The organism is Pseudomonas sp. GW821-FHT07G10 (assembly GCF_059418545.1).
The window spans coordinates 114,246-162,559 of record NZ_JBWKQB010000012.1 but is presented as its reverse complement, the minus strand read 5'-3'; the positions used below and the strand labels follow the sequence as shown (position 1 = coordinate 162,559).

Genomic DNA, 48,314 nt, shown 5'->3' with positions numbered 1-48,314 from the left:
CGTTCCCACGCTCCTGCGTGGTAACGCATCCCGGTGACGCTCTGCGTCACATGGACGCGGAGCGTCCAGGGCGGCATCCCACGCAGAGCGCGGGAACGATCAAACGCAGACAAAAAAGTGCCCGACGCGAAAGATCGCGCCGGGCATTCGTGGCATGAAATCATGCGATCAATGAGTGGTCATTCCGGCCATATGCATCATCAGCCGGAACAAGCTGGCCACTACCCCAAGTGCAATAACACTGCCGAACCAAATGGCGATCAACCAAAGAACCCGTCGATACCAAGGGGCGGATTCGCTTTGCGTAGCCGATACTTCAGCGGTCCGGACGTTTTCGCTGTCAATGGTAGCCATCGCCGATCCTCACTTTTCCGCGGAACACGTAATAACTCCAGCAGGTGTACATCAGAATGATCGGCAGAATGAACAACGTGCCGATCAAGATGAACAACTGGCTTGAAGGCGGCGATGCGGCCTCCCACAAACTGATGGAGGGCGGTACGATATTCGGCCAGATGCTGAATGCCAGGCCGATATAACCCAGAAATACCAGCGCCAACGTGAACACAAAGGGCCAGTGAGAATGATATTGGCGTAACGTCCCAAGCAGCCCGAATAGCGCCAGCACACCCAGAATTAACAACCCGCCAAAGACCACGATATGCGCGTGTGCGAACCAGCGCGTCGCAATCTCGGGATGCAGCAACGGTGTCCACACACAGAGCACAGCTACCACCGCCGTGAGGGTGAACGCCAGCGGCCGAGTGTAGTGACGCATGCGTGATTCAAGCATTCCTTCGGTCTTGACCAGCAGCCAGGTACTGCCCAGCAACGCGTAGGCGACGATCAGCCCCAGACCGCAGAACAATGGAAAGGGTGACAGCCAGTCCAGGGTGCCGCCTGCAAACTCACGATTGACCACCGGAATTCCGGCGATATAAGCGCCAATCACGATGCCTTGGCAAAACGTTGCCAGCAGTGAGCCACCGATAAAGGCCATATCCCAGATGTGGCGCTTTTCAGGGCTGGCCTTGAACCGGAACTCAAACGCCACGCCGCGAAATATCAACCCGGCCAGCATGAAAATCAGTGGCAGATACAACGCCTCCAGAATCACCGAGTAAGCCAAGGGAAACGCGCCGTAAAGTGCCGCCCCACCAAGTATCAGCCAGGTTTCGTTACCGTCCCAGACAGGCGCTACGGTGTTCATCATCACATCGCGTTCCTGCCTATCCGGGATGAGCGGGAACAGGATGCCCAACCCCAGATCGAACCCGTCCATGATCACGTACATCATCACCCCAAAGGCAATGATGACGCCCCATATCAACGACAGATCTATACCTTGAATGCCCATGGTCAATCCCCTTGTTCAGTTGACGTGATCGCCGGACGCGAACGTCTCGGCGACGGCGGACAGGGGGCGGCGTGGCGTACGCTCCTGACCGGGACCGCCCTGAGGCGGATGCTCGTGATGTGGCTGAGGGCCTTTGCGTACCAGCTTCATCATGTAACCGATGCCCACCGCGAAAACCGAGAAATAAATCAATACAAACACCGCCAGCGAAACGCTGAGCTGCGTGACCGTGTGATTGGAAGCCGCATCGGCAGTTCGCAGAAGTCCGTAGACGACCCACGGCTGACGGCCTACCTCGGTGGTGATCCAGCCCGCCAACATTGCGATCAGACCGGTAGGCCCCATGAACAACACCAGGCGCAGGAACAGGCGATTGCGGTACAGCGCGCCATTACGGCGTAAGGCAAGACCCAGCAAACCCGTGAGGATCATCAACATTCCAAGCCCGGCCATAATCCGAAAGCTGAAAAAAATGATGGTCGCGTTGGGACGGTCCTCTTTAGGGAAACTCTTGAGAGCAGGGATCTGTTTATCCAGGCTGTGCGTCAGGATGAGACTGCCCAGGTAAGGGACTTCTATCGCATAACGCGTCTTCTCGACCGCCATGTCCGGGATGCCGAACAGCACAAGTGGAGTCGGCTCGTTACCGACGTTTTCCCAGTGCCCTTCAATGGCGGCAATTTTCGCCGGTTGATGTTCCAGGGTATTCAGACCATGGGCATCACCGACCACGGCCTGGATCGGCGCCACGATCAACGCCATCCACAACGCCATCGAGAGCATCTTGCGCACTTGCGGCGTGTCATTTCTACGCAGCAAATGCCAGGCTGCGGAAGAGCCGACAAAGAACGCCGTGGCCACGAACGCAGCGATGGCCATGTGCGCCAGTCGGAAAGGGAACGACGGATTGAAGACGATGGCCAGCCAGTCCATCGGCATGATCCGCCCATCCACGATCGAGAAACCCTGTGGCGTCTGCATCCAGCTGTTGGAGGCCAGAATCCAGAAGGTCGAGATCAACGTACCGATGGCGACCATCACCGTGGCAAAGAAGTGCAGCCCGCGCCCTACCCGGTTCCAACCGAACAGCATCACCCCAAGGAAGCCTGCCTCAAGGAAAAACGCCGTCAACACCTCATACGTCAGCAATGGCCCGGTAATACTCCCGGCGAAGTCAGAGAAGCGGCTCCAGTTGGTGCCAAACTCGTAAGCCATGACCAGCCCGGAGACCACCCCCATACCGAAGTTGACGGCAAAGATTTTCGACCAGAAGTGATAGAGGTCCTTGTAAACCGAATTGTTGCTTTTCAGCCAGAGACCTTCGAGGACCGCCAGGAAACTGGCAAGCCCGATGGTGATGGCAGGAAATATGATGTGAAACGAGACCGTAAACGCGAATTGAATTCGCGCAAGGTCCAGCGCCTCCAGATTTAACATGACGATACCCTCATAGTGGCTCGATGCTCGTGCATACAAAGCCCGGCCGCAGTGAGCCTCACGGCTCGCAGCGAACAGATTTCCAATGATCTGGTGAGGCTGGGGCGGCAATCACGCCACCCCGGCCAGACTCAAGCGCCGAAGGACTGGATCAGGTTGCTGGCCTTCGCCTGCTCAAGGCGAATGGCGATGAACTTCGAGGTCGGCGTGAACGTGCGGTCGCCATAGCTTTCCAGCGGCACCAACGGGTTGGTTTCCGGGTAATAGGCGGCGGCCTGACCGGGTGGAATGTCGTAGGCGATCAAGGTAAAGCCGGTCACTCGACGCTCGCGACCATCCCCCCACAGCGAGATCATGTCGACCATTTGCCCCGGCTCGTAACCCAGTTTTCGAATGTCCTGCTCGTTGACGAATACGACATCGCGCATGCCGTAGACGCCGCGATAACGATCATCCAGTCCATACAAGGTGGTGTTGTACTGATCGTGGGAGCGCATGGTTTGCAGGATCAGATCCGGTTTCACGTCCAGGTTGCGCACGCCTTCGCTGACCAGGTGTTCCGGCAATACGCTGGGGGCAAACTGCGCTTTGCCAGTGGCGGTTTTCCAGATGCGTTTGGCTGCATCGTTGCCCAGGTGAAAGCCACCGGGGTGCAGCAATTTTTTATTGAAATCCTCGAAGCCGGGAATGGTGTCGGCAATCAGGTCACGGATGCGACCGTAATCTGCGATCGCCCAGAGCCAGTCAATGGGATGTTTACCCAATGTTGCGTTGGCAATCCCGGCAATGATCGCCGGTTCCGAACGCATCAACGCGGACTTGGGTTTCAGTTGGCCGTGGGAAATGTGCACCATGCTGAAGGTGTCTTCCACCGTCACGCCTTGCGGCCCCTCCTCCTGCATGTCGATATCGGTGCGCCCCAGGCACGGCAAAATCAAGGCCTCGCGGCCAGTGACCAGATGGCTGCGATTGAGCTTTGTGGCGATATGTACCGTGAGGTCGCAGTTGCGCAGTGCGTCGTGAGTGCGCGGGCTGTCAGGAGTCGCCTGGGCGAAATTACCGCCTAAGCCGATGAACACTTTCGAGCGCCCCTCTTCCATTGCAGCAATCGCCATCACCGTGTTGTGGCCGTGTTTGCGCGGAACCTTGAATGCAAAGCGCGCTTCCAGCGCGTCAATAAACTCAGGGGGTGCCAGCTCGTTGATGCCCATGGTGCGGTCGCCCTGCACGTTACTGTGCCCGCGCACCGGCGACAACCCCGCGCCCGGACGACCGACATTGCCACGTAACAACTGTACGTTGATGATCTCCTGAACGGTCGGCACCGAATGAGTGTGCTGAGTCACGCCCATCGCCCAACACATGATCACCCGCTTCGCTTTGCGGTACATGCGGGCAGCCAGTTCGATGTCCGCCAGGGTCAGGCCGGACTGTTCGACGATATGCTCCCAGGTCGTGGCATCAACCTCAGCGAGATAGGCATCCATTCCCGAGGTGTGTTCGGCGATGAACACGCGGTCGAACACCGCCTCGCTGTTGTTCGCGAGCGCTTCACGCTCCCACTGCAACAGGAACTTGGCGATGCCGCGCATCGCCGCCATGTCGCCGCCCAATGCCGGACGAAAGTACGCGGACGAGGTGGGTTCGGAGCCGTTGGTGAGCATTTCCAGCGGATGCTGCGGGTGCTGGAATCGTTCAAGACCCCGCTCTTTCAGTGGGTTGAAACAGATCACCTGCGCGCCCCGCTTTACCGCTTCGCGCAGTGGCTCAAGCATCCGTGGGTGGTTGGTGCCTGGGTTCTGGCCGATGACGAAAATGGCGTCGGCTTCCTCCAGATCATCGAACGTCACTGTGCCCTTCCCCACGCCGACGCTGTCACCCATGCCCAGGCCGCTCGCTTCGTGGCACATGTTCGAACAGTCAGGGAAGTTATTGGTGCCGTAGGCACGAACGAATAGCTGATAGAGGTAAGCCGCTTCGTTGCTGGCCCGGCCGGACGTGTAAAACTCGGCCTGATCAGGCGACGTCAGCCCTTTCAGGTGTTTGGCGATCAAGGCAAACGCATCGTCCCAACTGGTTTCGACGTAGCGGTCAGCAGTGGCGTCATAACGCATGGGGTGAGTCAGGCGCCCTTGGTATTCGAGCCAATAGTCACTTTGCGCCGCCAGCGACGACACCGTGTATTTGTTGAAAAACGCCGGGTTGACCAGACGGCCGGTGGCTTCCCAGTTGACCGCTTTGGCGCCGTTCTCGCAGAACTTGACCATGCCATTTTCCGGCGATTCGCCCCACGCACAGCCCGGGCAGTCGAATCCGCCGTTCTGGTTGGTCTTGAGCATGGCTCGAATATTCTTGAACGCGTTTTCGCTGCCCAACCAGTTCCTGGTAACAGCAATCAGCGCGCCCCAGCCAGCGGCCGCCCCCTTATACGGTTTATAACGTTCAACTTCGCTCATGATACTTCTCCAAGACGTGCACGTAGGCGGTAGCCTGATGTCAAGTCATTGTTAATTTCTGTTTTTGTGCGCCTATAAAAATGCGACTTTATTTAGCGACAGGTTATTCGCATTCAATTACTTCACGGGCCCAATTCAGGGGTACGAAGCAAGACTATTCCGCGCATTACATGCCTGTCTAATTGCAAATAATGACCAGATCATCGAAATGATCTATCAAGAAAATAATCACTAAAAATCAATAAATTACAAATTCAAGACAGCGAGAATCCGAGCCACTTCCTGCTCAATAGATTCCATTGATCAATCAGTTGTTAATAGTGATTAGACGGCCACTTTAAATGACCTTAGTCTTGGGTCATCAAGGCCCTATATAACAGTGGTCTTCCAAAACCGGCGCCATGGCTGATACACCTGGATCGCTGATGGAGGTTGTGATGTCAGATCGAATTTTGATGGATAGTTTTTCTCGGCGAGTCGACTATCTCAGAATGTCTGTGACCGACCGGTGCGATTTCCGCTGTGTTTATTGCATGGCCGAGAACATGGAATTCTTGCCGCGACAACGAATATTGACGCTGGAAGAGATCTATCAGCTAGCTGAAAGCTTTGTGGCGCTGGGCACCCGAAAAATCCGCCTGACCGGTGGCGAACCGTTGATTCGCCCCGGCGTGGTAGCGCTGTGTGAACGCATTGCAGCGCTACCGGGGCTGCGTGAACTGTGCATGACCACAAACGGTTCACAGCTGGGCAAGCTCGCGGCACCCTTGTTCGATGCGGGGCTCAAGCGCCTTAACATCAGTCTCGACAGCCTCGATACCCATCGCTTCCGCGAACTGACCCGCACGGGTGATCTGGCTAACGTCATCGCCGGCATTGACGCGGCGAATGCAGCAGGTTTTCAACATACCAAACTCAACTGCGTCGTCATGAAAGGGCGCAACGATCACGAGATAAACGATCTCGTTGGCTTTGCGATTGATCGCGGACTGGACATTTCCTTCATCGAGGAGATGCCACTGGGTGTAATCAGCGAGCACAGCCGTGCAGGGGCATTCTTTTCAAGCGCGCAGGTGCGCGAGCGTATTGCCGAACGCTACACGCTCATCGACTCCGCGGAATCGACCCAAGGCCCTTCGCGCTATTGGCGCCTGGCTGAGGCGCCGCATATTCGCCTGGGATTTATCTCGCCCCACAGCCACAATTTTTGCGCTACATGCAATCGTGTTCGGCTGACCGTCGAAGGCCGACTCCTGCTGTGCCTGGGCAATGAACATTCCGTCGACCTGAAGGAAGTGCTTCGCCGCCACCCAGGAGAGCCGGAGCGCCTGGAGAAGGCAATCATCGAGGCGATGAAAATCAAGCCGTACCGACACCACTTTGAACTCAATGATGACGTGCAAGTTGTCCGTTTTATGAACATGACGGGCGGATAGCCTGCCCGGTTTTCACATCATTATTCTCTAGAAGGCTGCTTCCCATGATCGTTAGAGCCAAACCTAATCTGATCAATGTTCTGATTTCACTCAAAGGCTCGATTGCCAAGCGTATCGCGCTGCGAAGCCTTCTGGTGACACTCCTGGCCTCCGCTATTGTCCTGGTCGAAACACTCCATCCTGCGTACTTCTCAAAGGTTAATGCCACCCCCTTCACGCTGTTGGGGCTATCACTTTCAATCTTCATGAATTTCCGTAACAACGCCTGCTACGACCGTTGGTATGAAGCGCGCAAAGCGCTGGGTGCGATGGTGATGGACCTGCGTTCGATGATCCGGGAAACTCAGGTCATTAAAGACAAACAGCAACGCAGCATGATGTTGCGAAATCTCTGCGGGTTTGCCCATGCGCTGAACGCCAGACTTCGCAAAGAAGACGAGCTCAGTGCGGCGGGTACGTGGCTTAGCCAGTTACCCTCTTCAAACACACCTAACATCCCTGAAAGGATTCTGCGTCAAGTCGGCCAACAGTGCTCAACACTCGCCGAATCAGGCCACATCAGCGAATGGCGTTACACGCTGATGGCCAATCATTTGACCAATCTGACCACTACGCAAACGACCTGCGAGCGTATCAAAAGTACTCCACTCCCCTTCCCTTACACACTCTTGCTACACAGGACAATTTACATATTTTGCATTTTGTTGCCCTTTGCGATGGCCGAGCCACTGGGCTGGCTAACGCCAGTCTTCACCGCCATTGTGAGTTATACGTTTTTTGGGCTGGATGCTATTGGCGACGAATTGGAAGACCCCTTTGGTCAAGATGAAAACGACCTTCCAACGAATGCCATCGTGCGCAACATCGAACGTGAGGTGCTTGACGCCCTGGGTGCGACAGAACTCCCTCCCATACTTCAGCCCGTGGACTTCGTGCTGAACTGATTAGCACAACCTACTCATTAAGCACCCGCAGGGGTGGAGGATAAACATGAATGAATTCAAACAACCCGATTCCGGGACGCTGACTCATTTAGATGCCGAGGGCAGAGCCAATATGGTCGATGTCAGCGAAAAAGAGCCGACCAACCGTGAAGCTCAAGCACAGGCCTGGATACGTATGCGACCTTCTACGTTGAAACTTATCCAACACAATGGGCATCCCAAGGGTGATGTGTTTGCGGTCGCTCGAATCGCAGGGATCATGGCGGCGAAAAAAACCCATGAACTCATCCCTTTATGCCACCCATTGATGCTCAGCTCAATTCACATCGAGCTGAAGACTGTCGAGCCCGATAGCGTAAGAATTGTGAGCACCTGCCGACTTAACGGCAGAACAGGCGTTGAGCTGGAAGCCCTCACTGCTGCAAGTGTTGCGGCACTGACTATCTACGATATGTGCAAAGCCGTCGACCGAGGGATGATCATTGATAGAATTCAGCTGCTCAAAAAACACGGCGGAAGATCAGGAAACTTTGAAGCAGGTGCCGCTCAATGATTCTCATCAACTACTTTGCGCGTTATCGAGAGCAACTCGGTATTGGCGGAGAAAAAATTGCTCTGAATGCGTCATTGCGAAGCATTGACGATGTCAGAAAATTCCTGATCACCCGAGGAGAGGTTTGGGAGCAAGTCCTCGGTGAAACCAGCCTCATGTGCGCGCTGAACCAGGAGTTATGTACACTCGGTGCCTCCATTGAAGAGTTCGATGAGATCGCCTTCTTCCCCCAAGTGACGGGTGGTTGAGTGATGACTATTCAGATCCAGACCGAGGCGTTCAACCTGAATGAACTGAACAGCGGTTTGCATGCCGAAGACCATAGCGTTGGGGCAGTGGCCACCTTCGTCGGATATGTCCGGGATATCAATCAGGGGGAAAAGGTCAGCAGCCTGTTTCTCGAGCACTATCCAGGAATGACCGAGCGATCATTGCAACTCATCGTCGACCAGGCCAATGAACGGTGGCCTCTTCAACAAGTGAAAATAGCTCACCGCGTGGGTCTTTTGAACGTCGGCGATCCCATCGTGTTTGTCGGAGTTGCCAGCGAACATCGACAGGCTGCCTTTGATGCCTGCGCCTTTTTAATGGACTCTCTGAAAACACGAGCACCCTTCTGGAAACGTGAAGAAACCCGATCCGGTGACCGTTGGGTGTGCAGTAGAGAGAGTGATCGGCTGGCAGCAAGTCGCTGGGAAGGCAGTGATGAGTGAGCAAAAGGAATCCACCCCGTCCAAATGGCTGAGGGGTGGATGGGGCGCTCTAAAACAACTCGCAGAACGGAATAAACCGTGCCGTGTCACCTGCCTGCAGCGCACAGCCCTCCAGAATCTCGACCAAGCCATCAGCCCAGGATGCGCCCAGCAATACGCCTGAACTCTGGTTTGGATAGAGTACGGCTCGCCCCTCCTCCAATTTGGCTCTCAGGTACTCCCTGCGGCCTCCTGCTTTAGGCCAGTCAAAACCGACGTTAATCGGGAAGCTCAATGGTGTGACGTCTTCGACACCCTGGATGCGCAACACGTAAGCCCGGGCCAATAGCCCAAAAGTCACCAGAGCCGACGTCGGGTTTCCTGGCAGACCGATGACCGGCACTGTGCCAAAGTGTCCCACCGTCAGTGGCTTACCCGGCTTTATGGACAGCTTCCAGAACAACGGTTTACCGCATTCACGCAGCACCTGCCCGAGACAATCGGCGTCACCTGCGGACACGCCACCGGTGGTGAGAATCAAGTCCGCATTGTGTTGCAACTGTTCGAGTTTGAGGCGCGTCTGCTGCGGCCGGTCGGGGAGAATACCTGCATCGATTACCTCGCAACCCAATGCACTTAACCAGTGGCTCAGTAAGGTGCGATTGCTGTTGTAGATACAGCCGGGCTTCAAGGGCATACCCGGTTCGGCCAGTTCATCGCCTGTGGAGAGCAGCGCGACCCGTGGGCGCCGTACGACATGCACATGCGTACATCCCTGCGCCGCTGCGATGGCCAACTCGAAAGGTCCCAGTCGTTTGCCGGCAGGGAGCAAAACCTGCCCGACACGGTTCTCCTGGCCTTGCGGTCGAATATTCTGGCCAACTGTCAGTGACTGGTTGAAGCTGACGCGGCCATCATCCAAGAGCTCGACGTTCTCCTGCATCTCTACGCTGTTGGCACCCTCGGGGACAGGCGCTCCGGTAAAGATTCGTACACAGGTCCCCGGTAGCAACGCTTCGGGGGCCTGACCGGCAAAAATTCGTTGGGATACGGCTAGTGGCTGTCCGCTCCAGTCGTCCACATTCAAGGCATAACCGTCCATGGCACTATTCGGCCAAGGCGGAAGATCCAGGGTCGCCACCAGGTCACTGGCCAGCACCCGTTGCCGTGCATCACTCAGCTGTACTGACTCGCTATCATCGAGACGTTGGGCCTCAGCCATGGCCAGTAGCCTGGCGATGGCCTCCTCCACAGGCATCAGCGGTGACTGACTCATCCCCGTGACCCGCAGACTTGCACAGGCTTGAGGTGCGGCACGAAATTGCACGGCCTGTGGCGTGCATCCAACTGCTCGGCAAGAATGCCTTCCCACGCGGTTCGACAGGCGCCAGTAGAACCTGGCAGGCAGCACACCAGTGTGCCGTTGGCCAGTCCGGCCAAGGCCCGGCTCTGTACAGTGGACGTGCCAATATCGAGGATAGAAATCGCCCGAAACAACTCACCAAAGCCGTCAATTTGTTTATCCAACAAACAGGTCACCGCCTCAGGTGTACTGTCGCGGCCAGTGAATCCGGTGCCCCCGGTAATCAGCACGACCTGAATCCCCTCGTCGGCAATCCAGCTTGCGACCTGTGCCCGGATTTTGTACAGGTCATCCTTGAGCAAGTTGCGCTCACTCAGGGTGTGGCCCGCTTCCAGTAATCGACTGACGAGCAATTGCCCAGAGGTATCATTGGCATATTCACGGGTATCACTGACGGTCAGCACGGCAATATTCAACGGTACAAATAACGCATCCGACTTAACGCTCATGTCATTCTCCGGCAGGCAATAATGAAAACAATTGTTAGAGGCTAAAGCGCTGAAACGGTCACTGTCTAATCACTCTGGCCGACCAGATTATCGAGCGCGTCTATCGAAGGTTTTTTCATCCACAGTGATTCCTTATTCTAATTAAACTCGGTTTTGATAGAGTCAATCGATCGATCATTAAATACTTCTGATTGGACTGACAAGATAAACAGTGAGATCGTCTGCTCACCCAACTATCCGTGTTTTTAATCATGACACTTACCTGCTCTACTGCAGTTTCATCTGTACCCTGCTCAGTGCTACTACTTGCTGGCGGGCGCGGGGCGCGTATGGGGGGACGGGATAAAGGGCTGCTGCCCTGGAAAGGGAAGCCGCTCATCGCACATGTACACGCTGTGGTACGACCCTTCACCGACGACTTGATCATCTCCTGCAACCGTAATGAAATAAGTTATCGAGCCTATGCCGATCAATTGGTCGAGGACTCACAAAGGGATTTCCCGGGACCTCTGGCGGGAGTCCTGGCCGGACTGGCTGTTGCGCACCATCCGTGGCTACTGATTCTCGCCTGCGACGCACCGAACATTGACGCGCCGCTGATCAGGGCTCTGTTAGAGGCGCGCCCTGCGACGGGTTCAGCGTTGATGGTGCAGCAGGCCGGGCAATGGCAACCCATGTTCAGTTTGATTCCCAAGGCGCTGCTACAGGGCCTGCAGCAAGACTGGGATGAGGGAGAGCGAAGCCTGTTACGCGCGCTGTTGAAACGTGACCCGAGGGCGTTGTCGTGCGCCTCGGACGACTCGCGCCTATGTAATTTCAACACCCCGGAACTGCTTTGCGAAACGCTATCTGCGTCATTTGAATAAGTTCACACTGTTTCCTCCAAAGGGTCGGTTCGGGACTTTTCAAACAATCCATGCGTCCTGGACTCCTGTGTTAATACTTACTTCACATACTTCCCTCAGCAGGTGCCATCGTGGACATCAAACAACTCAAGTTCCTGATTGCGCTGGAACAGACTCGACACTTCGGGCAGGCCGCTGCTCGTTGCCACATTACTCAGCCGACGCTGTCCATGCGCTTGCGCAATCTTGAGGATGAACTGGGTCTGGAGCTGGTCACCCGAGGCCAGCGCTTTGAAGGTTTCACCCAGGCGGGTGAACGCGTGCTGGCATGGGCGAGAACATTGCTCGCCGCACATGACGGGCTGTTCGCCGAAGCCGCCGCGTGTCGCGGTCAGTTAGTCGGCAATTTGCGTCTGGGTCTGGTGCCTCTCAGCGGCTTTAATCCCATCAGCTACGTTCAGGGGCTTTCCCATACGTTCCCAGAGCTCAAATTCAGCCTGTCATCCATGAGCTCAGACCGAATCATCGAAGGCATAGGTAACAACCAACTGGATCTGGGCATCTGTTATCTCGATCATGTGAGTCCGGACTATCTGGATTTTTTCGAAATAGGAGAGACCCGCGTCGGCTTGCTGTACGACACTCGCCACTTCCATTTCGAAGGAACCGAAATGAGCTGGGAAGATGCCGCCGAGCTGCCATTGGGGACGATCAGCAATGGCATGCACTATCGAAAATCCGTTGATCTGAGTTTCCGCAGCCGCGGGCTAGACCCACAGCCAATACTCGAAACCGACTCGACTTATCAGTTGTTCCAGGCGATTCACGAAGGTTTTTGCTGCTCGATCATGCCGCTGAACAATGGTCTGGAAAACCCGATTGAGAATCTGGCCTTTATCAACCTTCCAGATGCAAGTGTTCTCGCGCCACTGGGTCTCGTGATGCGCAAAACCGAACCTCGCTCGGCAATCGCCGAGAAGTGTTTTGCTGAAGCCAGAAAACTATTTGCCGCAAAGAGCTGATTCGAGGGTTTTGTCATGTCTTGCCGAGTCGAACAATCATCTGAGCAAAGCGATGCGAATGCACCTGCGCCAAAGCCTCTGAATGTCACCTATCGAGAATACGATACGCGCGCACCCGTCTCCCAGGCTGCGCTAGCGTCCGAGATCGCCCTGGCCATTACGTACAACGGACTGAGCCAGGCCGTGATGATGGTTTCACCCGGCAATATCGAGGATTTCATCCGGGGTTTCAGCGTGAGTAACGATATTGTTGAAAATCTGAACGAAATCCACGACATCCGTCTCTCGCACTTCGACCAGGCCTGTCAGGCGGATGTACAGATCTCCAGTCGCGCCTTCTGGGCACTGAAGAATCATCGCCGGCAAATGGCGGGTACCAGTGGTTGCGGGTTGTGTGGTGTGGAAGCGCTGGAGCAGGCACTTCCGCAACTGGACATTCTGGAGCCTGTTCCCCTCCCTCTCGCGGAACACTTCAGCGGACTGCGTGAGCGCATCGAACAGGCTCAAATAATGGCACGCAGCAGTGGCGCGCTGCATGCGGCGCTGTACTTCGACACTCACGGCTCGGCGCTCTTGTGCCGCGAAGATATCGGCCGACACAACGCGCTGGATAAATTGATAGGCGCTATGCAGCATGCACAGATCGATGCACGTTGTGGCTTCACGGTAGTGACTAGCCGCTGCAGCCTGGAGCTTATTCACAAAGCGGTAAGGGCGAAGTTTGGCACGCTGGTCAGCTTGTCGGCACCCACCGCATTGACCGTGCAGTGGGCAATCAAGCACCGCCTCAACTTGATCCACGTCCCCCACCGAAGCGCGCCACGGATTTACAGCCCTGTTTAACGCCTCCACCTACAGTTCACCCCGACACCGGCACTCACCAACAGGCTTCACCAGCATGCGCGCTCCAGCGTTGCACTCTTTGAGAGCGCTCCACTCGACTGCAACGCTTCTGCGAAGCCCCTGGCGAATCAACAAAACGATCTGATTTTTTGAAACCCGCTATCCGCTCGTCGCGTTTTTCTCGCCTGCCTCCCCGTTGGAATGATCCAGACCTCTGGCGCGCCTATGCTTATAAGTGCAAAAGGAGTTTATATACCCGTACCACAAGCAGCATTCGCTGCCTGGATACGGTGGCGGGGAATCTGACGCCACAGGGCGTTGATATCCCCTGATTGCCTCTCTCGACGTGGACATGCGACCCGGACATTCGCAGTCCAGCTCGAGTCATCCAAGAGGAGAAATGATATGTCTACCGTTAAAAAAATGCCGATCAGCACCGAACAGAAGACCAGCCAGCCATCAGTGAGCAAGGATCTCTGGCGTCCCTTCGACGCGCTGCGCCAACAGGTCGACAATTTGTTCGAAGACTTCGGTCGAGGCTCGGCGCTTTCGCCGCTCGGCCGTAGCCTCTTCGATGTCGAGCCGTTCAGCCGCGGCCTCTTTGATGTCGAGCCATTCTGGAATCGGGAGATGAGCGGTCGTGGCATGCCCGCCGTGGACATTGCCGAGCAGGATAAAAGCTACGAAATCACCGCCGAACTTCCCGGTATGGATGAGAAGGACATTGAGATCAAACTGTCCAATGGCAGCCTGATCATCAGAGGCGAAAAGAAAGCAGACAGGGAAGAACAGAGGAAGGGCTATCACCTCACTGAACGCAGCTACGGCTCATTCGAGCGGGTCTTCAACCTGCCCAAAGGGGTGGATGTCGACAAGATCGACGCGCATTTCAGCAAAGGCTTGCTGACGGTGGCTCTGCCGAAAAAAGCCGAGGCCATAAAACCGGAAAAAATTGTGCGAATTAAAGCCGACTAAAACCGCGTGCCCATTGGCCCCTTGCCAGGAAAACCTGGCAAGGGGCTTTTTGTGGGTTTCCCCTTTGCAGGCGCTGGCGCAGCCTGCGATCTTTTCAGCACTCACCCAGGATCGCGTTCTGACCGAGGATCAAAAGATCGTCCGTACACGGCGCGAACCTTCGGCAGCTCCTGCGGGCAAACCACAAGAGGTCCGCTCGATATACATAAAACTGATCGACTGACAGCAGGTCTAAAATTTTAACCAATACTCAAGTGTAGGGCGCAGAACGACTCTGCATAACACTGCAAAGGGTCGTTGCTCACATGCATCGTTCACTCCCGAGCCGAGACCATGAAGAAGACCGATCAGTGGAATTTTTCATACTTCCTCATCACCTTCGTCGCGCTGACACTGGCGCAGTTCCTGTTTGTCGGGCGCGCTGCCGTCGAGTCGATCCCTTACAGTCAGTTCCTGCAGTTGCTGAACGAGCATAAGGTCAGCGAGTTGAGCATCACCAAGGACCAAATCAACGGCAAGCTGCAAGAGCCTATCAACGGTCATAACCTGTTCAGCACAGTGCGGGTCGACCCAACCCTGGCGACAGAACTCGCTCAATCAGACGTCAGTTTTTCCGGTGTCAACGAAAACACCTTGCTGGGTAATCTGCTCGGTTGGTTCCTGCCCTTTCTGATAATCATGGTGGTCTGGAGTATTGTGTTCCGCGGCCTTGCCGGGAAACAGGGCATTGGCGGCCTGATGAACGTCGGCAAGTCACGGGCAAAAGTATTCGTCGAAAGCGAAACGGGGGTAACCTTCGCCGATGTGGCCGGCATTGACGAAGCCAAGGCCGAGCTAGTGGAAATCGTTTCGTTTTTGAAAGACAAGGCCAGGTACACCCGCTTGGGTGCCCATATTCCCAAGGGGACTTTGCTGGTTGGCCCTCCGGGAACCGGTAAAACCCTGGTCGCCAAGGCCATCGCCGGTGAAGCCGGGGTTCCGTTTTTCTCCATTTCCGGATCCGAGTTCGTCGAGATGTTCGTCGGCGTCGGCGCTGCCAGGGTTCGCGACCTGTTCGAGCAGGCTCGCCAGGCGGCCCCCTGCATCATTTTCATTGACGAACTGGATGCTCTGGGAAAGATGCGCGGTATCGGCGCGCTCGGCGGCAACGACGAAAAAGAGCAGACACTCAACCAACTGTTGTCGGAGCTGGACGGCTTCGATCCTCGCGAAGGCGTGGTGCTGCTGGCCTCCACCAATCGCCCGGAAGTCCTCGACCCGGCGCTGCTGCGGGCCGGCCGCTTCGATCGTCAGATCGTCATTGATCGCCCGGACCGCAAGGGTCGGTGCGAGATTCTCAAGGTGCATATCAAGCACATCACCGCTGACCTCAGCGCCGACTGCGAGCGTATTGCCCAGATCACCACCGGTTTCACTGGCGCAGACCTGGCGAATCTGGTCAACGAAGCCGCGATCGTTGCGACCCGTCGCGGTGCCCCGACGGTCAGCCTCGATGACTTCACGGCTGCGGTAGAGCGCATCATCGCCGGCGTTGAACGCAAAAGCAGTCTGCTACAGCCCGAGGAGCGCCTGGTGGTCGCCTATCACGAAATGGGCCATGCCCTGGCGGCCGGCACCTTGCCGGGAATGGACCCGGTGCACAAGGTTTCGATCATTCCCCGCTCTATCGGGTCATTGGGCTATACCCTGCAACGCCCGACCGAAGATCACTTTCTGATCAGTTACCAGACGCTCAAGGATCGCATCGTAGTGTTGATGGCCGGTCGGGCCGCCGAGTACATCGTCTATGGGCAGATTTCCACGGGAGCGGCGGACGACTTGACCCGGGCCACCGATATCGCCCGGCAACTGATTACCCGTTTCGGCATGAGCACGGAGCTCGGGCAGTCGGTGCTGGAGCGACAGACCCCCACTTACCTGGGCGATCACATGTTGAATCGGGGGGATAAGGACTACTCGGAACAAACCGCGCGGGAAATCGACCTCGGCATCAGAGCCCTGCTTGATGAAGCCTACAGTCGCGCCAAGGCATTGCTTGCGAGTCGCCGGGCCGATCTGGATGCCGGCGCCAAACTGCTGCTGGAAAAGGAAACCCTGACGCCTGAAGAGTTCCCCGCGTTAATGCCCCTCAAGCCTGCGAGCTCCACATCGGGCAACCCACTCTCATCGGAGTGACGCGTATGAACTTCTTGAAGAAACTTTCCGGCTCTCATACCAAGGGTGCGCAGGCCTCCATTGTCCCCTTGTTACGCCAGTATGCTGAGGCGCTGCCGGCGTTGAATTGCGAAGCCTTCGGCGAGATGTTCGACCGTTACGCCGATGCTCGTGTGGTGATGATCGGTGAGGCCAGCCATGGCACCAGCGACTTCTACCGAACCCGGGCGGCCATCACCCAACAGTTGATTGAGCAGCATGGGTTCAATATTGTTGCCGTCGAAGCGGACTGGCCGGATGCGGGCCACGTTGACCGTTATGTCCGCGGGCTGGCGCCTTCGGCCTGGAAACGTCATATCTTCAGCCGATTCCCGACCTGGATGTGGCGCAATACCGATGTGAGGGCTTTCGCCCACTGGCTTCATCAGCACAACAGCCAGAAAGCGCCCGAGCTGCGTATCGAGTTTCGCGGGTTGGACGTTTACAGTTTGCGCAACTCCATTCGCGAGGTATTGAACTACCTGGACCTGGGTGACCCTCAGCTTGCGCATGAAGCACGACAGCGTTATGGCTGTCTGACACCCTGGCAGGATGATCCTGCGCTATACGGCCATTTTGTCGAGCGCGGCGGTGTCATGCCTTGTGAGCAAGCGGTGATCGAGCAGCTCAATGCCATATTGGCCGAACAAATGGCCGGGCTTATCCAGGACGACGAAGCTTTCTTCAATGCCACGCAAAACGCCCAGGTCGTCCGGGCGGCGGAACAATACTACCGAGCGATTTATCGAGGCTCGACCACCTCCTGGAACCTGCGTGACAGGCACATGTTCGACACCTTGTGTGCGCTGCTCGAGCATCGTGGCCCTCAAGCCAGGGCGGTGGTGTGGGCGCACAACTCCCATATCGGCAATGCCGCCGCCACGCAGATGGGCTGGAAGGGCCAGTTCAACATCGGTCAGCTGTGCCGCAGCGCCTATGGGCGCGACGTCGTGCTGATCGGCATGAGCACCGACCGTGGCCAGGTGGCGGCGGCCGATGACTGGGATGGCGACATGCACATCAAGGACATCCGGCCATCTCGAACGGACAGTTGGGAGTATCAGTTCCTTGAGGCGGGCATCGCTGCGTCATTGACCGACTGGCGCGATCCTCAGCGAGAAGCGTTGCGCCAGGCCCTCAGCGAGCCACTGCTGGAGCGGGCCATTGGGGTGATTTACCGACCTGAAAGCGAGCTCTCCAGCCACTACTTCCAGGCGGTGCTGGCCGAGCAATTCGACGCCATGGTCTGGATTGAACAGACGCAACCGGTGACCGCACTGCATCTGCCGAAAAGCCAGGAACTGGAACCGGAGGACGAAACCTTTCCGTTTGGTGTGTGATATCCGCACACCTGTAGGAGCACGGCTTGCCGGCGATGGCGTCCTTGAGATCGCCATCGTCGGAACGCCGCCCGGACCAAGCTCGGCTCCTACAAGGTTTGGCTCATTCGGGCGTTTTTTTTGCCGGCGTGTGCAGATACACCTCAAACCAGTCGCCAGCCAGGCTGGCGACTTTCTCCAGGGCTCCTGGTTCTTCAAAAAGGTGGGTGGCTCCGGCGATGACGTCCAGCCGGTGCTCACACTGCAGGGCCAGGGCGCTTTGGCGGTTAAGGCCAAGCACCGTCGGGTCCTGATCTCCGACGATTTGTAAGGTGGGTGCCTTCACCAGGGCCAGCGCTGCCCCGGCCAGGTCGGTCCGCCCTCCCCGGCTGACCACGGCATGCACCACGTCCGGGCGCAGCGCCGCTGCCAACAACGCCGCTGCGGCCCCGGTGCTTGCGCCGAACAGCCCGATGCGCAACGATTTCAACTCAGCGCTGTGCCCTATCCAGTCGATCACACCCACCAGTCGTCTGGAGAGCAGCGCGATATCAAAGCGCAACTCTCCGGTCAGGTAGTCCACGTGTTGTTCCTGCTCGGTGAGTAGATCGAACAGCAGCGTGCCCAGACCGCGCTGGGCCAGAGATTGTGCAACCTGCTGGTTACGTGGGCTCGAGCGACTGCTGCCACTGCCATGGACGAACACCACCAATCCGCCTGCGGCTGCAGGCAAACGCAAATCAGCGGCTAACTCGACGTCCGCCAGTTCCAGCTTGCGATGCTGTGGCTTTAGCATTGGACTGCCTTAAGGCACTCCCTGCCCCGAATTCGATTCGCGTTGCCAGGCGCGTTGCAACAAATCAATAACCTCTTCGTCCGGGGTCTGGGAAAAATCCGCGTACCAACTGCCGATCGACATCAGCCATTCGGGGGTGAGCGGGCAAACCAGCTCATCCACTTCGCTGCGCAGCGCCTCCGCGGTCTCCAGTGGCGCCACCGGTACGGCGACGACGATGCGTGCCGGTTTTTGCAGGCGCACGGCGTGTACTGCGGCCATCATTGAAGCCCCTGTGGCCAGCCCGTCATCGATCAGAATCACCACCTGGTCTTGCAACGCCACGGGCGGACGCGTTGCCCGGTAGACGTGCTCGCGGCGCAGCAGCTCCTGCGTTTCCCGTGCGGCCACGGCCTCGAGTGTGCGTTGATCAATGTGGTTAGCCCGTAGCGCATCCTCATTCACTATTTGTATGCCACCGCTGGCAATGGCACCCATGGCGAACTCCTGGTGAGAAGGAACGCCGAGCTTGCGGACCAGCATCAGGTCCAGGCGAACCTCCAGGGCTGTGGCCACTTCATAGGCCACCGGGACCCCCCCTCGGGGCAAGGCGAGGACAATGACATCGGGTTTTGCGCTGTATTTAAGCAGCGGCTCCACCAGGCTTCGACCGGCAGCAGCCCGGTCATGCAAGGTCGTTTGCCGAGAGGAATAATGAATCATTTAATAACCTCCTCCAGGTGGTATGCCCCCGATACCGGCTTCATAACATACCCACATAGTGTTTGACTGATGCGTCGAAGCCTATGTTCCCCGGTTACGCGAGCATTCGTGCAATGACGACGGCCGCAGCGATGTGCGGCGATTATCGCCGTAGCCTCCGGGCGCCAGGGTTCTCGTCCGGTCTGCTCCTGCGAACTACAGTGATTAGTATCACTTACTCTGGAGAATGGTCATGCGCGCCATGGTTTTACATTCCCCTGGTCAGCCGTTGCAATTGGAAGAGCGTCCAGTCCCGACACCTGCCCCCCATCAATTGCTGATCAAGGTGCTGGCCTGCGGTGTCTGCCGTACTGATCTGCACCTGTTCGACGGCGAGCTCCCTCAAGCGGTGCTGCCACGGGTTCCGGGGCATGAAATTGTTGGTCAGGTCGTGGCGGTCGGCTCGCAAGTGGCACCTTACTGGATCGGCAGACGGGTCGGCGTTCCCTGGTTGGGCTGGGCCTGCGGACACTGCGCTTTTTGCCTCGCAGGACGGGAGAACCTGTGTAATCGGGCACTTTTCACGGGATGTCAGCTCGATGGAGGTTATGCCGACTACGTCCTCGCCGATGCGCGCTTTTGCCTCACCATTCCAGCCGCGCTGCCGCCTGTCGAGGCTGCTCCGTTGCTGTGTGCCGGGCTGATTGGTTATCGCGCCTTGCGGCTGGCGGGGACAGCGCGGCGACTGGGTCTCTATGGTTTTGGCGCCGCCGCCCATCTGGTCATACAAATCGCGCTAACACGTGGCCAGCAGGTGTATGCCTTCACCCGCCCTGGCGACACACAAGGCCAGGATTACGCCAGAAAACTGGGCGCTGTCTGGGCCGGGTCTTCAGAACAACCGCCACCGCAACCGCTGGACGCCGCGCTGATATTCGCCCCCGTCGGGGCCTTGATACCTCTGGCCCTTGCCGCGACGATCAAGGGCGGCTGTGTGATCTGCGCCGGCATTCATATGAGCGATATTCCGGCTTTTCCCTATCAACTGCTGTGGGGTGAACGAGTACTGCGTTCGGTGGCCAATCTGACCCGCGAGGACGGCAAGGCGTTCTTCGCCGAATTTCGTCATACCCCGATTCGCTCCCATGTCACCTGTTTTGCTCTGAAAGATGCCAATACCGCCCTCGCCTGCCTGCGACAAGGACAGATCAAAGGGGCGCTCGTACTGACGCCCTGAACGCCAGTCAGTTACCTGGCGCTTCATCCCCGACCACACGTCGGACACCCCGGCTGCCGTTGATGCCAATCAACCCGTTTGCTCGTACTGGCGGCATGATCAGATAATCGTCTTGCCACTTGATGTCCAGTCAAGGCCCTGAGGGACCACTGTCTTTACTGTTTGGGAGGTTTGTCATGTCCAGACAAAAACGCTTCATGCTGGTGACTTCGCCATTGATGCAGCACAGCGCAGCCTTCGACAGGGCAGCCGCCCTGGCCAGGGCCGAAGGTGCAGCGCTGCACATCGTGGCTTTTGATTATCTCGAGGGCCTGGCGACAGCGGGCCTGGTCAATGAGCAAGCGCTGGAGCAAATGCGTTTGGGCTACGTCGGGCGGCACCGCCAGTGGCTTGAGGAACAGGCCCGGCCCCTGCGCAAAATCGGTGTTGATGTGACCACCGAAGTGACATGGGTCGAACGTCCACTGGAAGAAATCCTTGTCCACCTCAACGAACAACCCATGGACATGCTGATCAAGGCCCTGGAGCACGAGTCGCTGTTGACGCGGATCATGTTCACGCCTCTCGATGTGCACCTGATGCGCCAGTGTCCAGTACCGTTGCATTTTGTGAGCAATACCCGTCATGCCTTGCCGCGCAAGATCGTCGCAGCGGTGGACCCCCTCCATCACAGTGACCAGAACCCGGGCTTCAATGACCGGATCATCCGCGAAGCGGTGAAACTGGCGATGCGATGCAACGCCGAAATCGATGTGCTGTACGCCTATGACCTGTCATCGATCACCTCGTCAGAGTTCGGCTTTGCCAGCGGCTCATCCTTCTTCTCCTCAAGCATGGCCAAGACCATGTATGACATTCAGGATGAGGCCTTCAACGCGTTGGCCGAACGCAACGGCATACCGACCGGGCAGCGCCACCTGATCATGGGCAATCCGGCCAAGGTCCTGGCCAGTTATGCCGACACCCATGACATCGATGTCATCGTCATGGGCAAAGTGAGCCCGCATGGCCTGGACAAACTTATCGGCAGTACGGCAGAGCACCTGCTCTACAAGATGCCTTGCAGTGTGTTGGTGGTCGGTGCTGAACAACCCGAGTATTGAATCATGCAGATCCCGCGCATTTTTCTTTCCCGGTTAGCGTAGTACCTGAAAGTCGGCATCCAGTCCCCGTTCAACTTTCGTCTGAGCAAGCGCTTGTTCAACCAGGCGCTGCGCTCCTGACGCGCTTCAAACAACCGTTGTATTAAACGCACCTGACGACTGGCAGGAAAATTCACTTGCGAGCCAATATTACATGCATCATATTACACGCGTAATATTTATCTGATCCGACAGGTACCCTGCCATGACCAGCATGACTGCAGTTGAAGAGCCCGGAATCGCTACCGCACTGAACCCATCCAGGCCTGCACTGCTCAAGCGCCTGATGCTGATAATTCTGGCCGCCGCTGCGCTGGTGTTGATCGGACTCTATGGCCTGCACTGGTGGACCAGCGGGCGCTTTATCGAAGATACCGACGATGCCTACATCGGCGGTGATGTCACGGTGATCGGGCCGAAAGTGGCCGGCTACATCGAAGAAGTGCTGGTGACCGACAACCAACAGGTGCATGCCGGTGACTTACTGATCCGGCTCGACTCACGGGATTACCGCGCCAGCCTGGCCAAGGCCGAGGGTGCGGTAGCTGCCGAAGAAGCCTTGCTGGCCAACCTCGACGCCACCGAACAACTGCAACACGCGGTGATTGATCAGGCCCGGGCGGGGATCGATGCCACGGGCGCGGAGATGTCGCGCTCACGCGACGACAATGCGCGCTACAAACGCCTGGTCGGCAGTTCCGCAGTGTCTGTGGAGAGTGCGCAACGGGCAGACGCCGCCTTCAAAACCGCGCAAGCCCTCAGCGCCCGGGCGCAGGCTGAACTGCTCGCCACCCAGCGCCAGTTGAACGTGATCGCCACTCAGAAACAGCAGGCCAGAGCGGCGTTGATGCAAGCCCAGGCCGAGCGGGATATCGCTCGATTGAACCTCGGTTACACCGAGTTGCGCGCGCCTGCAGATGGCGTGATCGGCAACCGTCGGGCGCGGGTGGGCGCCTATGCCCAGGCCGGATCGCAACTGCTCTCGGTGGTACCGGCCAGTGGCCTGTGGGTCGATGCCAATTTCAAGGAAGATCAGCTCAGACTCATGGTTCCCGGCCAGCGGGTCAGTATCCACGCTGATGTGATGCCCGGTCGGGAGTTCCACGGCCACCTGGACAGCCTGGCCCCGGCGACTGGCGCGCAGTTCAGCGTGTTGCCGCCGGAAAACGCTACGGGCAACTTCACTAAAATCGTCCAGCGCGTGCCGGTGCGAATCATCCTCGATCCGGCTGACGCGGTGCTGGGCCAACTGCGTCCGGGCCTTTCGGTTACCGCGTCAGTCGATACGAAAGCCGAACATAAAGAACCTTCGGCGGCCGTCGCCCAGGCCAGCGCACCATGAGTCGCGCCCTCGCTGCACGGGCTCAGCCCTTCGATGCCAGTACCATGGCGACCGCGACCAAGGTGTTCGCCTTCGCCACTATGTGCATCGGTATGTTCATTGCGCTGCTGGATATCCAGATTGTCTCGGCGTCGTTGCGCGACATCGGTGGCGGGCTCTCGGCCGGCACCGACGAAACCGCCTGGGTGCAGACCAGTTACCTGATCGCCGAAATCATTGTCATCCCGCTCTCGGGCTGGCTTTCTCGGGTGTTTTCCACACGCTGGCTGTTTTGCGTCTCGGCGGTCGGTTTCACCCTGGCCAGCTTGCTCTGCGGCGCGGCCTGGAACATCCAGAGCATGATCGCCTTCCGCGCGTTGCAAGGGTTTCTCGGCGGTTCGATGATCCCGCTGGTGTTCACCACCGCGTTCTTTTTCTTCACCGGCAAACAACGGGTAATCGCCGCAGCGACCATCGGCGCCGTGGCTTCGTTGGCTCCGACCCTGGGCCCGGTGATCGGTGGCTGGATCACCGATATCTCATCCTGGCACTGGCTGTTCTACATCAACCTGGTACCGGGGATTTTCGTCGCGGTGGCGGTGCCAATGCTGGTGAAAATCGACGAGCCGGAACTGTCGCTGCTCAAGGGCGCCGATTACCTGAGCATGGTCTTCATGGCACTGTTTCTCGGTTGCCTGGAATACACCCTCGAAGAAGGCCCGCGCTGGAACTGGTTCAGCGACAGCACCATCCTCACGACCGCATGGATCTCCGGGTTGGCGGGACTGGCCTTTATCGGTCGCAGCTTGCACGTGGCCAACCCGATCGTTGATCTGCGGGCATTGAAAGACCGCAATTTTGCCTTGGGTTGTTTCTTTTCCTTCGTCACTGGCATCGGCCTTTTCGCGACCATTTACCTGACACCGCTGTTTCTCGGACGGGTACGCGGCTACGGCGCGCTGGACATTGGTCTTGCGGTGTTCTCCACCGGGGTGTTCCAGATTATGGCGATTCCGCTGTATGCCTTCCTGGCCAACCGCATCGACCTGCGCTGGATCATGATGACCGGCCTGGGGCTGTTTGCCTTGTCGATGTGGGATTTCAGCCCGATTACCCACGATTGGGGGGCCAGAGAATTGATACTGCCGCAAGCCTTGCGTGGTATCGCCCAGCAATTGGCGGTGCCGCCGGCCGTGACCTTGACCCTCGGTGGGCTGGCCCCGTCTCGGTTGAAGCACGCCTCGGGGTTGTTCAACCTGATGCGTAATCTGGGTGGTGCGATTGGCATTGCTGCCTGCGCGACCATCCTCAATGACCGCACCAACCTGCACTTCACCCGGCTGGCCGAGCATCTCAATAGCAGCAACGAAGCCTTGAACCAGTGGCTGACGCAGGTGGGCGGTAACTTCGCCGCCCTCGGTCAGACCGGCGACCAGGGCGTTACCGCCAGCCTTCATCAACTGTGGCTATTGACCTGGCGCGAAGCCCAGACACAAACCTATGGCGACGCGTTTCTGATGATCATGGCCTGCTTCATCATCGCCACGGCGATGGTGCCCTTGATGCGCAAGGTCAAACCACCGGCCGCGCCGTCTGCCGATGCTCATTGAGGCCAAATGAGCGGATCCGGTTTATTCCTGCGGGAACTTGCGGAAACCTACCGCCAGACGGTTCCAGCTGTTGATTGTGGAAATAGCCATGGTCAGGTCGACCATTTCGCTGGCACTGAATTCAGCGCTCAGCAGCGCGTAATCTTCATCCGGCGCGTGGGTTTCCGAGAGTCGGGTCAGGGCTTCGGTCCAGGCCAGTGCGGCACGTTCACGCGGGGTGAAAAACGGCGTTTCACGCCAGACCGAAACCGCATACAGACGACGTTCGGTTTCACCACCCTTACGGGCATCAGCGGTGTGCATGTCGACGCAGAATGCACAGCCATTGATCTGCGAAGCGCGCAGCTTGACCAGCTCGACCAGGCTTTTTTCCAGTGGCAGTTTCGATACCGCAGTTTCCAGCGCCAACATGGCTTTGAAGGCATCCGGCGAAGCGGTGTAGAAATCGATACGAGGTTGCATGGTGTGCTCCATAACAAGTGGGGGTGTAGATACGTTAGCCCCGCCTGTGAGTTGCACAAATAACCAATTTTTTGGAAGTTGAGGATACCAATCGGTGGAACGACGACTCCGATAGACCGAGTCGCCTACTCCTTGCCCGCGATAGGCGTCAGACCAGACACCCTCAATAAACAAGCCACCTCTCTAGGCCCTGCTGCGCAACCACTGCAAAAAGCCCTTTTTTTTCTCCACCACTTTTGGCACTTCCTGAGTCAGGGTGTGCGCGGTGTGCAGGCGGAAATCCAGCAGGTTTTTCATTGCATCACTGATATCGCGGCGCGCATCCAGGCAAGGTTTCAAGTACTCCTTCTCGATGCGATACAAGGTGCAAAAGGTCTTGGCCGAGAAATCGGCGATCACGGCCTGATCGGAGAGGATCCCGGCCTCGCCGATCACCTCTCCCGGCCCCATGCGCCCGGCTTCGAACTTGCTGCCGGCACGGCTCAGGGCTACCGAAACCACACCGGACTCGATAATGAACAAATGATCGCTGACCTCGCCAGTGGCCAGGATCATCTCGCCGGCGTGGAAGGTTTGCAGGGTCATGTTCTGGCTGAAGGTGTCTTTCTCCTCCTGACGCAAGGTCGAGAAAATATTCGAACTTTCCAGCAGCGCCCGGGGCCGTGAGTAGTTGGCCGGCGTCGCGCTTTCCACCGTCGACAACAGGCTCACACCCGACGCCCTCAAGTGCCGATACGCCAGATCGAACAGCTGATTGCGTACTTCACGCTTCTGAGCCATGGACGATACAAACCCGCTGATTTCGTATTCCACCCCATCGCTGCTGGAGCTTTTCAGCGCAACATTGGGTGCTGGCCTGCCGAGCAGTGGCCGACACCCCTGCATGGCACGCTCCAGGGCTTCGATCACCGTTTGCGGCCGGGCATGGGGACTGATCTGCAGGCTCACGGACAGACCGAATATGTCGCGGGGCCGGCTGAAATTGATGATCTTGGCTTTTGCCGCCAGGGAGTTGGGGATCACGGCCATGCTGCCTTGAGTCGTTTGCAAGCGCGTCGCCCGCCAGTCGATATCGGTCACCCGACCTTCGGTGCCATCGATCGAGATCCAGTCATCGATTTGATAGGGCTTGGTGGCGTTCAGGACGATGCCGGAGAACACATCGCTAAGGGTGCTTTGCAGCGCCAGACCGACAATGATCGCCACCGCCCCGGAAGTCGCCAGCACACCCTTGACCGGCAAATCGAGCACGTAGGCCAGCGCCGCAATGATCGCCATCAGGAAAATCACCGCGCCGAGCAAATCCTGCAACAACCGCCCGGTGTGCCCGACCCGCTGCATCATCAGGGTACCGAGCAGCACCGTCAGGGTCCGCGCGCCGAACAACCACCAACCGATCTGCAGACCGGTCGCGGCCAGGTGCAACGGCACATTCTCCGGCCACGGCGGCGTTTCCATCGGGTTCATGCCCTCGTTGAACAGCAGCGCGCTGAACAACGAGAAAATCACCAGCCGCACCACCAGTTTCCAGTTGCTGCCACTGGCTGAAATCAACCGCCACAAAAAGATGTCGATAAGGACCAGGGCCAGGGCACAGAGCAGTGGGTGATCGGAGATAAATATCGGCATCAAGCAACTCCAGCAAGCGAATGGCGCGAAGATCGCACAAATACCCCCTGTGGAGTTATAGCTTTAAATCGAGTAGGAGGCGGATTCACATCCGCCGTCCTCTCACCGTACGTACGGTTCCGTATACGGCGGTTCAGGTTAAGCGGTTAAGCCGGCGTATCGTGTCCAGTATCGAGACCAGCCCGAGTCGATCCCATAGTTTCTTCGCCAGCGCCTGATTCATGTGGAGGGCTCCGGAGTTCCGCCAAGGGCCTCGACCATTGAATGCCGAGTTACAAGCACGCGCCTCATTGAGTCCCAGGCGTGGCCACCACAGCCAAGCTGGTTGCGCTGACGCGCAACGCGCCATGCCTGGCGCACAGAAAAAAACCGCCTGGCGCGAACGCCAGACGGTCTTGATACCTGCTATTCAGACGCGTGGTAAGGTTATTTGGCGGTCCACTCGGCAACACGTTGCGGGTGCTTGGCCACCCAGTCCTTGGCAGCAGCTTCAGGCTTGGCACCATCCTGAATCGCCAACATGACTTCGCCAATCTCGTCTTTGGACCCCCACTGGAATTTTTTCAGGAAGGCAGCGACCTCCGGAGCCTTCTTCTCCAGATCTTTACTACCGATGCTGTTGACGGTTTCGGCAGCGCCGTAAACGGCTTTAGGATCGTCGAGGAAGCGCAGTTTCCACTTGGCGAACATCCAGTGCGGCACCCAGCCGGTGACAGCGATGGACTCGTTCTTCTCTTCAGCACGGGTCAGTTCGGCAATCATTGCCGCACCGGAACTGGCTTGCAGCTTGTAATCGAGACCGTAATCCTTGATGGCCTGATCGGTCTTGAGCATCACGCCTGAGCCGGCATCAATCCCGACGATCTTGCTCTTGAAGGTAGTGTCATCTTTCAGGTCGGCGATGGACTTCGCCTTGACGTACTCCGGTACGATCAGGCCGATTTTCGCGTCCTTGAAGTTAGGACCGTAGTCGACCACCTTGTCCTTGTTCTTGGCCCAATACTCACCGTGAGTCACCGGCAGCCAGGCCGAGAGCATCGCGTCGAGTTTGCCGGTGGCAACGCCCTGCCACATGATCCCGGTCGCAACGGCCTGCAGCTTGACGTCATAACCGAGCTTTTGCTTGATCACTTCAGCCGCCACGTTGGTCGTCGCCACGCTGTCGGACCAGCCGTCGACATAGCCGATGCTCAGGGTTTTGCTGTCGGCACTCGCCACGCTGGAACCAATCGCAAGTACCAGAGCGGCACCTGCACCTAAGAGTTGTCGCATCTTCATCGTTACTTCCCCGAAAGTGCTGCGCCCGACGGATGCCGAGCGGCGTCAACTTATTGTTCACAGCGCCCCCTTCACGCTTCATTGCCAAACCCGTCCGAATATCAGCGGAGTACTGATGCTTCGATCATCAACCTGACGTGCGCGACGACCTGCTCTGGCTGCGACCTCAAGGCAACGAGAAACGACATCAGAACGCCAGTAATCGTGACAATGAGGAATACCTCGCCGGGTACCGCCCGAACATTGCTTGTCAAATGTATGCAGCTCCCCAAGCACGCGGCAAATGCAGGTAAGATGCGCGGCTTTGCTCCCAGACGGCCTGACCATGCCCGCGACTGCCCGCTTTCCTTTCTTACCTTACCTATTCGCCTGTCTGCTTGGCCTGTTTGCGCTATGCGGCTTCTGGTACGGTCTCGGCCAACCGGTACTGCTACCGGATGTAGCCAGCGCCAGGCACAAGCTGCAATGCGCCTCCTATACCCCGTTCGATAAAGACCAATCACCGTTCGACGAACCGTTCAAGTTGCGCCCCGAACGCATGGACGCCGACCTTGCGCTGTTGGCGACCCGCTTCGAATGCATTCGCACCTATTCCATGACCGGTCTCGAAGCCCTTCCCGACCTGGCGCGCAAGCACGGCTTGAAGCTGATGATCGGCGCGTGGGTCAACAGCAACCCGGTGGATACCGCCAAGGAAGTCGACATGCTGATCGCCTCAGCCAATGCCAACGCGGATGTAGTGACCTCGGTGATCGTCGGCAACGAAGCGCTGCTGCGCAAGGAAGTCACCGGAGCCCAGTTGGCCAAGCTGATTCTCAAGGTGAAAAGCCACGTCAAACAGCCGGTGACCTACGCCGATGTCTGGGAGTTCTGGCTCAAGCACCCGGAAATCGCCCCGGCAGTAGATTTCCTGACCATCCATTTGCTGCCGTATTGGGAAGATGATCCGTCCAACATCGACGCCGCCCTCAATCAGGTCGCGCAAGTCCGCCAGGTATTTGGCAATCGCTTCGCCCCCAAAGACGTGATGATTGGCGAAACCGGCTGGCCAAGCGAAGGCCGCCAGCGCGAAACGGCGCTGCCAAGCCGGGTCAACGAAGCCAGGTTCATTCGTGGTTTTGTCGCCTTGGCTGAGCACAATGGCTGGCACTACAACCTGATTGAAGCCTTCGACCAACCCTGGAAGCGCGCCAGCGAGGGGGCTGTCGGCGGCTATTGGGGGCTGTTCGATGCAGATCGTCAGGACAAGGGTGTATTGGCCGGGCCGGTGTCGAATCTGCCCTTCTGGCCTCAATGGCTGGGCATCGGTGGGTTGCTTTTCCTCGGCACACTGATCCTCGGCGGTCGCGTGCGCAGCACTCGCACTGCTCTGCTCCTGCCGCTGCTCGGCGCATTGGGCGCCTGCTCCATCAGCGCCTGGGGCGAACTGGCACGAGTCACCAGCCGCTTTGCCGGCGAATGGATCTGGGCCGGATTGCTGGTCGGCTTGAATCTGCTGGTGCTGGCCCACGCAGCACTTGCCCTGAGCGCCAAAACCGCATGGCGCAAGTGTGCCTTCAACTGGCTGGAACAGCGCGCTGGCTGGCTGCTGGCGGCCGCAGGCTTTGCCACAGCGGTGATGATGCTGGAGCTGGTGTTCGACCCACGCTATCGCAGCTTCCCAAGCGCAGCCTTGTTGCTGCCGGCGCTGGTTTACCTGTGCCGCCCGATCAGCGTTGCGCGCCGGGAGGTCGCCTTGCTGACCTTTATCATCGGTGCCGGCATCGCCCCGCAGCTGTACCGCGAAGGCCTGCAAAACCAGCAGGCCTGGGGCTGGGCGCTGGTGAGTGTGTTGATGGTCGCTGCGTTGTGGCGCAGTTTGCGGGCTCGCAAGGGCTGATCGACAGGTACAAAAAAGGGATGACCACGGTCATCCCTTTTTTTCGCTCGCGATTCAGCTCAAGTGGCAACGTCCGGCGCCCGGACCAACCGCAATGCCCCAATCACCACCGCAAACACCGCAAGACTGACGTTATACAACGCCAGCGCCGGAAAGCCGAACAACAATGACAGCACCGCCAGACTCCATCCGGCACGCCCCGGCACCAGGAACCCAATGATCGCCGCTGCCAGCGCAGTCCAGCCCATGATCTTGAAATGAATCATCAGCCCCAGGGTCGAACGCGCCTGGCACTCCCAACGGCTCGCCTCATCGACACAGACGCCAACCCACCGGGCATCCTCCATAAGCCCATAACGCATGCCATAACTGGCGGCCAGCCATAATGGCAAGACAATAAGCAGCAGAATCACGGGCAGACGACGGGACATGAAGCACTCCGATAAACGAAAACGGCGCTCAGCTTAATCGCCCGACGAGGGTATGCAAGCGCGTTGCACAGATAACTATCCGCCAAACAGCTGCAAAGTGTATCGTCTAGCTACTATTACCCCGATTATGGCTGTCTGGACCGGCTATTTGTGCCGATGCATGGCACTTCGGCGACAGCGCGATGGTCATAGCCTGCATACCTCACTCGGCACCTTTTTCTTAGGGATCCAGTCATGCTCCGTTCCTTGCGCCTCGCTGCCTTGTTTGGCGGCCTTATCTTGAGTGCGTCCGCACTGGCGGTCGATATCGACGCCGTCAGTTATGGCTACCCGCTGACCAACCCGTTCGAGGCGACGATTGCTACTACCCCACCGGATTTGCGGCCGGAGCTGCCGTCCGATGAGGATATCGATCAGGCTGATTACAGCCTGAGGTTGCGCCCGGAGCGTGAGTTCAACCTGCCGGACAATTTCTGGGCAGTGAAGAAGCTCACCTACCGGATGGCCAAACAGGATCACGCCGCACCGCTGATTTTCCTGATCTCCGGTACGGGCGCGCCCTACAACAGCAGCATTAACGAATACCTGAAAAAGCTCTACTACAAAGCCGGCTATCACGTGGTGCAACTGTCGTCGCCAACCAGCTTCGACTTCATGAGCGCTGCATCGCGCTATGCCACGCCAGGTGTGACCAAGGATGACGCCGAGGACCTGTACCGCGTCATGCAGGCCGTGCGTGCACAAAACCCGAAACTGCCGATCACCGACTACTACCTCACCGGCTATAGCCTGGGCGGCCTGGATGCGGCGTTTGTCAGCAAGCTGGATGAAACCCGACGCAGTTTCAACTTCAAGAAAGTCCTGCTGCTCAACCCTCCGGTCAACCTTTACACCTCGATTACCAACCTGGACAAACTGGTCCAGACCGAGGTCAAGGGCATCAACAACAGCACCACATTTTATGAACTGGTGTTGAACAAACTGACTCGCTACTTTCAGCAAAAAGGCTATATCGATCTCAACGACGCGTTGCTCTACGACTTTCAACAGTCCAAACAGCATCTGAGCAATGAACAGATGGCCATGCTGATCGGTACCTCGTTCCGCTTTTCTGCGGCCGACATTGCCTTCACCTCGGACCTGATCAACCGCCGCGGCCTGATCACCCCACCCAAATACCCGATCACCGAAGGCACCAGCCTTACACCGTTCCTCAAGCGTGCCCTGCAATGCGACTTCGATTGTTACATCACCGAGCAGCTGATCCCGATGTGGCGCGCCCGCACCGATGGCGGCAGCGTGCTGCAACTGATCGACCAGGTCAGCCTTTATGCACTCAAGGACTACCTGCACAACAGCCCGAAGATTGCCGTAATGCACAACGCCGACGACCTGATTCTCGGCCCGGGCGACCTTGGTTTTCTGCGTAGAACCTTCGGCGACCGCCTGACCGTCTACCCCCATGGCGGCCATTGCGGCAACCTCAACTACCGCGTCAACAGCGACGCCATGCTGGAGTTCTTCCGTGGATAGGGCCCGTTATAAACATCTCCTGCTTATCGCTGCGTTACTTTTCGCGGGCTATGCCAACGCCGACAACAGCAAGGCCAACACCACCACCGTGGTCGATCAGGACGGTTTCACCGAGCCCATGACCAAACTCAAGTTCAACCCTGGGCTGGACCAGCGCGAATTCGAACGCTCGACCTTGAACGCGCTGAATGTCTATGACCCGCTGGAGTCGTGGAACCGCCGGGTCTACCACTTCAACTATCGCTTCGATCAGTGGGTGTTCCTGCCAGTAGTCGACGGTTATCGGTACATCACCCCAGGCTTCCTGCGCACGGGTGTGAGCAACTTTTTCAACAACCTCGGTGATGTGCCCAATCTGCTCAACAGCCTGTTGCAGTTCAAGGGTAAGCGCTCCATGGAGACCACCGGTCGATTGTTGCTCAACACCACCATCGGCATCGCCGGTTTGTGGGACCCGGCAACCATGATGGGCCTGCCACGCCAGAACGAAGACTTCGGCCAGACCCTGGGCTTCTATGGCGTCCCGGGCGGTGCCTACATTGTCCTGCCGATCCTCGGCCCCTCGAACCTGCGTGATACCGGCGGGCTGGTGTTCGACTTCACGGCGGAATCGCAGATCAACTTCCTCAATGTCTCGAAGGTCAGCGAGAACCATCCGGAAATCTGGGTCCTGCGCGGCATCGATAAGCGCTACCAGAACAGATTCCGCTACGGACAGACGAACTCGCCGTTCGAGTACGAAAAAGTGCGTTACGTCTACACCGAGGCGCGCAAGTTGCAGATTGCTGAGTAACGCGATCCATGGGTGAAAAAAAGGCCATTCGACTCAATCGAATGGCCTTTTTCTTTAGCGTTTTGTAGAACGCCGTTTCAGGCCTTCGCCATCCGCCAGACCTTGCCCGCCGCCATCACCCCCACCAGGACCACCGCCCCGGCGATAATCCCGGCCACAGCATTGAGCAGTATCGGCACGATCAGCGAAAAGCCACCTGTGCTCTGGCTCACGCTTTCTATCCAGTGATGAGCCGCCGGCACACCATGGGTGAGAATCCCGCCACCGACCATGAACATCGCCGCGGTGCCGATCACCGAGAGGCTTTTCATCATGTACGGTGCGGCACGCAGGATGGCGCCGCCAATGCGTTTGGCCACCTGCCCTGGCTTGCGGGTTAGCCATAACCCGAGATCGTCGAGTTTGACGATGCCGGCCACCAGGCCATAGACGCCGACGGTCATGATGATGGCGATACCCGACAGCACGATGATCTGTTGCATCAGCGGCGCGTCGGCCACAGTGCCCAGGGTGATGGCGATGATTTCTGCCGAGAGGATGAAGTCAGTGCGCACAGCACCCTTGATCTTGTCCCTCTCGTAGGCCACCAGGTCGACGGCCGGATCTGCCACGGCATCGATCAGTTGATCATGGCCGGACTTGTCGTCGGCCTCGCTGTGAAGGAACGTGTGGGCAAGTTTTTCGAAGCCTTCAAAGCACAGATAGGCCCCGCCGAGCATCAACAGCGGAGTCACCAGCATCGGCGCCAAGGCGCTGATGGCTAATGCAGCAGGAACGAGGATTAACTTGTTGCGAAACGAGCCCTTGGCCACGGCCCAGACCACCGGAATTTCACGCTCGGCGCGCACACCGCAAACTTGCTGGGCGTTGAGCGCCAGGTCGTCGCCAAGCACACCGGCGGTTTTCTTGGCGGCCAGCTTGGTCATCAAGGCTACATCGTCGAGCACGGCGGCGATGTCGTCGATCAGCACCAGCAAACTGCTTCCTGCCATGGATCAGGCTTCCTTCGATCATGAATTTTGTCGAGCATAGCGCGACACAAGGCGCTGCGGGGCATTCTTGAGCCCCGCGCAAAGCCGGTGCTACCATGCGCAACCGCCAGAACAGGCAAGGAATCACCTGGTTTATGAGCACCATCCGCGAGCGCAACAAAGAACTGATCCTGCGCGCAGCCAGCGAAGAGTTTGCCGACAAGGGCTTCGCTGCGACTAAAACCAGTGACATCGCGGCCAAGGCGGGGTTGCCCAAGCCCAACGTCTACTACTACTTCAAGTCCAAGGAAAACCTCTATCGCGAGGTGCTGGAAAGCATCATCGAGCCGATTCTGCAGGCCTCGACGCCGTTCAATGCCGACGGTGTGCCCAGCGAAGTGCTCAGTGGCTATATCCGTTCCAAGATCCGCATCTCCCGCGATCTGCCGTTCGCGTCCAAGGTGTTCGCCAGCGAGATCATGCACGGCGCACCGCACCTGAGCCCCGATCAGGTCGAGCAGCTCAATGCCCAGGCCAAACACAATATCGACTGCATCCAGACCTGGATCGACCGCGGGCAGATCGCCCAAATCGACCCCAACCACCTGATGTTCAGCATCTGGGCGGCAACCCAGACGTACGCCGATTTCGACTGGCAAATCTCGGTCGTCACTGGCAAAGCCAAGCTCGATGAAACCGATTATGAAGCGGCGGCACAGACCATCATCCGCCTCGTGCTCAAGGGCTGCGAGCCGGACAAGTAGACCGCGGCGCCCTCAATCGCGAGCAAGCCCGCTCCCACACTAAAACGAGTTCAGCCGAAGATTCGTGGCCAACACTGATCTAATGTGGGAGCGGGCTTGCTCGCGATAGCCATCTGCCAGACACATCCAGCTAAAGGTCCACCCCCACAACCCGGCATTCACCGATCTACCCTTTCAGTAAATTTTCTACAGAAAGGGCAACGGAATGCCTGAACTGCCAGCATCACATCGCTTGCGCATCGGTCGCTATGCCGAACAAAACAGAATCTATCTGCTTACCGCGAACACTCTCAATCGCGAGCCTGTTTTCAGGGATTACACCCTGGGTCGGCTAGTGGTTCATCAATTCAGAAAGGCTGAGGAACAAGGACTGGCAAGTTCTCTGGCGTGGGTAGTCATGCCGGATCATTTCCACTGGCTTGTTGAACTGCACCAAGATTCTTTGGGCGAGCTGATGTGCCGAACCAAATCCTTTAGTACTCGAGCGGTCAACACTGCCACTGGGCGAACTGGAAGCCTTTGGCAACAGAGTTACCATGATCACGCCGTGCGCCATGAAGAGGGTTTGAGACGAGTCGCGCGTTATGTCGTGGCCAACCCAATGCGGGCAGGACTTGTGAAGCAGATTGGCGACTATCCGCTTTGGGATGCGATTTGGGTTTAGCCAATAGACCGAGTTGCCCCCATCGCGAGCAAGCCCGCTCCCACACCAGACTGAGTTCATCTGCCGGATTCTCGGCTAACACAGATTTAATGTGGGACGGGCCGGGCGACGTTCGCTTGCTCACTATTGCTATCGATCAGGCACCACTGATCAAGCCGTCACACCCGCATCCGCCTGCAACCCCTGCGCCTCGATGGCGCTGATTGCGCATTGCTCGTCGATGTCAGAGGTATCGCCGCTGATGCCAATGGCGCCAATCACCACACCCTCCTGATTGCGAATCAACACCCCGCCCGGCGCCGGCACCACGCTGCCCTGCCCCAGGCTATTGAGGGCGGCGATAAAGGCCGGCCGCTGCTGCGCGTCCAGCGCCAATAGCCGTGAACCCTTGCCCAACGCGATCGCGCCCCAGGCTTTGCCGATGGCGATCTGCGGGCGAAGCAGGCTCGCGCCATCTTCACGTTGCAAGGTCACCAGATGCCCTCCGGCATCAAGTACCGCGATGGTCAGCGGTGCCGCGGCGATCTTGCGCCCCGCAGCAATGGCTCGACCAGTCAGGCTAACTGCGTCTTTCAAGGTTAAAGCGCTCATGGGTGCCGTCCTTATCTTGTTAGGGGAAAGCCTTTGGGTTTCTTTTTCTTGAGAAGCCCGACGCGACAAATAGAACACAATGAGTTATTTTTTTGTATACAATATTTATCGAAAAGCTGCTTGTGCGACGAAAAGCCACAGTACTTCTGGCTTATGACGAATGAAACAGCCGCTTGATAAAATGGATTGACCTGCGCCGTCCGCCGTGAATACACTCTGCGCAAAGCCACTTGTATACAATTACAAAACCTAAGAGGCACAAAACCATGAGCAAAATGAGAGCAATCGAAGCCGCCGTTCTGGTGATGCGCCGCGAAGGGGTTGATACCGCTTTTGGCATCCCCGGTGCAGCCATCAACCCGCTGTACTCCGCCCTGCAAAAGGTCGGCGGTATCGATCACGTCCTCGCTCGCCACGTTGAAGGCGCCTCGCACATGGCCGAGGGCTACACCCGCACTAAAGCCGGCAACATCGGCGTGTGCATCGGTACTTCCGGGCCTGCCGGTACCGACATGGTCACCGGGCTCTACAGCGCCTCGGCCGACTCGATTCCAATCCTCTGCATCACCGGCCAGGCACCCCGGGCCCGTATGCACAAGGAAGACTTCCAGGCGGTCGACATCACCAGCATCGTCAAGCCAGTGACCAAGTGGGCGACCACCGTTCTGGAACCGGGCCAAGTGCCCTATGCCTTCCAGAAAGCCTTTTTCGAAATGCGCTCCGGCCGCCCTGGCCCGGTGCTGATCGATCTGCCGTTCGACGTACAGATGGCAGAAATCGAATTCGATATCGATGCCTACGAACCGCTGCCGCTGGCCAAACCAACGGCTAATCGCGTGCAGGTCGAGAAAGCCCTGGCCATGCTCGATCAGGCTGAACGGCCATTGCTGGTCGCCGGTGGCGGCATCATCAATGCCGATGCCAGTGACTTGCTGGTGGAGTTCGCTGAGCTGACCGGCATTCCAGTAATCCCGACCCTGATGGGCTGGGGCACCATCCCTGACGATCACCCGTTGATGGTCGGCATGGTCGGTCTGCAAACCTCGCACCGCTATGGCAACGCGACCATGCTCAAGTCCGACGTGGTACTGGGTGTAGGTAACCGCTGGGCGAACCGTCACACCGGTTCGGTGGACGTGTACACCGAAGGCCGCAAATTCATCCACGTTGACATCGAACCGACCCAGATCGGCCGCGTGTTCACCCCGGACCTGGGCATCGTTTCCGACGCTGGTTTGGCGCTGAAAGTGTTCATTGAAGTCGCTCGCGAATGGAAAGCCGCCGGCAGGCTGAAGGACCGCAGCGACTGGCTCAAAGACTGCCAGCAGCGTAAAGCCAGCCTGCACCGTAAGACCCACTTCGACAACGTGCCGGTCAAGCCGCAGCGCGTATACGAAGAGATGAACCAGGTGTTCGGCAAGGACACCTGCTACGTCAGCACCATCGGTCTGTCGCAGATTGCCGGCGCGCAGTTCCTGCACGTCTACAAACCGCGTCACTGGATCAACTGCGGTCAGGCCGGCCCGTTGGGCTGGACCATTCCGGCCGCGCTCGGTGTGGTCAAGGCTGACCCGAGCCGCAAAGTCGTGGCGCTGTCCGGCGACTATGACTTTCAGTTCATGATCGAAGAGTTGGCGGTGGGCGCGCAGTTCAAACTGCCGTACATCCACGTCGTGGTGAACAACTCCTATCTGGGGCTGATCCGTCAGGCACAGCGCGGTTTTGACATGGACTACTGTGTACAGCTGTCCTTCGACAACCTCAACGCTCCGGAACTCAACGGCTACGGTGTCGACCATGTCGCGGTTGCCGAAGGCCTGGGTTGCAAGGCTCTGCGCGTCTTCGAACCAGCTGACATCGCCCCTGCCCTGCGCAAGGCCGAAGAGCTGATCGAGGAGTTCAAGGTTCCGGTGATCGTCGAGATTATCCTGGAGCGCGTGACCAACATTTCCATGGGCACCGAGATCAACGCCGTCAACGAATTCGAAGATCTGGCGCTGGTCGGCAGCGATGCGCCGACGGCGATTTCGTTGCTCGACTGATTGCGTTGAAGGATCGTTCCCACGCTCCCGCGTGGGAATGCCGCCCCGGACGCTCCGCGTCCAGCCCTTAGGTGACGCAGAGCGTCACCGGATGCATTCCCACGCAGAGCGTGGGAACGATGAATCCTTACAGGAGACCACCATGCCGCGTTTCGCAGCCAACCTGTCCATGCTGTTTACCGAGCAAGGTTTTCTTGCCCGCTTCGAAGCTGCCGCCAAGGCCGGCTTCAGTGGTGTCGAATACCTGTTCCCGTATGACTTCAGCTCCGCCGAAATCAAGGCGCAGCTCGATGCCCACGGTCTGACCCAAGTGCTGTTCAACCTGCCGGCCGGTGACTGGGCCAAGGGCGAACGCGGTATCGCGTGCCTGCCGGATCGGGTCGAAGAGTTCCGCGCGGGTGTCGATCTGGCGATCGCTTACGCGAAAGTGCTGGGCAATACCCAGATCAACTGCCTGGCCGGCATCCGCCCACAAGGCCTGGACGCCGCCACCGTTGAAAAGACCTTCGTCGCCAACCTCAAGTACGCCGCCGACAAGCTGCAAGCAGCGGGCATCAAGCTGGTGATGGAGGCGATCAACACCCGCGACATTCCGGGCTTCTACCTGAACAACACCGCTCAGGCCCTGTCGATTCGCGAGCAGGTCGCCAGCAACAACCTGTTCCTGCAATACGACATCTACCACATGCAAATCATGGAGGGCGACCTGGCCCGGACCATGGCCGACCATCTGGACGAGATCAATCACATCCAGCTCGCCGACAACCCGGGGCGTAACGAACCGGGCACTGGCGAGATCAACTACCGTTTCCTGTTCGAACACCTGGACCGTATCGGTTACCAGGGCTGGGTCGGCTGTGAATACAAGCCGCTGACCACGACTGAAGCCGGGTTGGGCTGGTTGAAAACCCATAACGCGATTTGACACGACACCTGTGGGAGCGAGCTTGCTCGCGAAGAGGCCATTACATTCAGCATCAATGTTGACTGTCACACCGCTATCGCGAGCAAGCTCGCTCCCACAAAAGCAGCGCACCCCTATTTGCTTGAAGCAGCAATAAAAACAAGAGGATTTTCTCATGGCTAAAATCGGATTTATCGGCACCGGCATCATGGGCCACCCAATGGCGTTGAACCTGCAAAAAGCCGGTCACAGCCTGTACCTCTCGGCGCACCACGACCCCGCCCCTGCCGACCTGGTGGCCGCTGGCGCGGTCGCTCTGGCGAACCCGAAAGAAGTCGCTCAGGAAGCTGAGTTCATTATCATCATGGTTCCGGACACCCCGCAGGTCGAAGACGTGCTGTTCCGCGCCGACGGCGTGGCTGCCGGTGTCGGTCCAGGCAAGATAGTGATCGACATGAGCTCGATCTCACCGACCGCGACCAAAGCCTTCGCCGCAAAAATCAACGAAACAGGCGCGCAATACCTCGATGCCCCGGTGTCCGGCGGTGAAGTCGGTGCCAAGGCTGCCACGTTGAGCATCATGATCGGCGGCGACAGCCAGGCCTTCGAACGCGCTCTGCCACTGTTCCAGAGCATGGGCAAGAACATCACCCTGGTCGGTGGCAACGGCGACGGTCAAACCGCCAAAGTGGCGAACCAGATCATCGTCGCGCTAAACATCCAGGCGGTTGCTGAAGCCCTGCTGTTCGCCTCGAAAAACGGTGCTGATCCCGCCAAGGTCCGTGAAGCACTGATGGGTGGCTTCGCTTCGTCAAAGATCCTCGAAGTCCACGGCGAGCGCATGATCAAAGGCACGTTCGATCCTGGCTTCCGCATCAGCCTGCACCAGAAGGATCTCAACCTGGCCCTGGCCGGTGCTCGCGAGCTGGGCATCAACCTGCCCAACACCGCCAACACCCAACAAGTGTTCAGCACCTGCGCGGCCATCGGTGGCAGTAACTGGGACCACTCGGCGCTGATCAAAGGTCTTGAGCACATGGCGAATTTCTCGATTCGCGATAAATAAACCAACCCGATCGTTCCCACGCTCTGCGTGGGAATGCATCCCGTGACGCTCCGCGTCACCGCCGAAGCGGACGCAGAGCGTCCATTGAGGCATTCCCACGCAGAGCATGGGAACGATCAGCCAAAACAATAAGATTGGGAGCCCGCCATGTCGGTCGATCCGCAACAATTCCTGCGTGAGCTGTTCGCCACAGCCATCGACGCCGCCCACCCGCAGCACGTCCTTGAAGCCCATTTGCCCAGCGATCGAAGTGGTCGGGTGATCGTGATTGGCGCGGGTAAAGCCGCCGCGGCCATGGCGCAAGTGGTCGAGCGTTGCTGGCAGGGCGAAGTCTCGGGACTGGTAGTGACCCGCTACGGTCACGGCGCCCCTTGCGACAAAATCGAAGTAGTCGAAGCCGCCCACCCGGTGCCTGACGCGGCCGGTCTGGCCGTGGCAAAACGGGTGCTGGAACTGGTCAGCGATCTGACTGAAGACGACCGGGTGATCTTCCTGCTCTCGGGCGGCGGCTCGGCATTGCTGGCACTGCCGGCGGCCGGGATCACGCTTGCCGACAAACAGTCGATCAACAAAGCCCTGCTCAAATCCGGTGCCACCATCGGCGAGATGAACTGCGTGCGCAAGCACCTCTCGGCGATCAAGGGCGGCCGCCTGGCCAAGGCCTGCTGGCCAGCGACGGTCTACACCTACGCGATTTCCGATGTACCGGGCGACCTGGCAACGGTGATCGCCTCCGGGCCGACCGTGGCCGACCCGAGCACCTCGGCCGAAGCCCTGGCTATTCTCAAGCGCTATGCCATTGATGTTCCGGCGACCGTGCGCAGCTGGCTGCAAAGCGCCGAATCGGAAACGGTCAAACCTGGTGATCCGGGCCTGAGCCGCAGTCACTTCCAGCTGATCGCGCGACCGCAGCAATCGTTGCAAGCGGCGGCGGTGAAAGCTCGTCAGGCCGGTTTCAGCCCGTTGATTCTCGGCGACCTGGAAGGCGAGTCCCGGGAAGTGGCCAAGGTCCACGCCGGGATCGCACGCCAGGTTGTGCTCCACGGCCAGCCACTGGCGGCGCCGTGTGTGATTCTCTCTGGCGGTGAAACCACCGTCACCGTGCGTGGCAATGGCCGCGGCGGGCGCAACGCCGAGTTCCTGCTCAGCCTCACCGATAACCTCAAGGGTCTGCCCGGCGTCTATGCGCTGGCCGGCGACACCGATGGCATTGACGGTTCCGAAGACAATGCCGGCGCCATCATGACCCCGGACAGCTACGCTCGCGCCGCCGCCCTGGGTCTGAGCGCCAGCGACGAGCTGGACAACAACAACGGCTATGGCTACTTCGCCGCGCTGGATGCGTTGGTCGTCACCGAACCGACCCGCACCAACGTCAACGACTTTCGCGCCATCCTGATTCTCGAGAGCCCTAAACATGACGCCTGACAAGAAGGTCAAAATCCTCGCCACCCTTGGCCCTGCCACAGACGGAATCGACGATATCCGTGAGTTGGTCGAAGCCGGGGTGAACATCTTTCGCCTCAATTTCAGCCATGGCGACCATGCTGATCATGCTCAGCGCTACCAGTGGATTCGCGAAGTCGAGAAACAGCTGAATTACCCGCTGGGGATTCTGATGGACCTGCAAGGTCCGAAACTGCGGGTCGGGAAGTTTGCCGAGGGCAAGGTTCAACTGATGCGCGGTCAAGCCCTGCGTCTGGACCTGGACGCAACGCCCGGCGATCAACGCCGGGTCAACCTGCCCCACCCGGAAATCATCGCTGCGCTGGAACCGGGCATGGACCTGCTGCTGGACGACGGCAAGCTACGCCTGCGAGTGACCGCCAAACATGCCGATGCCATCGACACTACGGTGCTCAACGGCGGCGAGCTGTCTGACCGTAAAGGCGTCAACGTCCCGCAAGCCCTGCTCGAATTGAGCCCACTGACCGCCAAGGACCGTCGCGACCTGAGCTTCGGCCTGGAGCTGGGTGTGGACTGGGTGGCGCTATCGTTTGTGCAGCGTCCGGCAGACATCCTCGAAGCCCGCGAACTGATCGGCGACAAAGCCTTTCTGATGGCGAAAATCGAGAAGCCGTCAGCCGTCGAACACTTGCGAGAAATTGCCGGGCTGAGCGACGCGATCATGGTTGCCCGCGGCGATCTGGGCGTGGAAGTGCCGGCCGAAAGCGTGCCGCAGATTCAGAAGAACATCATCACTATCTGCCGACAGCTCGGCAAACCCGTGGTGGTGGCGACGCAGATGCTCGAGTCGATGCGCTTCTCCCCGGCACCGACCCGCGCCGAAGTCACTGACGTTGCCAACGCCGTGGCCGAGGGTACCGACGCGGTGATGCTCTCGGCAGAAACCGCGTCCGGTGATTACCCGCTGGAAGCGGTGCAGATGATGAGCAAGATCATCCGCCAGGTCGAAAGCGGCCCGGATTATCAGACGCAACTGGACGTCAGCCGGCCTCAGGCCGAAGCCACGGTGTCCGACGCCATCAGCTGTGCGATCCGCCGCATCAGCAGCATCCTGCCAGTGGCGGTGCTGGTGAACTACAGCGAATCCGGCAGCTCCAGTTTGCGGGCAGCGCGGGAACGACCGACAGTGCCAATTCTCAACCTGACACCAAACCTGCAAACCGCACGCCGCCTGACCGTGGCCTGGGGTGTGCATTCGGTGGTCAATGATCGATTGCGTCAGGTTGACGAAGTTTGCTCCACGGCCCTGGAAATCGCCCAGGCGCAAGGCATGGCCAAGCGTGGCGACACGTTGTTGATCACCGCGGGCGTGCCTTTCGGTCAGCCGGGATCAACTAACTCGTTGCGCATCGAGACGTTGATTTAGCGCCTGTTCCGGCCTCATCGCGAGCAGGCTCGCTCCCACAGTTGATTTGTGTTGTTCGCAGATCTGACAACTGAACAAAGATTCAGTGTGGGAGCGAGCCTGCTCGCGATGGGGGCGCCTCGGTTTACCAGACATAGACTCGAAATGCCCTCAAACCACTTCAACACCCACTGCCCCGACTGGGCCACTGCCCTGCTCAACGGCTTCAGCCAGATTTTCCTCCAGCGCCATCCGCTGTTTGGTCTGCTGTGCCTGCTGGCCATTCTGTTTACTGCTCCAGCCTTGCTCGGCGGTGCGCTGCTGGGCGGTGTCGCCGGGTTGCTCACCGCGCAACGTCGCGGTTATGCCAAGGCTGAGCGTCAGGCCGGTCTGTTCAGTTACAACGGTGTTTTGCTCGGCTTGCTGCTGAGCCTTTATTTCCCCTGGTCAGCGATGTTGCCGCCGCTGATCATCGCCTGCGGTGGCCTGAGTGCGATACTCACTCAGCAATGGCTCAAGCGCGCCCGCGATCAGCATTGCCTGCCCGCCTACACCGCGCCCTTCGTTGGATTGAGCTGGTTACTCCTGAACTTTGCTGCACCCCAGTCTCCTGCACCCTTGATTGAAATGAACACCCTCAACCTGGTCGCAGCCTCGTTGAAAGGGCTTGGTCAGGTCATGTTTCTGGGTCATCCGCTGGCCGGTGCACTGATTGCTATCGGATTGCTGATCGCCGACCGCCGCGCTTTCTTATGGGCGCTGCTGGGTTCTGCCGCGGGTCTGTGCTTTGCCTTGCTGCATCACGAAACGTCAAACGCGCTGCTGGGTTTGAGCGGTTACAACGCAGTGCTCGCCGCCCTTGCCTTCAGCCAGCAACGTCGCCAACCCTGGCTACCGTTGTTCGGCATTGCCCTGGCCATACTGCTGACACCCGGCTTCAGCGCCTTGGGCCTATCGGCGCTCACCGCACCCTTCATCCTCGCCTGCTGGCTGGTCCGTGCCGGCATTCGCGTGCTGCGCCAGGCCGCCGTGGACAGTGCGCCTTGCGCTATCAGGGACAATCACCCTAGGCTGCGCTGATCATTGCTTCAGGCGCTCTCCATGAACAGCAGCAACAACAACTGGCGTGAACCGCTTTACGTCATGATTTTCCAGACCGACACGATGGCCGGAAGACGTTTCGACAGCGCACTGCTGTTAATCATCCTCGCCAGTCTGGTGATCGTGATCCTCGACAGCATCAACAGCGTCCATCAGAACTACGCAGACCTGCTGGCCTACATCGAGTGGGGCTTCACGGTCATCTTCGTCATCGAGTACGGCTTGCGTCTGTACTGCTCGCCCAAGCCGCTGCGTTACGCCTTCAGCTTCTACGGACTGGTGGACCTGCTGGCCATCGTCCCGGGGATCCTCGCGCTGTACTACAGCGACGCTCAGTACCTGCTGATCATCCGGATCATCCGGATGCTGCGGATTTTCCGCGTACTCAAGCTCAGCCCGTACCTGAAACAGGCCAACTACCTGCTGGATGCCCTGCGCGGCAGCAAACAGAAAATCCTCGTGTTCCTGCTCAGCGTCTGCACCCTGGTGACCGTGTTCGGAACGCTGATGTATGTGGTCGAGGGCCCTGAACACGGCTTTACCAGCATCCCCAAGGGGATCTACTGGGCGATCGTCACTCTGACCACCGTCGGTTATGGCGATATCGTGCCCAAGACGTCACTGGGACAAGTGATCTCGGCCATGGTGATGATCACCGGCTACTCGATCATCGCCGTGCCCACCGGGATTTTCACTGCGGAACTGGCCAGCGCCATGCGCGGCGCCCAGTTGCAGCACAACTGCCCGGTGTGCCCAAAAAACAATCATGAACACGACGCAGCGTTCTGTTCACGTTGCGGCAATGCGCTATTCAAAAAAATAGAATAAGCAAAGTTCTTTTTAATCTTTAAAGAGATATGAAGCCCCGGCTATAGTCGCTGGCAACTTGCATCACTTTTAATAGAACAAGGAATGCGCAGTGAAAAGACTCTTTAGCGCCTCACTTTTGGCCGCTGGCCTGGCCTTGGGTAGCGTGGCTCAGGCCGCACCGACCCTGCTCAACGTTTCCTACGACGTGATGCGAGATTTCTACAAAGACTACAACACTGCCTTCCAGAAACACTGGCAAGCCGAGCACAACGAAAACATCACCTTGCAGATGTCCTTCGGCGGTTCCAGCAAACAAGCCCGGTCGGTCATCGACGGCCTGCCGGCTGATGTCATCACGATGAACATGGCCACCGACATCAACGCTCTGGCCGACAATGGCAAACTGGTTCCCGACAACTGGATCACCCGCCTGCCGGACCACAGCGCACCGTTCACCTCGGCCACCGTGTTCATCGTCCGCAAAGGCAACCCGAAAGCCCTGAAAGACTGGCCGGACCTGCTAAAAGACGGCGTGCAAGTCATCGTGCCGAACCCGAAAACTTCCGGCAACGGCCGCTACACCTACCTCTCGGCGTGGGGCTACATACTGAAAAACGGCGGCGACGAAAACAAGGCCAAAGAATTCGTCGGCAAGCTGTTCAAGCAAGCGCCGGTACTCGACACCGGTGGCCGCGCCGCCACCACGACCTTCATGACCAACCAGATTGGCGACGTGCTGGTGACCTTCGAAAACGAAGCCGAAATGATTGCCCGCGAATTCGGTCGCGACCAGTTCGAAGTGATCTATCCAAGCGTCTCCGCCGAAGCAGAGCCACCAGTGAGCGTGGTCGATAAAGTCGTCGACAAAAAAGGCACCCGCGCCGCAGCGGACGAATACCTGAAGTACCTCTGGTCTCCAGAAGGTCAGGAAATCGCTGCCACCAACTTCCTGCGACCACGCGACCCGAAGGTCCTGGCCAAGTACACCGACCGCTTCCCGAAAGTCGACTTCCTCTCGGTAGAGAAAACCTTCGGTGACTGGCGAACCGTGCAGAAGACCCACTTCAACGATGGTGGAGTTTTCGATCAGGTCTACAGCGGGCAATAAGCGCTGGGCTCCCATGAAAAAGGCGACCTTCGGGTCGCCTTTTTCATGCCGGATAGATGCTCACATCGGTGGCGTCACGCCATCCTTGCCGGCCGAAATCGATTGAGCCGTCAGCGTGCCATCGACGCTTTGCGAGGCGAACAACACAACTTTGACCCCAACCTTGAGCAGGCTGCGATCGCCCGGAGCCAGGTTGACGATGGGCACGTCATCCGGCACCAGGATTGTCTGTTGACCGCCCTTGTAATTGACCGTCAGGGTGCGCCCGTTGCTGACCACCAGATCACCGACGCTACCATTGGTCATGCTGCTGCCCTTGACCAGATCGAAGGGCCGATGGCCATCGCCGGTGCCAGCCATTTGTGGGGGGAACACGTGAACCTCCAGCGCCTTGAGCGTCCCATCCGCCTGCGGCACCGCGGCCGAACCGATGTAGCTGCCAGGTTTAATGTCTTCGATGTTGGCCAGGGTCACCGCGCGCACCACGGTGTTCGGGGTGAGGTTGATGGTCACGTTTTCTCCGCTATTGGCGCGCACCTGCATCACGTCCCCGGCAACCTCGATGATTTCACCGCGTACGGCGACGCGCATACCCGGAGCGTCCTGGGTCTGAGCGGCGCCTGCGGGCATCAATGCCAATAAAATGATGGCCCACGCCAGTGCCGTACTTCGTATCACGCTGCTGCAAATCTGATTCATGGGTTTGGCTTCCTGTGAGGAAACATCCAAGAGAGACGCTGGAGAGCCGGTCACATTCATAGAGTGTAGATAGCACCAGCAAGCTATCTAACGAGATTTGAGCGAATGTTTCATCGGACGCTGACGTCGGACACGGGTGAGCGGCGCGCCTTTGGTGCTGCGATCGCCAGTGCACTGCACGAACAGGCTGGGCGGTTGTGAATCGTGATCATCGGCAGCACGCTTGCGCCATTGGCGTTGGTGCGGTTTTCGAGTGTATCCGGGAAAGGGTCACTGGCGGCTGTGTAATGCTCCAAAGCTTCGCCAGCAAGCGAAGCGCCGCCCGGCCCTATCCCGCAAGTTCCGCGCCCCCATGAATCAGGGGGTACTCGGTGGGTGCAGGAGCTGTCGCCAGGCTGCGATCCTTACCGGCCAAGCAACGCGATTCAATCGTGGAACTGACGCCCCAATCCCGATGGCACGCCGTGGATATCCGTCTCTTCCCAAGGCCCGTTCGGGCTGACGGAGCGGCTCCAGCCGTTGTTCCAGCGGTAGTAAGTGCGCTGGCGGTAGAAGGTGTTGGTCTGATCGTCGAGGACGTAGACACCCAATCGCGCATCCCAATGGCTATTACCGCCCGGTGGTGGGGCGAAGCTGGCGGACGTGCGTGGCAGCGACTTGGCGGGTTTAGAGGGTGTCGTCGGTGTACCGGGCTTTTTTGCTGGAACCGGCTGAGTGCCCGGCCCCGAAGGCGGGATGGGTGGCAAGATGGTCGGCTGCTGGACCGCACATGCGCTTAATCCCAGGACCAGACTGAGCAGAGTGAGACGAGCGATGGTGGTCATAAGCGGCTTCTCTGTTATTTATCCGGGCTGTCGATGGTCAGTTGTTGCGACGCTGTAGTGCTGCTGGCCAAGGGCTGGCTGCGACCGATCCATTCGCCGGCAGTCGGTTGGCCGGCGCGGGAGATGCGCGCAACCAGTTGGACTTCAGGGAAGTTCGACAGTTTCAACTGCGGCATCATCGCGTCGGCATCCCCCAACTCGACGGTCGCAGGCAAATCGGCAACGGTCAGACGCTTGGCGGCCAATGGCGCAGGTGGGCCGGAGGTGGCGCGGGCGAAGATGAATACACTGTCGCCCGGCTGGACCTTGGCTTTCAGATCCGCCGCCAGATCGACACGAACCTTGAGCAGTGCCGCAACCTTCGCCACAACCGCCGGGGCTTGAGCGACTTTGCCACCACTGGCCTGCAGTTTTTCACTGGCCCGGGCGATCCCGCCTTGCAGCGCAGTACGGGAGTTATCATCTGGCGGCAGTTGCGCCAGCAAACGATTCCAGTAGTCGATGGCGTCCTGATAACGCTCGCCTTCAAAGGCGGCGATGCCCAGCAGGCCAAGGCTGGTGACTTCTTTCGGGTCAGCCTTCAGCGCTTCGTCAGTCAGCGCCTGAACCTTGTCCGACCATTTTCTGTTATCGGCAAAGTACTGCGCCTGAGCCCATTGGCCGAGCAGTTCCGGCTGAGGACCGGCCAACGCCACGGTGCGCTCGAAGATCTTCGCCGCATCCGCCGGGCGATCCTGGGCCATGTAGGTTCGACCGAGGAAGTACAGGCCTTCAGCCGAGTCCGGCTGCGCGGCGACGGCTCGCTCAAGACGGCGGGTCATCTCTTCCATTGATTGCGGCGCCTGGGCGAATTCGCGGGTCAGCTCGACCTTGTCGCTGGCACCGAAATGCAGGTACAGACCAAGGCCCAACACCGGCACCAGTATCGCCGCCAGCAACGGCAGCGGCTTGCCCAAACGCGAGACCCGCGCGGTGTCGGCGCCTTCGGTGTCGTTCAGCAGTTCACGGACCGCTTCCGCGCGGCCGGTGTCCATTTGTACTGGAGTGAGTACGCCCTCTTCCTGCTGAGCTTGCAACTCAGCCACGCGCTCCTGGTAAAGCACCACGTTCAGCGCGGTACGATCCTCTTCACGCTGGGCACGGCGGCCGCGTAAAACAGGGATCAGCAGAAAACTCAGGGCAACTGACAAGAGCAGACCTGCAGCGAGCCAGAAATCAATCATTCTTATCGTTATCCAAAAGTTGATCGAGGCGCTTGCGCTCATCAAAGGAAAGCGTATCC

General features: G+C 58.4%; 46 protein-coding genes and 1 pseudogene (1 of these 47 only partly in view). 28 read left to right on the top strand and 19 right to left on the bottom strand.

The window, feature by feature from the left end; all coding sequences use genetic code 11:
• Positions 1–168: 168 nt before the first annotated feature.
• From AC07O1_RS15755 to AC07O1_RS15740, 4 genes are all read right to left on the bottom strand, one after another.
• A complete protein-coding gene (locus AC07O1_RS15755; RefSeq protein ID WP_494994142.1) occupies positions 169–354 on the bottom strand; it encodes a DUF2474 domain-containing protein in 186 nt (61 codons plus the stop codon).
• A complete protein-coding gene (gene cydB / locus AC07O1_RS15750) occupies positions 341–1,357 on the bottom strand; it encodes a cytochrome d ubiquinol oxidase subunit II (protein ID WP_495089285.1) in 1,017 nt (338 codons plus the stop codon). The genes AC07O1_RS15755 and cydB overlap by 14 nt, the downstream gene beginning before the upstream one ends.
• A gap of 15 nt (positions 1,358–1,372) precedes the next feature.
• On the bottom strand, positions 1,373–2,794 hold the full coding sequence (locus AC07O1_RS15745; RefSeq protein WP_495089284.1) for a cytochrome ubiquinol oxidase subunit I: 1,422 nt from the start codon (positions 2,792–2,794) through the stop codon (positions 1,373–1,375).
• A 131-nt stretch (positions 2,795–2,925) separates the two neighbouring features.
• The gene (locus AC07O1_RS15740) at positions 2,926–5,250 is read right to left on the bottom strand and encodes an FdhF/YdeP family oxidoreductase (protein WP_495089283.1); all 2,325 of its coding nucleotides are present in this window, start codon (positions 5,248–5,250) and stop codon (positions 2,926–2,928) included.
• A gap of 437 nt (positions 5,251–5,687) precedes the next feature.
• Here AC07O1_RS15740 and moaA point away from each other — a divergent pair, with 437 nt between their 5' ends.
• Genes moaA through moaE form a run of 5 tightly spaced genes read left to right on the top strand, consistent with a single transcriptional unit; the run spans position 5,688 to position 8,896 of the window.
• Entirely contained in the window at positions 5,688–6,686 is a 999-nt protein-coding gene (moaA, locus tag AC07O1_RS15735; RefSeq protein ID WP_495089288.1) for a GTP 3',8-cyclase MoaA, read from the top strand.
• 44 nt (positions 6,687–6,730) lie between these two features.
• Positions 6,731–7,630: a bestrophin family protein gene (locus AC07O1_RS15730; RefSeq protein WP_494994146.1), complete on the top strand. Its 900-nt coding sequence runs from the start codon at positions 6,731–6,733 to the stop codon at positions 7,628–7,630.
• A gap of 46 nt (positions 7,631–7,676) precedes the next feature.
• Positions 7,677–8,183, top strand: a complete 507-nt coding sequence (gene moaC / locus AC07O1_RS15725; RefSeq protein WP_495089282.1) for a cyclic pyranopterin monophosphate synthase MoaC — start codon at positions 7,677–7,679, stop codon at positions 8,181–8,183.
• On the top strand, positions 8,180–8,431 hold the full coding sequence (locus AC07O1_RS15720; protein WP_495089281.1) for a MoaD/ThiS family protein: 252 nt from the start codon (positions 8,180–8,182) through the stop codon (positions 8,429–8,431). Before moaC ends, AC07O1_RS15720 begins: the two co-directional genes overlap by 4 nt.
• A 3-nt stretch (positions 8,432–8,434) precedes the next feature.
• Entirely contained in the window at positions 8,435–8,896 is a 462-nt protein-coding gene (gene moaE, locus AC07O1_RS15715) for a molybdopterin synthase catalytic subunit MoaE (RefSeq protein ID WP_495024300.1), read from the top strand.
• 49 nt (positions 8,897–8,945) lie between these two features.
• On the opposite strand, the gene AC07O1_RS15710 is transcribed toward moaE, so the two are convergent.
• Positions 8,946–10,151 carry a molybdopterin molybdotransferase MoeA gene (locus tag AC07O1_RS15710; protein WP_495089280.1) on the bottom strand — a complete coding sequence of 402 codons (1,206 nt, stop codon included), beginning with the start codon at positions 10,149–10,151 and terminating at the stop codon, positions 8,946–8,948.
• Positions 10,148–10,687, bottom strand: a complete 540-nt coding sequence (moaB, locus tag AC07O1_RS15705) for a molybdenum cofactor biosynthesis protein B (RefSeq protein WP_494994151.1) — start codon at positions 10,685–10,687, stop codon at positions 10,148–10,150. The genes AC07O1_RS15710 and moaB overlap by 4 nt, the downstream gene beginning before the upstream one ends.
• A gap of 251 nt (positions 10,688–10,938) precedes the next feature.
• On the opposite strand from moaB, the gene mobA reads away from it, so the two are divergent.
• From mobA to AC07O1_RS15675, 6 genes are all read left to right on the top strand, one after another.
• Positions 10,939–11,553 carry a molybdenum cofactor guanylyltransferase MobA gene (gene mobA, locus AC07O1_RS15700; RefSeq protein WP_495089287.1) on the top strand — a complete coding sequence of 205 codons (615 nt, stop codon included), beginning with the start codon at positions 10,939–10,941 and terminating at the stop codon, positions 11,551–11,553.
• A gap of 110 nt (positions 11,554–11,663) precedes the next feature.
• Positions 11,664–12,554, top strand: coding sequence for a LysR family transcriptional regulator (locus AC07O1_RS15695; protein WP_494994153.1), 891 nt, complete (start codon positions 11,664–11,666; stop codon positions 12,552–12,554).
• A gap of 15 nt (positions 12,555–12,569) precedes the next feature.
• Positions 12,570–13,397 (top strand): formate dehydrogenase accessory sulfurtransferase FdhD, encoded by an 828-nt coding sequence (gene fdhD, locus AC07O1_RS15690; RefSeq protein WP_495012175.1) that lies wholly within the window; start codon positions 12,570–12,572, stop codon positions 13,395–13,397.
• A gap of 423 nt (positions 13,398–13,820) precedes the next feature.
• Positions 13,821–14,372 (top strand): Hsp20/alpha crystallin family protein, encoded by a 552-nt coding sequence (locus AC07O1_RS15685; protein WP_495024305.1) that lies wholly within the window; start codon positions 13,821–13,823, stop codon positions 14,370–14,372.
• Between the two features lie 333 nt (positions 14,373–14,705).
• The gene (gene ftsH, locus AC07O1_RS15680; RefSeq protein WP_495089279.1) at positions 14,706–16,547 is read left to right on the top strand and encodes an ATP-dependent zinc metalloprotease FtsH; all 1,842 of its coding nucleotides are present in this window, start codon (positions 14,706–14,708) and stop codon (positions 16,545–16,547) included.
• A gap of 5 nt (positions 16,548–16,552) precedes the next feature.
• A complete protein-coding gene (locus tag AC07O1_RS15675) occupies positions 16,553–17,905 on the top strand; it encodes an erythromycin esterase family protein (RefSeq protein WP_495089278.1) in 1,353 nt (450 codons plus the stop codon).
• Between the two features lie 103 nt (positions 17,906–18,008).
• On the opposite strand, the gene AC07O1_RS15670 is transcribed toward AC07O1_RS15675, so the two are convergent.
• Complete coding sequence (locus tag AC07O1_RS15670) at positions 18,009–18,680, bottom strand: dienelactone hydrolase family protein (RefSeq protein WP_495024308.1); 672 nt, start codon at positions 18,678–18,680, stop codon at positions 18,009–18,011.
• Between the two features lie 9 nt (positions 18,681–18,689).
• Complete coding sequence (locus tag AC07O1_RS15665) at positions 18,690–19,382, bottom strand: phosphoribosyltransferase (protein WP_495089277.1); 693 nt, start codon at positions 19,380–19,382, stop codon at positions 18,690–18,692.
• A gap of 232 nt (positions 19,383–19,614) precedes the next feature.
• Here AC07O1_RS15665 and AC07O1_RS15660 point away from each other — a divergent pair, with 232 nt between their 5' ends.
• The 4 genes from AC07O1_RS15660 (at position 19,615) to AC07O1_RS15645 (ending at position 24,671) form a co-directional block, all read left to right on the top strand.
• Positions 19,615–20,598: a zinc-dependent alcohol dehydrogenase family protein gene (locus tag AC07O1_RS15660; RefSeq protein WP_495089276.1), complete on the top strand. Its 984-nt coding sequence runs from the start codon at positions 19,615–19,617 to the stop codon at positions 20,596–20,598.
• Between the two features lie 176 nt (positions 20,599–20,774).
• Positions 20,775–21,701 (top strand): universal stress protein, encoded by a 927-nt coding sequence (locus tag AC07O1_RS15655; RefSeq protein ID WP_495089275.1) that lies wholly within the window; start codon positions 20,775–20,777, stop codon positions 21,699–21,701.
• 244 nt (positions 21,702–21,945) lie between these two features.
• Entirely contained in the window at positions 21,946–23,082 is a 1,137-nt protein-coding gene (locus tag AC07O1_RS15650; protein ID WP_495089274.1) for an HlyD family secretion protein, read from the top strand.
• Positions 23,079–24,671: a DHA2 family efflux MFS transporter permease subunit gene (locus AC07O1_RS15645; RefSeq protein WP_494994163.1), complete on the top strand. Its 1,593-nt coding sequence runs from the start codon at positions 23,079–23,081 to the stop codon at positions 24,669–24,671. Before AC07O1_RS15650 ends, AC07O1_RS15645 begins: the two co-directional genes overlap by 4 nt.
• A gap of 21 nt (positions 24,672–24,692) precedes the next feature.
• Here AC07O1_RS15645 and AC07O1_RS15640 read toward each other — a convergent pair whose 3' ends face one another.
• The 4 genes and pseudogenes from AC07O1_RS15640 to AC07O1_RS15625 all read right to left on the bottom strand — a co-directional run bounded on the left by AC07O1_RS15640 (position 24,693) and on the right by AC07O1_RS15625 (position 28,040).
• Positions 24,693–25,133, bottom strand: coding sequence for a carboxymuconolactone decarboxylase family protein (locus AC07O1_RS15640; protein WP_495012183.1), 441 nt, complete (start codon positions 25,131–25,133; stop codon positions 24,693–24,695).
• A gap of 183 nt (positions 25,134–25,316) precedes the next feature.
• Positions 25,317–26,762: a mechanosensitive ion channel domain-containing protein gene (locus tag AC07O1_RS15635; RefSeq protein WP_495089273.1), complete on the bottom strand. Its 1,446-nt coding sequence runs from the start codon at positions 26,760–26,762 to the stop codon at positions 25,317–25,319.
• Between the two features lie 133 nt (positions 26,763–26,895).
• Positions 26,896–27,066: pseudogene (locus AC07O1_RS15630) on the bottom strand (group II intron reverse transcriptase/maturase); the annotation flags it as partial.
• 122 nt (positions 27,067–27,188) lie between these two features.
• Positions 27,189–28,040 carry a glycine betaine ABC transporter substrate-binding protein gene (locus tag AC07O1_RS15625; RefSeq protein ID WP_495089272.1) on the bottom strand — a complete coding sequence of 284 codons (852 nt, stop codon included), beginning with the start codon at positions 28,038–28,040 and terminating at the stop codon, positions 27,189–27,191.
• 283 nt (positions 28,041–28,323) lie between these two features.
• On the opposite strand from AC07O1_RS15625, the gene AC07O1_RS15620 reads away from it, so the two are divergent.
• Positions 28,324–29,919, top strand: a complete 1,596-nt coding sequence (locus AC07O1_RS15620; protein ID WP_495089271.1) for a glycoside hydrolase family 17 protein — start codon at positions 28,324–28,326, stop codon at positions 29,917–29,919.
• Between the two features lie 59 nt (positions 29,920–29,978).
• On the opposite strand, the gene AC07O1_RS15615 is transcribed toward AC07O1_RS15620, so the two are convergent.
• Positions 29,979–30,350: a hypothetical protein gene (locus AC07O1_RS15615; protein WP_495089270.1), complete on the bottom strand. Its 372-nt coding sequence runs from the start codon at positions 30,348–30,350 to the stop codon at positions 29,979–29,981.
• Between the two features lie 234 nt (positions 30,351–30,584).
• Here AC07O1_RS15615 and AC07O1_RS15610 point away from each other — a divergent pair, with 234 nt between their 5' ends.
• Together AC07O1_RS15610 and AC07O1_RS15605 are read left to right on the top strand one after the other, a co-directional pair.
• Positions 30,585–31,883: a serine/threonine protein kinase gene (locus tag AC07O1_RS15610; protein WP_495089269.1), complete on the top strand. Its 1,299-nt coding sequence runs from the start codon at positions 30,585–30,587 to the stop codon at positions 31,881–31,883.
• Positions 31,876–32,676 (top strand): MlaA family lipoprotein, encoded by an 801-nt coding sequence (locus AC07O1_RS15605; RefSeq protein WP_495089268.1) that lies wholly within the window; start codon positions 31,876–31,878, stop codon positions 32,674–32,676. Before AC07O1_RS15610 ends, AC07O1_RS15605 begins: the two co-directional genes overlap by 8 nt.
• Positions 32,677–32,753: 77 nt before the next feature.
• On the opposite strand, the gene AC07O1_RS15600 is transcribed toward AC07O1_RS15605, so the two are convergent.
• Complete coding sequence (locus tag AC07O1_RS15600; RefSeq protein ID WP_495089267.1) at positions 32,754–33,668, bottom strand: DUF808 domain-containing protein; 915 nt, start codon at positions 33,666–33,668, stop codon at positions 32,754–32,756.
• 134 nt (positions 33,669–33,802) lie between these two features.
• Between AC07O1_RS15600 and AC07O1_RS15595 the strand changes: the two genes are divergently transcribed.
• Together AC07O1_RS15595 and AC07O1_RS15590 are read left to right on the top strand one after the other, a co-directional pair.
• Positions 33,803–34,411 carry a TetR/AcrR family transcriptional regulator gene (locus AC07O1_RS15595; protein ID WP_495012187.1) on the top strand — a complete coding sequence of 203 codons (609 nt, stop codon included), beginning with the start codon at positions 33,803–33,805 and terminating at the stop codon, positions 34,409–34,411.
• A 205-nt stretch (positions 34,412–34,616) separates the two neighbouring features.
• On the top strand, positions 34,617–35,075 hold the full coding sequence (locus tag AC07O1_RS15590; protein WP_495089266.1) for an REP-associated tyrosine transposase: 459 nt from the start codon (positions 34,617–34,619) through the stop codon (positions 35,073–35,075).
• A gap of 150 nt (positions 35,076–35,225) precedes the next feature.
• Here the strand turns inward: AC07O1_RS15590 and AC07O1_RS15585 are convergent, their stop codons facing one another.
• Complete coding sequence (locus AC07O1_RS15585) at positions 35,226–35,666, bottom strand: GlcG/HbpS family heme-binding protein (RefSeq protein ID WP_495089265.1); 441 nt, start codon at positions 35,664–35,666, stop codon at positions 35,226–35,228.
• A 266-nt stretch (positions 35,667–35,932) separates the two neighbouring features.
• On the opposite strand from AC07O1_RS15585, the gene gcl reads away from it, so the two are divergent.
• From gcl to AC07O1_RS15545, 8 genes are all read left to right on the top strand, one after another.
• Positions 35,933–37,708 (top strand): glyoxylate carboligase, encoded by a 1,776-nt coding sequence (gene gcl / locus AC07O1_RS15580; protein ID WP_495089264.1) that lies wholly within the window; start codon positions 35,933–35,935, stop codon positions 37,706–37,708.
• 142 nt (positions 37,709–37,850) lie between these two features.
• Positions 37,851–38,633 (top strand): hydroxypyruvate isomerase, encoded by a 783-nt coding sequence (gene hyi, locus AC07O1_RS15575; RefSeq protein ID WP_495089263.1) that lies wholly within the window; start codon positions 37,851–37,853, stop codon positions 38,631–38,633.
• A gap of 154 nt (positions 38,634–38,787) precedes the next feature.
• Positions 38,788–39,678, top strand: a complete 891-nt coding sequence (locus AC07O1_RS15570) for a 2-hydroxy-3-oxopropionate reductase (RefSeq protein WP_495012191.1) — start codon at positions 38,788–38,790, stop codon at positions 39,676–39,678.
• A 147-nt stretch (positions 39,679–39,825) separates the two neighbouring features.
• Complete coding sequence (locus AC07O1_RS15565) at positions 39,826–41,106, top strand: glycerate kinase type-2 family protein (RefSeq protein WP_495089262.1); 1,281 nt, start codon at positions 39,826–39,828, stop codon at positions 41,104–41,106.
• Positions 41,096–42,511 carry a pyruvate kinase gene (gene pyk / locus AC07O1_RS15560; RefSeq protein ID WP_495089261.1) on the top strand — a complete coding sequence of 472 codons (1,416 nt, stop codon included), beginning with the start codon at positions 41,096–41,098 and terminating at the stop codon, positions 42,509–42,511. Before AC07O1_RS15565 ends, pyk begins: the two co-directional genes overlap by 11 nt.
• 144 nt (positions 42,512–42,655) lie before the next feature.
• On the top strand, positions 42,656–43,570 hold the full coding sequence (locus tag AC07O1_RS15555) for an urea transporter (protein ID WP_495089260.1): 915 nt from the start codon (positions 42,656–42,658) through the stop codon (positions 43,568–43,570).
• Between the two features lie 21 nt (positions 43,571–43,591).
• Complete coding sequence (locus AC07O1_RS15550) at positions 43,592–44,419, top strand: ion transporter (RefSeq protein WP_495089259.1); 828 nt, start codon at positions 43,592–43,594, stop codon at positions 44,417–44,419.
• Positions 44,420–44,510: 91 nt separating this feature from the next.
• Complete coding sequence (locus tag AC07O1_RS15545; protein ID WP_495089258.1) at positions 44,511–45,509, top strand: sulfate ABC transporter substrate-binding protein; 999 nt, start codon at positions 44,511–44,513, stop codon at positions 45,507–45,509.
• 60 nt (positions 45,510–45,569) lie between these two features.
• Here the strand turns inward: AC07O1_RS15545 and AC07O1_RS15540 are convergent, their stop codons facing one another.
• The 4 genes from AC07O1_RS15540 to AC07O1_RS15525 form a co-directional block, all read right to left on the bottom strand.
• Entirely contained in the window at positions 45,570–46,139 is a 570-nt protein-coding gene (locus AC07O1_RS15540; protein WP_494994293.1) for a hypothetical protein, read from the bottom strand.
• 494 nt (positions 46,140–46,633) lie between these two features.
• Complete coding sequence (locus AC07O1_RS15535) at positions 46,634–47,032, bottom strand: hypothetical protein (RefSeq protein ID WP_495089257.1); 399 nt, start codon at positions 47,030–47,032, stop codon at positions 46,634–46,636.
• Positions 47,033–47,046: 14 nt separating this feature from the next.
• Positions 47,047–48,255: a c-type cytochrome biogenesis protein CcmI gene (gene ccmI / locus AC07O1_RS15530; protein ID WP_495089256.1), complete on the bottom strand. Its 1,209-nt coding sequence runs from the start codon at positions 48,253–48,255 to the stop codon at positions 47,047–47,049.
• Positions 48,248–48,314: the 3' portion of a cytochrome c-type biogenesis protein gene (locus tag AC07O1_RS15525; RefSeq protein WP_495089255.1), read on the bottom strand. 407 nt of this gene lie beyond the right edge of the window; only the last 67 of its 474 coding nucleotides appear in the window; its start codon lies beyond the right edge, outside the window — the gene reads right to left on this strand; its stop codon occupies positions 48,248–48,250. Before AC07O1_RS15525 ends, ccmI begins: the two co-directional genes overlap by 8 nt.

What these genes read in the sequence shown, in the direction of transcription:
- cydB (WP_495089285.1), bottom strand. Translation starts at nt 1,357, where the DNA reads ATGGGCATTCAAGGTATAGATCTGTCGTTGATATGGGGCGTCATCATT.
- AC07O1_RS15675 (WP_495089278.1), top strand. Translation starts at nt 16,553, where the DNA reads ATGAACTTCTTGAAGAAACTTTCCGGCTCTCATACCAAGGGTGCGCAG.
- AC07O1_RS15555 (WP_495089260.1), top strand. Translation starts at nt 42,656, where the DNA reads ATGCCCTCAAACCACTTCAACACCCACTGCCCCGACTGGGCCACTGCC.
- AC07O1_RS15620 (WP_495089271.1), top strand. Translation starts at nt 28,324, where the DNA reads ATGCAGGTAAGATGCGCGGCTTTGCTCCCAGACGGCCTGACCATGCCC.
- AC07O1_RS15650 (WP_495089274.1), top strand. Translation starts at nt 21,946, where the DNA reads ATGACCAGCATGACTGCAGTTGAAGAGCCCGGAATCGCTACCGCACTG.
- AC07O1_RS15540 (WP_494994293.1), bottom strand. Translation starts at nt 46,139, where the DNA reads ATGCCCGCAGGCGCCGCTCAGACCCAGGACGCTCCGGGTATGCGCGTC.
- AC07O1_RS15600 (WP_495089267.1), bottom strand. Translation starts at nt 33,668, where the DNA reads ATGGCAGGAAGCAGTTTGCTGGTGCTGATCGACGACATCGCCGCCGTG.
- AC07O1_RS15665 (WP_495089277.1), bottom strand. Translation starts at nt 19,382, where the DNA reads ATGATTCATTATTCCTCTCGGCAAACGACCTTGCATGACCGGGCTGCT.
- AC07O1_RS15655 (WP_495089275.1), top strand. Translation starts at nt 20,775, where the DNA reads ATGTCCAGACAAAAACGCTTCATGCTGGTGACTTCGCCATTGATGCAG.
- AC07O1_RS15645 (WP_494994163.1), top strand. Translation starts at nt 23,079, where the DNA reads ATGAGTCGCGCCCTCGCTGCACGGGCTCAGCCCTTCGATGCCAGTACC.
- ftsH (WP_495089279.1), top strand. Translation starts at nt 14,706, where the DNA reads ATGAAGAAGACCGATCAGTGGAATTTTTCATACTTCCTCATCACCTTC.
- AC07O1_RS15685 (WP_495024305.1), top strand. Translation starts at nt 13,821, where the DNA reads ATGCCGATCAGCACCGAACAGAAGACCAGCCAGCCATCAGTGAGCAAG.
- AC07O1_RS15755 (WP_494994142.1), bottom strand. Translation starts at nt 354, where the DNA reads ATGGCTACCATTGACAGCGAAAACGTCCGGACCGCTGAAGTATCGGCT.
- AC07O1_RS15610 (WP_495089269.1), top strand. Translation starts at nt 30,585, where the DNA reads ATGCTCCGTTCCTTGCGCCTCGCTGCCTTGTTTGGCGGCCTTATCTTG.
- gcl (WP_495089264.1), top strand. Translation starts at nt 35,933, where the DNA reads ATGAGCAAAATGAGAGCAATCGAAGCCGCCGTTCTGGTGATGCGCCGC.
- moaC (WP_495089282.1), top strand. Translation starts at nt 7,677, where the DNA reads ATGAATGAATTCAAACAACCCGATTCCGGGACGCTGACTCATTTAGAT.
- AC07O1_RS15670 (WP_495024308.1), bottom strand. Translation starts at nt 18,680, where the DNA reads ATGCTAAAGCCACAGCATCGCAAGCTGGAACTGGCGGACGTCGAGTTA.
- AC07O1_RS15635 (WP_495089273.1), bottom strand. Translation starts at nt 26,762, where the DNA reads ATGCCGATATTTATCTCCGATCACCCACTGCTCTGTGCCCTGGCCCTG.
- AC07O1_RS15535 (WP_495089257.1), bottom strand. Translation starts at nt 47,032, where the DNA reads ATGACCACCATCGCTCGTCTCACTCTGCTCAGTCTGGTCCTGGGATTA.
- moaB (WP_494994151.1), bottom strand. Translation starts at nt 10,687, where the DNA reads ATGAGCGTTAAGTCGGATGCGTTATTTGTACCGTTGAATATTGCCGTG.
- AC07O1_RS15585 (WP_495089265.1), bottom strand. Translation starts at nt 35,666, where the DNA reads ATGAGCGCTTTAACCTTGAAAGACGCAGTTAGCCTGACTGGTCGAGCC.
- AC07O1_RS15660 (WP_495089276.1), top strand. Translation starts at nt 19,615, where the DNA reads ATGCGCGCCATGGTTTTACATTCCCCTGGTCAGCCGTTGCAATTGGAA.
- moaE (WP_495024300.1), top strand. Translation starts at nt 8,435, where the DNA reads ATGACTATTCAGATCCAGACCGAGGCGTTCAACCTGAATGAACTGAAC.
- AC07O1_RS15720 (WP_495089281.1), top strand. Translation starts at nt 8,180, where the DNA reads ATGATTCTCATCAACTACTTTGCGCGTTATCGAGAGCAACTCGGTATT.
- mobA (WP_495089287.1), top strand. Translation starts at nt 10,939, where the DNA reads ATGACACTTACCTGCTCTACTGCAGTTTCATCTGTACCCTGCTCAGTG.
- AC07O1_RS15590 (WP_495089266.1), top strand. Translation starts at nt 34,617, where the DNA reads ATGCCTGAACTGCCAGCATCACATCGCTTGCGCATCGGTCGCTATGCC.
- AC07O1_RS15710 (WP_495089280.1), bottom strand. Translation starts at nt 10,151, where the DNA reads ATGAGTCAGTCACCGCTGATGCCTGTGGAGGAGGCCATCGCCAGGCTA.
- AC07O1_RS15640 (WP_495012183.1), bottom strand. Translation starts at nt 25,133, where the DNA reads ATGCAACCTCGTATCGATTTCTACACCGCTTCGCCGGATGCCTTCAAA.
- AC07O1_RS15615 (WP_495089270.1), bottom strand. Translation starts at nt 30,350, where the DNA reads ATGTCCCGTCGTCTGCCCGTGATTCTGCTGCTTATTGTCTTGCCATTA.
- moaA (WP_495089288.1), top strand. Translation starts at nt 5,688, where the DNA reads ATGTCAGATCGAATTTTGATGGATAGTTTTTCTCGGCGAGTCGACTAT.
- AC07O1_RS15565 (WP_495089262.1), top strand. Translation starts at nt 39,826, where the DNA reads ATGTCGGTCGATCCGCAACAATTCCTGCGTGAGCTGTTCGCCACAGCC.
- AC07O1_RS15625 (WP_495089272.1), bottom strand. Translation starts at nt 28,040, where the DNA reads ATGAAGATGCGACAACTCTTAGGTGCAGGTGCCGCTCTGGTACTTGCG.
- AC07O1_RS15595 (WP_495012187.1), top strand. Translation starts at nt 33,803, where the DNA reads ATGAGCACCATCCGCGAGCGCAACAAAGAACTGATCCTGCGCGCAGCC.
- fdhD (WP_495012175.1), top strand. Translation starts at nt 12,570, where the DNA reads ATGTCTTGCCGAGTCGAACAATCATCTGAGCAAAGCGATGCGAATGCA.
- AC07O1_RS15570 (WP_495012191.1), top strand. Translation starts at nt 38,788, where the DNA reads ATGGCTAAAATCGGATTTATCGGCACCGGCATCATGGGCCACCCAATG.
- AC07O1_RS15745 (WP_495089284.1), bottom strand. Translation starts at nt 2,794, where the DNA reads ATGTTAAATCTGGAGGCGCTGGACCTTGCGCGAATTCAATTCGCGTTT.
- AC07O1_RS15550 (WP_495089259.1), top strand. Translation starts at nt 43,592, where the DNA reads ATGAACAGCAGCAACAACAACTGGCGTGAACCGCTTTACGTCATGATT.
- AC07O1_RS15740 (WP_495089283.1), bottom strand. Translation starts at nt 5,250, where the DNA reads ATGAGCGAAGTTGAACGTTATAAACCGTATAAGGGGGCGGCCGCTGGC.
- ccmI (WP_495089256.1), bottom strand. Translation starts at nt 48,255, where the DNA reads ATGATTGATTTCTGGCTCGCTGCAGGTCTGCTCTTGTCAGTTGCCCTG.
- hyi (WP_495089263.1), top strand. Translation starts at nt 37,851, where the DNA reads ATGCCGCGTTTCGCAGCCAACCTGTCCATGCTGTTTACCGAGCAAGGT.
- AC07O1_RS15730 (WP_494994146.1), top strand. Translation starts at nt 6,731, where the DNA reads ATGATCGTTAGAGCCAAACCTAATCTGATCAATGTTCTGATTTCACTC.
- pyk (WP_495089261.1), top strand. Translation starts at nt 41,096, where the DNA reads ATGACGCCTGACAAGAAGGTCAAAATCCTCGCCACCCTTGGCCCTGCC.